This window comes from Steroidobacter cummioxidans (assembly GCF_003104955.1).
Genome location: NZ_LSRW01000037.1, coordinates 1 through 54,519 on the forward strand (window position 1 = coordinate 1; position 54,519 = coordinate 54,519).

The following is a 54,519-nucleotide window of genomic DNA, read 5'->3' on the forward strand; positions in this document are numbered from 1 at the left end:
ACGGAAGTGGGCACGGTGCGCGCGCAGCTCGGTGCTGCTTCGAACCGCCTCGAGCACGTGTACAACAACCTCGGCAACATGATCCAGAACACGACCGCTTCCAAGGGTCGCATCATGGACGTGGACTACGCCCTGGAAACGTCGAACTCGACCAGCAAGCAGCTGCTGTTGCAGGCTGGCACGTCGGCCCTCAAGCAGAGCAGCAGCTTGTCGCAGCTGGTGATGTCTCTGATGCAGTAATAGTGAGCACGCCGCGGTCCTGGTGGCGCGGCTGTCATGCAGACAAGGGAGCCAACCGTGCGAACGGTTGGCTCCCTTTTTATTGCGATCGACTGCGATGGCCGTCACGAAAAATCCGGAGCTGTCACTGCTTAAGAACTCCGCACGGCCCGTCGCCTTCAAGGATGAGAGCGCGAGGAATTGATTGGTGTCGCGCTCAAGACGACAACCACCAGGAGTTTCACAATGCTTTCTCTTCACACTAACGCTGCGGCGTTGTCCTCGCAGAATGCGGTCGGCAACACGCAGAAGTCCCTGACCACCTCTTTGACCCGCCTGGGCACCGGCTACCGCGTCAACAGCGCGATGGACGACGCCGCCGGCTTGCAGATCGCCACCCGTCTGGACGCCCAGACCCGCGGCATGTCCGTCGCTCAGCGCAACACGCAGAACGGCATCTCCATGATGCAGACCGCCGAAGGCGCGTTCTCGGAAATGACCAACGTGCTGCTGCGTATGAAGGATCTGGCGACCGAAGCGTACAACGCCTCGTCGACGACCGATGACGTGGCCGCGCTGCAGGCGGAATTCGACGCGCTGGGTCTGGAACTGAGCAACATCTTCCGTACCACTTCGTTCGGCGGTCAGCGTCTGTTCTCGGACGGCACGAACACCGACGGCACCGGCGGCTTGTTGTCCGCGGCGATCACGTTCCAGATCGGCGCCAGTGCCGACGAAACGATGGAAGTCGACACGGAAACCAGCCTCGGCGACCTGGCCACTGCGCTCGCCGACGTGAGTGCCAACTATGCCGGCTTCGCCACTCCGGCGGACGGCACGGAATTGACGGGTGACAACGGCATCATCACCACCATCAACGACGCGTTGACGGAAGTGGGCACGGTGCGCGCGCAGCTCGGTGCTGCTTCGAACCGCCTCGAGCACGTGTACAACAACCTCGGCAACATGATCCAGAACACGACCGCTTCCAAGGGTCGCATCATGGACGTGGACTACGCCCTGGAAACGTCGAACTCGACCAGCAAGCAGCTGCTGTTGCAGGCTGGCACGTCGGCCCTCAAGCAGAGCAGCAGCTTGTCGCAGCTGGTGATGTCTCTGATGCAGTAATAGTGAGCACGCCGTGGTCTTGATGGCACGGCCCTCATGAGACACGGGAGCCAGTCCGTGATAACGGCTGGCTCCCTTTGTTTATAACGAGCCACATACCAGGGGATGATATGGCTGTGGTGGAAAGAGTCGCCGCGATCGTACAGCCGCGAGTGACGCAGCAGCATACCGGCGAGCGCAGTCAGTTGCCGACACGCGGCGATACGCTGCTGCTGACACTGGCCGATGCCGCCGGCGACGATCTGCTCGTGACCATGGCCAACGGCACCGAGCTGCGCCTGGTAGGATTGAACAGGCTGGGTGAAGGGCTGCGACGCGGCGATACCTTGCTGATGCAAGTCCTGGCGACCGAGCCGCATCTGGAGCTGGCTTTTCGCGAAGCGCCGAATGCGAACGCGACTAACGGCAACTTGGCACCGCCGCTGACTCAATATAGAGCCATGCAGTTGGATCAAGCCGTGCTCAAGCAGATCGCATGGCAATTGCCCGATCCCGCGGTTCTGGCGACTTCATGGCGAGCGCTCGCTCAAGATCATTGGACTCGTCCGCCAGGTTACGCCGGCGCCGATCCGACTGGAGCGCGAGCAGGCACTGCGGCCCTGTTCCGCGACACAATGTTCACGCCGAATCCAACCGTACACGATCGCTGGTTGCTGCCAGTGTACGCGTGGGCGGGTATGCAGTTGATGCTACGTTTGGTCGTCGCGATCGACAGAGCGCGTCGCAAGCCCGCACGTCGCGGTTTGCCCTTGGCGTTGCAGCTGGGACTTTCGCCCCCGTCACTGGGCGGCATCGTGCTGCACGTGCAAGCGTCGGAAGACGATGTGGAATTGTTGGTTGCCTGCGAGCAGCGCTCGAGTCTGCTCGCAGTTCAGCAAGCGCTGCCGAGCATCGCCTCGTCGTTGAGTCGCGCTGGCTTACGGCTGCGACGAGCGCAGGTCACGCAGGGCAATGCTTTGCTCAGCGTCGTCAACGAGAACTCATCGAGCATGCTGCCGCCGCATCTCATCGTCGAGTTGCCGTCGGCGTCGCTGTTTCGAGCTGCGGCGGAAGCCGCGATCGTGACTCTGCAGCTGCGACCGCGCGCGGAGCTCAGCCCAGAGACCCGATGATGCTGATGTCCCTATGCTCCGGAATCTCGTTATACGAAAGCACCGACAGACCCGGAGCAAACAACCGGGCATATCGTGCGAGGAGCGGGCGAATCTGCGGCATCACGAGCAGCAGCGGCGGCACGCCTTGTTGCTTCATCTGCTCGCGCATCACCGGCATGTTAGTCTGCAGCTGCGACAGCAGATTCGGGTCGACCGGGTAGTTGTCCAATGCCACCTTGCCCGACTGCGTCGCCTGGTTGAGCGAGCCGAGCAACATGTTTTCCAGCTCGCCAGTGAGATTGAAGGCCTTCATCTGCGGCGCCTTGCCGAGAATCGAGCTCACGATCTGCCGGCGCAGGGCACAGCGCACCTCGGCGGCGAGCAGAATCGGATCCTTGGTGGTCTCCGAGCTCTCCAGCAGCGTCGTGGCGATGGGCACGATGTCTTTCAACGACACGTTCTCTGCCAGCAGCAGCCGGAATACTTTCAACAGCTGGCTGTGCGTGAGCGCCTTCTCGACCGCTGCTGACAATTTCGGCGACAACGCCCCCAGTCGCTCGAGCAGGGCAGGCACGTCCTCGTGACGGACCAGCTCCGACAGATGTTCGCGCACCAGCTTCGACACATGCGTGGCAATCACGCTGGCGCCATCGACGACCTGATAACCCAGGCCCAGCGCATTGGCGCGCTCCGACGCGGCGATCCAGATGACCGGCATGCCATACGCTGGCTCGACGCCCGGAATACCGTCGATCGTGCCGTACACCTGCGCCGAAGCGATGGCCATCAGCTTGTCAGCCTGAATCTCCGCCTCGGCGATCACGCTGCCATTGAGCAGCACCGAATACTGGGTGGGCGGCAAGGTGAGATCGTCACGCACGCCAATGGGCGGCAGCAGCAGGCCCATCGATTCGCTCAGCTGCTGTCGAATGCCTTTGAGCCGGCCATCGAGCGGTGCGCCCTGGCCACGATCGATGAGGTTCACCAGCTTGTAGCCGACACTGACGGAGAGCGGCTCGACGAAGGGCAGGCTGCGCCAGTCCAGTTCGGGTGCCGGCTGCGCGAGGATGGCAGCTTCGGCCGCTGCATTCTCATCGGGCTTGGCCACCGCACGTTTGGTCATGCGCCACGCGGCAAACGCCAGCACGGCGGCAAACGACAGGAACACCAGCCAGGGCATGCCGGGGATCAAACCCAGCACCAGCATCATGGCGGCCGCGCCCCACAGCACGCTCGGCGACGCGAGCATCTGCGAGCCGACCTGCTGCTCGAAATCGCCCGAGTCGCTGACACGCGTAACGATGATCGCTGCCGCGGCCGACAGCAGCAGTGCCGGAATCTGCGCGACCAGGCCGTCACCGATGGTGAGCAGGGCATACAGCTTGAACGCTTCGCCGAACGACAGGTCGTGCATCACCGAGCCGATGATCACACCGCCAACCATATTGATCAGCAGCACCAGGATGCCGGCGATGGCGTCGCCGCGCACGAACTTCGACGCACCGTCCATCGAGCCGTAGAAGTCCGCTTCCATCGCGACTTCGCGGCGTCGCAGCTGAGCCTTCTCCTGATTGATCAGGCCAGCGTTCAAGTCGGCGTCGATGGCCATCTGCTTGCCGGGCAACGCGTCCAGCGTGAAGCGCGCCGACACTTCGGAGATTCGCTCGGCGCCCTTGGTCACGACCGCGAAGTTGATGATCATCAAGATGATGAACACCACCAGACCGACGACGAAGTTGCCGCCGATCACCACATGACCGAACGCTTCGATGACGCTACCGGCGGCGTGCGTGCCTTCATGACCATGTAGCAGCACGACGCGCGTCGACGCGACGTTCAGCGCCAGTCGCATCAACGTGGTGGCGAGAATGATGGTCGGGAAGACCGTGAAGTCCAGCGGCCGGCGCGCCGTGACGCTGACCAGCACCACGATCAACGCGAGCACGATGTTGAACGTGAACAACACGTCCAGCAGCACCGGCGGCAGCGGCAAGATAATCATTGCCAGCAGTGCCATCAGGAACACCGGCACCGCCGCGCGATGCTGGCGGAGCGACTGGACGGTGCGACTCAGGAAATTGTCAGGCGCGGCGCTCATGCACGGCTACCCTTCGAAACGTGGGAATGAAAGATCGCTGGGCAGCGTCGGCAACACGTTGCGACGGCCCTTGCGGAAAGCCTGGATCTGCAGCACGTACGCCAGCACGCTGGCGACGGCTTCGTACAACGCCGCCGGAATCTGCTGATTCACCTGGCTGGTGTTGTAGATGGCGCGCGCCAGCGGCGGCAGCGTGACGACTTCGACGTCGTGCTGGATGGCGACGGCCTTGATGTACAGCGCCATCTCGTCGACACCCTTGGCAATGACGAACGGCGCGTGCGCGCGCTTCTCGTCGTACTTCACCGCGACGGCGTAGTGCTCGGGATTCACGATGACCACATCCGCAGTCGGTACCGACTTGCGAACGGCGCCGCGCGACATCTTCTGCTGGATCTGACGGATGCGTTGTTTGACTTCGGGTCGGCCTTCAGCGGTCTTGTGCTCTTCCTTGACCTCGCGCTTGGTCATGCGCTGCTCACGCATGAACACGAAGCTCTGGATGGGCAGATCGATGAGGGCGAAGACGATGAACACCGCGCACAACCACATGACACCGCCGAGCCACAGGTCCGCGGCGCCCTTGATGGCTTCGGGCAGCGTGCGGGACTGCAGCTGCATGAAGTCGGCGACGTTGTTACGAGTGACCCACCACATGGTTGCGATCAGCGTCGCAGCCTTGAGCATCGAGGCCAGCGTCTCGATCAGATGACGCTGGCTGAACATACGTTTGAAGTAGTTGAGCGGATTGAACTTGTCGAGGCGCGGCTTCAACGGCGTCAGGCTCACCACGAAGCCGCCCGGAAACACCGAGCCGAGGGCCACCAGCAGCGGCAGGAACAGCAGCGGCAGCAACATCTTGAACAGCAGCGTCATGGTGGATGAGAACAGCGTGGAGTTCGCGTTCTCCAGATCGCCTGGCTGATGCATTGCCACGAAGCTACGTGCGAACAGTTGGCGGAAATCTTCCAGATAGCCAGGCAGCAGGAACACTGCCAGCTGCAGGCACAGAAAGATGCCGATCGCGGTGGTCCAGTCCTTCGAGCGTGCAACCTGACCCTTCTCGCGGGATTTGCGCAGCTTTTGGGCGGATGCTTTTTCGCTCTTGTCGTCTTGTTGGGGTTCGGACATGGCGTCACCCCGTCTTCAGGCGCAGCAGCTCGAGCACCTGCTGCGTCAGTCGTAAATAGTGAGCGGGCAACACTCGTGCCACGTAGCCCAGCATGAACAGCCCGAACATGATGATGGCCGAGAAGCCCAGCGCGTACAGATTCAACGCCGGCGCGATGCGATTCAACAGGCCGAAGCCCATTTGCACCACCATGGTGGAAAACACGACCGGGATGGCGAGCAACAATGCCGCGGAGAACACCCACCCAACGTTGTACGCGATATCGCGCAAAGTGCCGATATCCAGCGGTCCACCCACTGGCCAGGTGTGGAAGCTGGCGCCGATGACCTGCGCCAGTATCAGATGTCCGTCGATGCCGAAGAACACCAGAATGCACAGTAGATAGAAGAGTGTGGCGATCACGTCGGAGGACGTGCCGGTCATGGGATCGTTCATGATGGCCATCGACAAGCCCATCTGCGAGGACACCACGAAGCCCAGCAGCTGCATGACGGCCATCGTCAGATGAAAGGCGAGGCCGAGACCGAAACCGATCAGTACCTGATTCGCCGTGAGCACGAGTGCCTGCAATGAGAGCGGCTCGATCGGTGTCACTGGCTGCCCGACGGGAATGAAGATCACCGCGAGCACGACCGACAACAGCACGCGCACGGTGATCGGCACCATGTTCTCGCCAATGATGGGCGCGGCATTGATCATGCCGAGCACGCGGCAAAACGGCCACCACACCGCGCTCAGCAGATTCGGAAGTTGTTGGAGGAGCACCGCTTCCATGGCGTGGGTGTCAACCCGTCAACTGCGTCGCGCCTTGGAACACGGCGACACAGAAGTCCATGAGTTTTGCCGCCATCCAGTGACCGGCCAACGCGATTGCCAGCAACGTGACCAACAGACGCGGCAGGAAACTCAGCGTCTGCTCATTGATCTGTGTCGCGGCCTGGAACAGACCGATGACCAGGCCGACCAGCATGCCGGGCACGACCAGCACGCTGACCAGCAACATCGTCAGTCGCAGCGCGGAGCTGACCAGGGAGGCGGCGATATCGGCAGTCATTCGGGTGCAACCTCGCTAATAGGCCTGAACACTGCCGACCAGCGTCTGCACGGTCAGCGTCCAGCCGTCCACCAGCACGAACAGCAGCAGCTTCAGCGGCAGCGAGATGACCAGCGGCGACAACATCATCATGCCCATGGCCATGAGCACCGAAGAGACCACCAGGTCGATGATCAGAAACGGTACGAACAGCATGCAGCCGATCTGGAACGCGGTCTTGAGCTCGCTGAGCACGAATGCCGACAGCTTCACCAGAAAGCCGTGCTGCGTCGGATCGGTGATGTTCGATTCGCCGGCGAGCTGCGCCATCTGTGTCAGCGCGCCTTTATGAGTCTGCGCCAGCATGAAGCGCGACAGCGGCGCCTCGGCATTCTTCAGCGCCTGCTGAAAAGTGATCGTCTCATTGTCGAATGGCACCAGCGCTTCGCTGTAGATCTGTTCGCCGATGGGGCGCATGACCAGCAACGTCAGAATCAGTGCGACCCCAGTGACGATCCGGGTCGGCAGACCCTGTTGCAGACCGAGCGCCTGACGCAACAACGCCAGGATGATCACGAAGCGCGTAAAGCAGGTCATCATCAGCGCCATCACGGGCAGCAGCCCGAGCAGCGTCATGATGATCAAGACCTGCGTCTTGACCGTGAATTCGGTGGAGTTGCCGTCAGCGCTGGTGCCGATGATTTCGATCGGCGCCGCGCCCGCCGCAGAGCACAGGCCGAGCAGCAGCGCGGCGGCCGCGATCAGGCGCGGCCACTTCCAGCGCAGGAGGGCCTGCGCTTGCGAAAAGATCATGACGTGAGCGAGTCCAGGTTCAGATCGCTGAGCTCGATCACTTTGAGGCCGTAGTTCTCGCCGCTGACGACCACCTCGGCGCGGCCGATTGCGGTGCCATTGACCTTGATGATCAGCGGCTCGCCGGCGAGAGAGTCCAGCTCGATGACGCTATTGCGCTCGATCTCGGCGAGATCCTGCAAAGACAGTTTGGCGGAGCCGACTTCGAGAGTCAGCGTCACCGGGATCCGGCGCATCATTGCCGCGAAGTTGCGCTTGGGCGCGGCGGGAGCGGGCGGGGCAGCGGCAGGCGCCTCGTCTTCGAGTACGTCCTCGAGGTCAGCCAGCAAATTGTCGTCGGAAGGATTCGATGGGGTGTTCACTATGGTCAATCCCTGGGAATTTCAGATCAATTGCCATTCATCGGCGTTGTCGACTTCGATCGGCGAAGCATTGCAACCAGTTGCAAACCTGCTGAAGTCGGGGAAGTCGATGAATCAGAGCTTCTCTAGGTTCAATCTACATCGGCCAACGAAGTGAGACACAGCTTGCCGTGGTGTTCGGCGACGCTGGCGGTGAAAAGGCGTGAGTCACCGATCAAGACATCGGCGTCGCCCACGCTGATCGGCAGTACGTCCCCCTGTCGTAGGTCGAGCAGTGTCCCCAGCGACACCTCCTTTTCCAGCAGGCGCGCTCGCAAAGTCAGCTGCAGGCGTGCTGGGAACGGTTTCGTTGCCGTGATCTGTTTTTGTCTCGAGCGTTCGCGAGCCGGCGCCAGCGCCTGCAGCAGGCGATTCATCCAGACCGCGGAAATCTTTAGCAGCAATTCCCCGCTGACATTGCAGCGGGTTTCGCTGAGCGTGAGTCGCAACAACCAGTCGCCGTCATTCGCGCCGTGCAAGGCAGCCTCGGTGAACGTCACTTCGGCAGGTGTCTCGGCCGGCGAGCGTTGCGCGGATTCGATCCGGCGCACGGCGAGCTCGGAGAGCTGTTGACCCAACATGATGCCGAGGCGCTCCTCGGTCGCGGTCTCGGGCTCTTCGATGACTGGCGTGAGCGGCGGTGTAGCGCTGTCAGTCGCTGCACTCATTTCGGGCAGCGGCGAGCCATAGCGATAACGCAGCAGGCACAACAGCAGCGGTCGCTCGATTACAAAGTGAATACGTCCTTCATCCGCTGCGTAGCTCAACCAGCGTTGCGAGTCTGCCGGAGCCGCGATGAAGGAGATTGCATCAATCTGAAAGCTGGCTTTGTAGCGCCGATTGATGCGCGCACGCAGAAAATCGGCAATGTCGTCGCGCAATTGATTGGCGAAGCCGCCGAGCAAGTGCACGGGACGACCCATGGTGCGCGGGTCGATGACGGTATGGGCGCGGACGTTGGGCTGTCTGTTACTCATCGTTGCCGCGTCCACCTCTCGCCTCAAGAAAAAATTGTGCGTGCTCTTGTGACAGAACATCGTCGAGGCGGTTATCGCGTGTGCACCAGAAATTCTTTAGTAAGCAAACCACGAAGTGTTGGCCACTTGTGAAGCACGTCACGAGATGGCAGCGAAAATTTAATCGCGAGCACAGTCTGGCCGCTATTCGCCCGTTGCAGGTGCAATAGCGCCTGCGATTCCGGTGGTGTGTGACACGCTCATGTTCGGTCTGATCTGCCCGTTAAGGGTTGGCCGTAAACGAGTGTGCGCGGATGCGCTGAATTTGCCGGGAAAAGTGTGCGTCGCGTAGCAAAAGGCATTTCGCGCACTTAACTCAAAGCAAGGGCGCGTCGATGCTGCGGGCTACGGACGGCTCAGCGCACTGCGGCGTTCCTGAGCGACCAAGACGAGTCAAAGGATTAAGCGATGCCTGTAACGCAGTTTTCTCATAGCCCGATGGCGGCCGCGATCGAAGCAGTTCAATCGCGCATTGCTGAAGACGCCGCTTCACTTCAGCAACTCGCGCCACCACCGGTAAGCGCCAGCGATTCAGCGCAACGCCTCGATGGCTTTGCTTCGTTCTTCGAGCAAGCCGTACACAATGTCGATGCACAGGATCGCGACGCCAGCGCAAGAATGGCGGCAGTCGACGCCGGTCAAAGCGACGACCTGGTGGGCGCCATGCTGGCCAGCCAACAGGCGAGTCTGTCGTTCTCCATGCTGATGCAGGCCCGAAACAAAATCGTCGGTGCCATGGAAGATCTGATCAAGCTGCCGCTGTAGGCCTGCCCCAGTGACCAATACGTTGAAAGCGGCTGTGGCCAGATTCTGGCCGCGCAATGGTGCTGCGAGCGCGCCTGATGCTCAGGCGAGCGCACCCACAGAATGGCCCGCGTTGTTGCGCGGCCTGATGCCACTGGTGTTGCTGGCGACCGTCATCACCGCCGTGGTGCTGATGTTCGCGTGGCGCGATCAGTCTTCATTCAAGCCGCTGTTTGGTGCACGCGAGAAGGTCGCGGCCGCGGACATGATGTCCGTGCTCGACGGCGCCAACATTCCTTATCGCATCCATCCCGATACCGGTCAGGTGCTCGTGCCTGCCAACCGGCTCGGTGAAGTGCGCATGCTGCTCGCGTCGAAAGGCGTGGTGGCGCAGCTGCCTGCCGGCCTCGAACTCATGGATCGCAGCGACCCGTTGGGCGTCAGCCAGTTCGTCCAGGACGTGCGCTTCCGTCGCGGTCTGGAAGGCGAGCTCGCTCAGAGCATCATGACCATCGACGCCGTCGATACGGCGCGCGTGCATATCGCGATCGCCAAGTCGTCGTCGTTCGTCGTCAACACCGCCGAGCCGAGCTCTGCCTCCGTGGTGCTCGGCCTGAAGGCGGGTCGTCAGCTGTCCAACGAGCAGATTGCCGCCATCGTGAAGATGGTCGCCACCAGCACCACCGGGCTCGATCCTGCCAAGGTGACGTTGGTGGACCAGGCCGGAAACCTGTTGTCCGCGCGCGTCGATCTCAATGAAGGTTTCGAGGCAACGCAGGTCAACGACGCGGCAGGTCACTATCGGGATGACACGCTGCGCAGCGCCCAGAATCTGCTGGCACCCATCGTCGGCAGCGACAATTTCAAGCTCAGCGTCACGGCGGACGTCGACAACGACAAAGTGCAGGAGACGCACGAGCAGTACGGCGACACACCCAAAGTCACGAACGAAACGACGCGTGCCGAGCTGGACAGCGAGCCGACGGCGCTCGGTGTGCCGGGTTCGCTCAGCAATCGTCCCGTCGACATCGACGGCGAAGCTGGCGCTGCCAGAGAGAGCAGCACGCAGCGCAATGCCGCGACCCGACAGTTCGCTTACGACCGCAGCGTCACGCAGATTCAACGCAGTCGCGGCCGTCTGAAGAAGCTGAGCGTCGCGGTCGTGCTCAACAATGCCGCGGCTCCCAATGGCACCGCCTGGAGCGAAGCCGAGCTGGCCAACATCGACAAGATCCTGCACAGCGGCCTCGGTATCGACACCGCTCGCGGCGACAGCCTGGTGGTTTCTGCGCTCGGCTTCCCCAAACCGCCAGTCGCGCCGGAGTGGTGGCAGCAGCCCGACCGCATGGTGGATATGGGCGCGTATGTGGCGTACGCCCTGGCTGCGCTGTTCGCCTATCTGCTCATCGCTCGACCGCTGTTGCGTATGGTCAAGCAGCGTTTGGAATTGCCGGCGCCGACGGTGCAGCAGATCGAAGCGACGCCGATGCCGGCAGCTGCGAGTGCAGGCGCCGCTGTGGCGGCAGCGCTGCCGGCGGCGAATACCAGCAAGGGACCGATCCCGGTTGGCCCGCTGCTGGAGGATTACGACCTGCCGCCGCCGGGCTCGCCGGTCGATGTGATGGTTGATCATTTGCGCGCGCTCGCGGCCAAGGAGCCGGAGCGTGTCGCTGAAGTCGTGAAGCAGTGGGTGCAGAAGAATGTCCGACGCGAGTAATGCAGTCGCTCAAATGGCCGCCGCTTCGCCGTTGGAGCAGGCCGCCATCGTGTTGCTGAGCATGGGCGAGGAGCCTGCCGCGGCTGTGCTTCGCTGCTTGTCGCGCGATGAGTTGCTGGAAGTGACGCAGGTGATGTCACGCATCAGCGGCATCAAAGTCGAAGCGGTCAAGCAGTCGCTGCAACGGTTCTTCGATGAATATCGTCAGCAGAGCGGTGTGCATGGCGCGTCTCGCTCGTATCTGAAGCGGTCGCTGGATCTGGCGCTCGGCTCGGATATCGCCGACAGCGTTCTGAACAGCATTTACGGCGATGCCATCCGACCGAAGCTCGCTCGCCTGCAGTGGGCGTCGCCGAAGTGGCTCGCCGAGCGCATCAGTCAGGAACACGTGCGCATGCAGACCGTGTTCCTCGCATTCCTGCCGCCCGCACTTGCGGGCCAGGTCATCGGCGCGCTGCCGGCTGGCACTCGCGATCTGGTGCTCGTGAATCTCGCTCGCTTGAACGAAGTAGATCACGAGCTGCTGGTCGAGCTGGATGAGCTGGTCGAGCGCTGTCTTGCGAGCCTCGGCTTGCAGAGCACGAGCGTCGCCGGTGTGCGTCAGGTGGCCGAGATACTCAATCGCCTGCCGGACAACCGCGCCAAGATGGTCGAAGTGTTGCGCAGTCACGATGCCGATGTGGTCGCCGAGATCGAGCGCAGCATGTACGACTTCTTCATTCTTTCGCGCCAGACCGAGGCGACGTTGCTGCGAATCATGGAAGACGTGCCAGTCGAGCAGTGGGCGATCGCGCTCAAAGGCGCAGAGCCCGCGGTGCGCGACTCCATCATTCGCGCCATGCCGCGTCGTCAGGCGCAGAGCTTCGAAGAAACCATGCGTCGCAGCGGTCCGTTGTCACGCAGCCGGGTCGAGCAGGCGCGCAACGAAATCATGGCTCAGGTCAAAGCGCTCGCCGATGCCGGCGAAATCGAAGTGCAGTTGTTTGCCGAGGCGGTGTTGGAATGAGCCGCGTCTGGCGCTCACATCGATTCACTGCGCTCGCGCAGCTGGCGGATCCGAACGCCTGGTCTGGACCGGGCTCGATGCCGTCGCAAGTTACATCGGCCATGCACGATGGCTATCAGCGCGGCATGGAGCGCGGTTATCGCGAAGGTCACGAAGCCGGCATGCGCAGTGGCATTGACACGGGCCGTGCCGAGGGGCGCGAAGAGGGCAAACAGCAGGGCATCGAGGCTGGCAAGCAGGAAGCGCTGGCGCGCTTCGAGCGCTTGGCGGCGCCGGTCAGCACCGCGCTCCAAGAGTTGAAACAAATGCAGGCCGACTATCAGACGGCCTTGCGCAAGGAAGTGATCGAGCTGGTCGCCAAGGTCGCGCGCCAGGTCATTCGCAAAGAAATCCAGATGGAGCCGATGCAACTGCTGACGCTGGTCGATGAAGCACTCTCGACCATGCCGCGCGTCGCGGCCGACGAGATTGCGGTTTATCTGAATCCCGAGGACCTCGAACGGATCATCGAGCTCGAGCCGGGGCAGGCGGAGCGCTGGAACCTGTGGGCGGACGACAAGCTCGAACCGGGCGAGTGTCGCGTGAAGGCAGGGACTCGTGAAGCCGATGCGGGTTGCAGTCAGCGCCTGGCCGCATGCATGGAACAGATCGAGGAGCGGCTGTTGCCGCACCAGGACGATCAGGTGGCCGCATGATTGGCGCCGCCTTACGAGGTCTCGAGCTGGAGTCGGTGCCGATTGCAACACCGACCGGCCGGCTGGTCGGAGCTTCCGGACTGCTGCTGGAAAGCCGCGGTTGTCCGTTGAGCACCGGACAGCGCTGCAGCGTCGAGACCGGCAACGGCGATTGGATCGACGCGCAGGTCGTCGGCTTTCGCGAGGACGTTTCTTATCTGATGCCCTTCAAGCGACCGGAAGGGCTCGCCACCGGCGCACGCGTGTTGCCGCAGACAGATCGCGATGCTCTGCGCATTGGCACGTCGTGGCTGGGGCGGATCGTCAACGGCTTGGGAGAGCCCGTTGACGGTCGCGGTCGATTGGGCGGCGAGCACGTGCTGGACATGCAGCCGCCCCGAGTCAACCCGCTCAAGAAGAAGCCGGTGAAGGATGCGCTCGATGTGGGCGTGCGCGCCATCAACGGCATTCTCACCCTCGGCAAAGGGCAGCGCGTCGGCTTGATGGCCGGCAGCGGCGTCGGTAAGAGCGTGCTGCTCGGATTGATTACACGCCAGACCGTCGCAGACATCGTCGTCGTCGGCTTGATCGGTGAGCGCGGCCGTGAAGTGCGTGAGTTCATCGACCTGTCGCTCGGCGAAGCGGGCATGAAGCGTGCGATCGTCGTGGTTGCGCCGGCCGATGAGTCGCCACTCATGCGTCTGCGTGCCACCGAGATTTGTCATTCCATCGCCGCGCACTTTCGCGATCAGGGCAAGGACGTGTTGCTGCTGGTTGACTCGTTGACGCGCTATGCGATGGCCCGACGCGAGGTTGCGCTGGCGCTGGGCGAGCCACCGGCGACTCGTGGCTATCCACCCTCAGTGTTCAGTTTGCTCCCGCAACTCGTGGAGACCGCCGGCAACGGCGAGCGCGAGGAGGGCAGCATGAGCGCCATCTATACCGTGCTCGCAGAAGGCGATGACCAGCAGGATCCGGTCGTCGACACGGCGCGCGCCATTCTCGACGGTCACATTGTTCTGACTCGGCAGCTCGCCGAGCGAGGTCATTACCCAGCCATCGACATCTCACAATCGGTCAGCCGTTGTATGTCGCTGGTGGCAAGTCAGCAGCATCAGCGCGCCTCGCGTGCGCTGCTCGGAATGGTCGCAAAGCACGCGCAGGTTCGTGATCTGTTGCCGCTGGGCGCGTATGTGCCTGGTGCCGATCCCGCGACCGACAAGGCAGTCGAGCTGTATCCGAAGATCGAAGCATTCCTGCATCAGGGCACGCGTGAAGCGGCGCCGTTGACGCAAACCATCGCAGCACTCGAAGGTTTGATGGCATGAGCGAACGTCAGCGTCTGCGTTCTTTGGGAAGACTGGTCGACCTGCAAAGTCGCGAGGTCGATCGGCTCAGCGCCGATGTCGCCGAGAAGCGTGCGACACGCGAGCGTTTTCTGCGCAATGTGAACACGTTGGAGAAGCTGGCTCACAGCAGCGGGCCGATCGGCGGCTCGCCCGTGCTCGCCATGAACCGCGCCGGTTACAAACAAGCTATGTTAAGAATGGCCGCCACCCACCGGCTCGATTTGTCATTGCACGAATCGCAGCTCGCCTTGTCACAGCGCGAGCTGGCCGATGCTGCGCGCCGTCACGAAGCGCTGGATCAAGTACTGCAGCGTGAGCACTCGAATGTGCGCCACGTCACAAAGGTGAAGGAGCAGAAACATCAGGACGAGCTGGCGTCGCAGGTCTGGTGGCGTAACAAGTAAATAAATCCGACGAAGCACTTAATTTCCTCGCGGTTTCTGTCGCCTTTCCACGACTGAAGGACTCTGCTTGCGAGGACGAATTTATGGCCACACTCGATCCAGTCACCACCGCTACGCAGCTGGCAACCGCGTACACGCAGCCGATGCAGAAGCAACTGACGGCTCAGGCGCAGGCTGCGCAGAAGAAGTCGACCGCGTTGAACACGCTGCGCTCGGCGCTGAGTACGTTCAATACCGCGCTCAACACGCTGTCCTCCAGCAAGGGCCTGAAGCAGTTTGCCGCGGCCTTCAGCAGCGAGGGCATTGCCAGCGCGACCACCACGTCCAAGGCGCAGGCCGGCAGCTATCAGTTCCACGTCGAGCGGCTCGCGACTGCGCATCAGATCGTGTTCGAAGATCTGCCCGCAGTGCCGGTGGCGATGGGTGGACCGATCACCGTGCAGCTGCAGGATGGCAGCTCGTTCAATGTGAATCTGGTGGCCGCGGACAGCGATAACGACGGCACGATCTCACAAGCCGAGATTGCACGCGCCATCAACCAGGCGAATGACAATCAGGGCAAGGTGGTGGCGTCGGTAGTCACCAGCAATGGTCAGACCCAGCTGCTATTGACCTCGAGCAAGACGGGCGAGGACGGCGCGATCACCATTGACGCCAGCGGCCTGCCGGGGGGCGCGTTGCAGGACGCGCTCAGTACCTCTCGCCAGCTCACTGCAGCTCAGGATGCTGTGGTGTGGCTCGGTGGTCAGGGCGGCGTTCGCATGCAGCAGGCGACCAACACGTTCAACAACATCGAAGGCGTGAGCCTCACGTTCACCCGCGCCATGGCGGCGACCGACGCGCCGCTAACGCTGACGGTTACGGACGACAAGTCCGGCACAGCCAGCAACGTCGAGAGCTTCGTCAAGGCTTACAACACGCTGCGCACGGCGCTCGATTCGCTCACCAAGGCGGGCGGCGAGAACTCGGCCGGTGCCGTGTTCGCTTCCGATGCAGGCATCCGCGCGCTGAGTAGCAAACTCAACAGCCTGCTGCGCGCTGAATACGACGGCATCAGCTTGACGGAGCTGGGCGTGAAGGCCGATCGCAACGGCCAGTTGTCGCTCGACAAGGATCGGCTGGAGAAAGCATTGCTCGCCGATCCGGCGGCGCTCGACAAGGTGTTCGGCAAAACCAGCCTGTCCGCGCCCACCGGTTTGTTGGGCAGCATGGGCACGTATCTGAGTCAGTGGACCACCAGCGGCAGCGGTCAGATCGCCGCCCGTCAGGACAGCATTCAGATCCTGCAGAAGAATCTTTCGGCGCGTCAGACGCGCCTCGATGCCCAATACGACAGCTACTACCAGCGCTACCTGCAGCAGTTCACGCAACTGGCGACCTTGCAGGCGCGGATGGAGCAGACGTCGGGCTTGTTCGCGCAAGTGAGCATGTTCCGCTAACACGCGCGCGATATCCAAGGAGCAGACAAGACCGTGAATCAAGAAGCCTACCGCAGCTATCACAGCGTCAACCTGGGCGCGCAGGTCGCGCATGCCTCGCCAGTGAAACTGGTGTTGTTGTTGACCGACGGCCTGCTCGAAGAGCTGGTGCGCGCCCGTGCGCACATCGAGCATCGGCGTTACGAGTTGAAGGCCCGCAGCCTGGACCGTTGCGTCGACATGTTGAATGGCCTGTCGAGTGCGCTGGATTTCGAGCAGGGAGGTGAGGTGTGCCAGAACCTGGGCCAGCTGTACGAATACTGCGCCGATCGTCTGTATCGCGCCGGTATCAATCTGGATCCGGCCCTCATCGATGAAGTGTCCGGGCTGCTGACCACCTTGCGTCGCGGCTGGCAAGGCATGCAGCAGCGCCTGGGTTGATGTCATGGATCGATACGCACAACTCATGAGCATTGCTCGCAACCTGCTGAGCGCTTCTCAGCGCGGCGACTGGACGCTGCTCGAAAGCGTCGATCGCCAGCTCGCCGAACTGCTGATGCGTCGGACCGAGTGGGGGCAGTGGTCACAGCAGGAAATGATGGCGCTCGCCACCGTGCAGCGCGCTCATGAACAGGCGCGCGAGCTCTGCGTTGCCGAGACGCAAGCCATGCACGCTCGACTCGGGCAGATGCGCGAGCACAAGGCCGGCTGGTTGGCCTATGCGATGAATGGCGAAGTCGCCGAGGAGCGGCCATGACCGCGATTGCATTCGGCAACGCTCTCATCGGCGCTGACGCGTCGGCGGCGGGGGCACAACCCGGGTTGCCGCTGCTGTCGGTTGCTCAGGCGCCGGGATTGCCGACGCCCGCGCTGCCGGTAACGCCGATTCGCTTCGGTGAACAGTTGCGTCAATCGCTGGGTGCCGATGCGCTCGCGACCTTGAACGTCACTCCGCGGTTGCTGGAGCAGCCGAAGTTCGATGCGGAGTCCGGCGAGCCGTCGGAGGATTTGTCCGAAGATGCGACCGACGTGCAGCCGGCATTCCCGGGCCTGATTACATTCACGCAGCCGGTGACTGTGCCGCTGGAATACGCGCAGCGCTCAACGGGCTTCTCGCAGCAGCCACACCTGCAGAATCAACAGCCGATCGCGCCGGTATCGCTGCCGACTCAGTCGGCTGGTCCGCGAGAGCAAACATTGTTGAGCGTACTGGCCGCAGTGCCTGAAACATCGGCGCTTGGCGCGCTCACGATCAATGCGCCCGCGCTATCGATGGCGGCCAAAGGCAACGCTGGCGCAGTGTTCACGGACAATCAGTCGCCGCTGCCGGTGACGCAGCTCGCGTCGTTGACCAATGCCGGACTGGCGCAGGCTCTGGTCGAAGGCTTCAACCAGCAGCCCGGCGTGTTGGCTCCGGTATCGACGCAACCCGCACAGCCGCTGAATGCGCCGCGCTCGGCCCTGGAGGCTGCACTGGGCGACCGTCTGCACCTGCAGATCACTCAGCGCAGCGAGCATGCGGTGATTCGCCTCGATCCGCCTTCCATGGGCACGATCGAGATCGTAATTCAACGTGAAGGCGGCAACATCCAGGTTCATTTGCGCGCCACCAACGCTGAAGTCGCGCGTCAGTTGCACGGTATCGGCGACTCGCTGCGTCAGGATTTGATCAATCGTCAGAACGGCGACGTCTCCGTGCACGTATCGGATAGCTCGCGCGAGCACAGCGCCAGCCAGCAGGGACAGCGCCAGTCTCAAGCACAGCGCGAAACGCCGGGTCGTGCGCTGTCCGAAGGCAACGAAGAATCAACCAAGTCATTCACGCTCGCGGTGGATGAGGAGCGTGGCGCATGAGTTTTGGAAAGATCGTAGCCGCGCTGGTGGGAGTGGCGGTCGTCGCCGTCGGCATCGGGGTCGGCGCCACCTGGTGGCTGATGAAAGGCGGCAGCGCGATCGCGTCAGCCGAGGCGGCGCCCGTGCCGGAGGAGGAACTGCCCCCGGTCGACGACCGCATCTATAAATATGTGAGCTTGGAAAAGGTCATCGTGATGTTGCGGGGTGTGGAAGGCGAGCCGGCGCCTCACTATCTCGCCCTCGATCTGGTGTTCAAAACCCCAGAGAAGCAGGAGCGCATTGCGCGCGAACAGATGCCGCTGCTGCGTAGTGTCGCGGTCAAAGAGCTGTCGACGCTGACCATGGATCGCGCCGGCAAGATGACGGTGGAAGAGCTCACTGCCACGATGAACAAGGCGTTCTCGGATCGGTACGCCCGCGATCGGCAGGAGCGTCCGTTCGTCGACGTGATGATCGGCAAGCTCATCGTCGAATAGCCGCACCAGTTGAACACGAGCATGCAAGCTGGATACGCAGTAGTAGATGAGTTCGTCGCCGCGCCGTTGAGCGCAGCCGACGAGCAGCGTCTGCTGGTGACATACGCGCCGCTCGTGAAGCGCGTGGTCAAGCAGCTGGAGCTGCAGACCGGTGGCGGTATCGATCGCGACGACTTGCAGCAGATTGGCTTGATGGGCCTGCTGGACGCGCTGCGTCGCTACGGCACGCCCGATGAGAAATTTCCTGCGTACGCCTCGGTGCGCGTGCGAGGAGCGATTCTCGATGAGCTGCGCCGGCAGGACTGGCGCCCGCGCACGGTGCGTCAGGAAACGCACAAGGTGCGCGATGGCGTCCGCGAGCTGGCGAGGAAGCTGGGTCGCGAGCCGACCGCTGCTGAAACACAGCAGGCGCTGGGGCTGACGGTCGAGCAGTACCAGGAATATCAGCTCGCGCAGAGCGCCGAGCAGTTGGCCAATTTCGATGAGCTGTTACAGCAGCTCACCGAGCAGTCCGGTGACCGCCGGCATTCGCCGGAGTCGCATCTGCTGCTCCAACGCAGCATCGAGCAGGCGCTGCGGCGTTTGAACGATCGTGAACAGCGCGTCGTGCAGCTGTACTACGAGTTCGACTTGAGCTTGAAAGAGATTGCCCGCGTGTTGGATCTGACCGAGGCGAGGGTGTGCCAGATCAACAAGCTGGCGTTGAAGAAGTTACGGGAGCTGCTGCAGTAGCAGCGAGGATAGATCGATGCAGTCGCTCATTGGTATAGCCACCATTTTGCTGTGCGTGTTCGGCGGCTTCGCGCTGCACGGCGGAGACCTGGGCGTCATCTGGCAGCCGGTGGAGCTGGTAATCATCATCGGCGCCGGCGCGGGCACCATCATCCTCGGCAATCCGCGTCACGTGCTCAGCGAGATGTGGCTGCAGGTGAAGCACGTGCTCGGTCGTCGCAAGGACGGCGAGGAGTTTCAGCGCCAACTGCTGTTGCTGATGTATGAACTGCTGCAGACGGCCGCCGGCGGTCTGAAGGCGCTGGACGCGCACGTCGAGGCGCCGCACGAGAGCGAGCTGTTCAAGCGTTATCCGATGATCCTGAACGACCCGAAGCTGTTGCACTTCATCGTCGACAATTTCCGCTTGATGGCCATGGGCAAGATCAGCGCGCACGAGCTGGAAGGCGTGCTGGAACAGGAAATCGAAGCGATTCACGAAGAACTGTCGCAGCCGGCGCGCTCGCTCGGCAAAGTCGGCGACGCCATGCCGGGCTTCGGCATTCTGGCCGCGGTGCTTGGCATCGTAATGGCGATGAACTCGGTGGCCGCTGGCGCGGATACGGGCGAAGTGGCGATGGCCGTGGCGGCAGCGATGGTCGGTACGTTCATCGGCATCTTCATGTGCTACGGCGTGCTCGACCCCATTTCCAATCGCATGCGTCAGCTGGTCGACGACGAGCGCCAGGCACTGGACTCGGTGAAAGTCGTGCTGGTGACGCACGTGGCCGGCAAGCCGCCGCTGCTTGCGATCGACGCTGGCCGTCGCCTCGTGCAGTTGAATACCAAGCCCAGCTTCGCGCGTCTGGAAAGCTGGATCGACAAGCTGCGCAATCCCGACGAGGCCGAGGAAGAGCCGGCCACGCCGCGGCGTCGTAAGGGAGACTTACGTGGCCAAGCAGCCTGACAAGGGCAATCAGACCATCGTCAAGCGCGTCTCCCGCGGTCATGGCGATGGCGGGCACGGCAGCGCGGCTTGGAAAGTCGCGTTCGCGGACTTTTGTCTCGCGTTGTTGGCGCTGTTCCTGGTGATGTGGCTGATGGCTTCGCGCCAGGCGGAACACCTGCAGGACCTGTTGAAGGCGGCCGGCGGCAGTCTGATCGACGAAGGTCGCGGCAAAGTGTCCATGTCGCTCGGCGGACCGCGCGGCAGTTTGATCGATCGCAATCCGTTGCCGAGTAACGGCGACACGCTGTCCAAGCGTGCAGTCAGCTCGGGCGAGCGTGATCCGGCCGGTCCGGGCGAGGGCATGCGCTTGTCGAAGGTGCACTATGAGTCGCATGCAGACATGGTCGAGCTGGCCCAGGTGTTGGCGGCGCTCGGTGCGGAAGTCGGCCTGTCGAGCAACGTCCGCACGATCATCACTCCGTACGGTCTGCGCGTGCTGATGCATGACACGGACAAGCAGGGCATGTTCCAGCGCGGCAGCTCGGCGCCGAACGAGCGCTTCCGTCGCTTGTTGAAGAATCTCGGCCCGTTGTTCGAGCAGATCGACAATCAGCTGTTGATCGTCGGCCATACCGATTCGTTGCAGTACGCGGATCAGAGCTACACCGCGTTCTCGAACTGGACCCTGTCGAGCGAGCGCGCGATGGCGGCTCGCAGCTATCTGCTCGCCGGCGGCATGCCGACCAAAAGCGTGTTGCAGGTGGTTGGCCAGGCCGACACCGCACCGATCAATACTGACGACACGACGGCTTCCGAAAACCGTCGCATCGAATTGCTCATTCTCACTCGCGGCCAGGCGCAGAGCATCGCTCGGATGTTCGGTGCGCCGACAGACACTCTGCCGCTGCTGGATGGCGTGAGCACCAGTTTGCCCGATAGCGCCGCTCTGGATGAGCTGCGCGGCCAGTTGCACAACAGGGACATGTGAGTCATGCGTACCAAGTCTCGAGGATCCAACATGAAGGTCGTTCCGGGCGCCGCTGCCACGCCGGTGGCGGGAATCGCCCCAGCCGCTGAAATCCGCACGCCCGCGACCGCGGCGACCAGCGCGCCGTCGAAATTGCAGTCGAGCGTGCTGCAGCCCGCGATGGCGGCGATGAGCGAGATGCCCGATATCGACCATGAAAAGGTCGCGGCTTTGAAGACGGCGTTGGAGCGCGGCGAGCTGCCGTTCAATCCCGCCAAGCTGGCGGCGTTGATCGATCGCTATCACCGGAGTGGCAGATGACAGTGCGTGAGGCGCTCGGCCGTCTGATCAAAGGCGTGCATGCCGATCTCGGCGACTACCGCACGCTGCGCGAGTTGCTGGATGTGCAGTTCGAAGCTGCGCTCAAGCATCGGTCCGCCGTGATCAGCGACATCGCCGAGCGCATCTCCGCGTTGACTGCCCAGTTGGAGAAGCGTCGTGCCGAGCGTGTGGCGCTGGCCAAGGTGCTGGTCGGCAAGCAGAGCAATGTCACGATCTCCGCAGTGTCCGCGCGCCTGCCCGCCAACGCACGTCCGGCGTTCGACGAGTGGTGGCAGTCGCTCGAGAAGCTGGTGCAAGAGTGCAAGCGCCTGAATCAGCGCAATTGCGATCTGCTGATGAATCAGCACGAGATTCTGCAGCGAGTGCTGCAGGCGGACGGCGGTGGAACGTATGCGCCGGCCTGACGACTATCGAGTCGTACCCGACGGAATCTCGAGCGGCTCGACCGCGTCGGGCCCGATGACGCGTGCTCGTATGACGGTGCCATTCGCCGAGTTCTTCACCGAGATGATTTCGCCGCGACGGCCGGGTTGCATGGCTTCTGCGGCCACATGCACTTCGACGCCTGCATTGCGTGCGACGATGGTGACCTTGGCGTTGCGCTTCACCAGCACGCTCTCGTTCAGCCAGCGGCGATCGACCAACTGTCCGGCACGTAAGGCGCGTCGACTGGTTTTGCCAGCGACATCATCGATGTTTGCGACGGCGCCCGGTGTGGCCGTGACATCGCGCCGCTCCAGTTTCAATGCGGACTCGTCAATGGGCACGCCGGCTTTCTGGTCGTGCACCAGAACGACCACGTCAGCAGCAATGGTTGCTCGAACCACGACCTCACGCTTCTCGCCATTGCATAGCGCCGCGAAGCGCATGCGTGACGGTTGTCGGACGTCGATTGTTTCTATACGCGCGTCGGCGGGACACCCACCGAGATTCCCTGTAGTCAATTTGAGCTTAAGTTGTGGCTGCGCCCAGCCGATGGATTCGGCGTATCGATTGATGTGTTCTCGCGCGACGCGTTCGACAGAGCTTTCGAGCGCGCTTGCCGACCACGCACCGGATGCGGGCAGCAGCAACAACAGTAACGAGTGACACGGTTTCATAGTAACGACCATGGCCATCAACTTCGACAAAGCTCTGGGCATTCACGCCGACGCTCTGCGTCTGCGCGCCGAGCGCACTAAAGTCCTGGCGTCGAATCTCGCGAACGAGAGCACGCCCGGCTATCAGGCTCGCGACATCGACTTCGCCGCCAGCCTGGCTCGTGCCACGGCGGCCAGCGACGAGGGTGGCCTCGCGCTCGACACTGGTGCGCCCGACATGAAGTATCGCGTGCCCAATCACCCCTCGGCCGACGGCAACACCGTCGAGCTGGGCGTGGAGCAGGCCGTATTCTCGCAGAATGCCTCCGACTTCCAAACCTCCCTGACCTTCATCGGCATGAAGCTGCGCGGTCTGGCGAAGGCCATCGAGGGTTAGTAAATGTCATTTCGTGATATCGCCAATATCGCCGGCTCCGCGATGAACGCACAGAGTGTGCGGCTCAATACCATCGCGAGCAACCTGGCTAATGCGGATACCGCGGCCAGCTCGGAGGTCGATGCGTATCGCGCTCGCAAGCCGGTATTCGCCGCTGTGTTCGAGCAGAAGGGCATCGATGCAACCGGAGTGGCTGGCGCAAAAGTGCAGGTGCTCGATGTCGTACAGAGCACCGAGCCGGTGCGTGAAGCATATGAGCCGGACAATCCGCTCGCCAACGCCGAAGGCGTGGTGTTCTACCCCAATGTGAATTCCGTCGCCGAGATGACCGACATGATGTCCGCCTCGCGCGCCTTCGAGACCAATGTCGAGGTGCTGAGCCGCCTCAAGTCCATGCAGTCGGCGCTGCTGCGGCTGGGTGAGGAGTAAGCATGACCATCGGCACCAACGGCGTCGATTCCGCCGCGAACGCTTCGAACGCGACCAATTCGATCACCGGCAATGGCGACATGACGCAGCTGTTCACCAGGCTGCTGATCGCGCAGATCAAGAATCAGAATCCGCTCGAGCCCACCGATCCGGCCCAATTCGTGAGCCAGCTGACGCAGCTGTCGCAAGTCGAGTCCATGCAACAGCTGGTCGCGCAGACCAATGCCAGCGCATCGATGCTCCAGAGCATGCAAGTGATGGCGCTCGGTGCTCAGGTCGGTTCGGATGTGACGGCGGTGACCGATCAAGTGGTCATCGGTGAGAGCGTGGTGCACGGGCGCTTCGGGCTCGAATCCGCCAACAGCACGGTCACTGTCGTGCTGGAAGATTCCGCGGGTCAGCAGAGTCGTATCCAGCTGGGGACGCACAAGCCTGGCGAAGTCACTTTCAAGATCGATCCGGAATCGCTGGGTCTGGAGCCCGGCAAGTATTCCATCCGAGTGGAGACGTCTGCAAAGGAAACGCCCGCCGTCGAAGTGCAGGGTACCTTGCAGAGCGTGCGTATCTCCGCAACCCACGGCGCGGTGCTCCAGGTCAGCAACCTGGGCAGCATCGGTGCCAGCGCCATCACCGCCTTCAACGGCCGGCCTCAATAAGTTTTTTCTTCAGGAGCGCCCATGAGCTTCAACATTGCACTGTCGGGCATCAACGCCATCAACACTGAGCTGGATGCCATCAGCAACAACATCGCCAACGCGGGCACGTATGGTTTCAAGTCCAGCCGCGCCAACTTCGCCGCGATGTATGCCGGCTCGCAGGCGATGGGTACCGAAGCATCGTCGCTGACGCAGAGCATCGATGTCGGCGGCGGCATTCTCACGACCGGTCGCAGCCTCGATGCGTCATTGCAGGGCCGCGGCTTCTTCGTCACGCGCGATACATCGGGCGCTGAAGTTTATACGCGCGTCGGCATCTTCTCGGTCGACAAAGACGGGTATCTCTCGGACAGCTTCGGCCGTCGCGTGCAGGGTTACGCGGCGCTCGCCAACAGCACCGCGCTCGGCGCATTCGGCGATCTGCGAGTGTCGACCGGTCAGATTCCTGCGCAGGCCAGCACGACGCTGAACTACGTCGGCAACCTGTCCGCCGACTGGACTGCTCCCACAGTGGCGCCCTTCGATCCCGCCGATCCGCAGTCGTTCAACGGCTCGATGGTGTCGGTCGTGTACGACTCGCTCGGCGTTCAGCACAGCGTCACGCAGTATTTCGTGAAGACCGGCACCAACCAGATCACGGTGCATTACACCACCGATGGCACGGCGCTGCCGACGACCACGGTGCTCGACTTCAACACGAACGGTCAGCTCACTGCGCCGGCAGGGGCGGTGGCACTTGCACTGGGAACTCCGACCGGCGCGGCTCCGCTGGTCCTCAACGTGAATTACTCCGGTACGACGCAATCCGCGGGTGAAACTACAACCACGACCAACGCCAGCAACGGCTACGCGGCGGGCACGTACCTCGGCCTGCAGCTCGCCGAAGATGGCGGCGTCTTTGCTCAGTACAGCAACGGCGAGAAGCAGCGTATCGGCACCCTGGCCGTCGCAACCTTCCCCGCGGAAGGTGCGCTGATCCAGGTCAGCGACACGGCCTGGACGACCTCGAGCGCTTCGGGTGCGCCGTTGTACTCCACGCCGGGCGTCGGCATGGCCGGCGGCTTGACGCCGGGCACGCTGGAGCAGTCCAACGTCGACATGACCTCGCAGCTGGTGCAGCTGATGAACTCGCAGCGTAACTATCAGGCGAACTCCAAAGTCATCGCGGCACAAAACGAGATGATGCAGTCGCTGATGCAGGCGATCTGATAGATGGACGCGTTGATCTTTACATTGATGAGCGGCGCCGAGCGCGGCATGCGCGCTCAGCAGATTCACGCCAACAATCTCGCCAATCTGGAGACCGGCGGCTTTCGCGCCGATCTGGAGCTGGCGACCAGCAAGGCGGTGAATGGCTACGGTTACGACGCTCGTCACATGAGCCAGCTGCAGGCCAACTCGGTGGCGTCGCGCGAAGGTGTGTTGCGCCAGACGGGTCAGGATCTCGACGTCGCCATCTCCGGGCAAGGCTACTTCGCCGTGCAATTCGGTGAGGGCGAGGCGTATACGCGCGCCGGCCACTTCATCGTCGATCAGGATGGTCAGCTGATGCTCGACGGCCGCGCGGTCCTGGGTGACGGTGGCCCGATCGTTCTGCCGCAGTTCACGCGTGTGCAGATCGCGAGCGACGGCGTAATTTCCATTCAGGCGCCCGGCACTCCGGACATGCAGCAGGTCGATCGCTTGCGGCTGGTAAAGCCAGATCCCGCTGCAGTCACCAAGAATCCCGCAGGTTTGATCGTCGCACGCAACGGTCAGCCGTTCGCGGGCGATGAAACGGTCACTGTGCGCAGTGGCCATCTCGAAGGCAGCAACGTGTCTGCCATCGAGGAAATGATTGCCGTCATGAATCTCACGCGCGAGTTCGAGATTCAGATGAAGTTATATCGCGCTGCCGATGGCATGGCCGAGAGCGGCAACCGTCTGGTCGGCGCCTGATAGATCAGTTTTGGAGCTCCTATGAATCCAGCAATGTGGATCAGCAAGACGGGCGTGCAGGCGCAGGACGCCAAGTTGCAGGCCATTGCGAACAACCTCGCCAACGTGAATACGGTTGGCTTCAAGCGCGACCGCGCGGTGTTCGCCGATTTGTTCTATCAGGTCGAGCGTCCGCCGGGCGCGCGCAACGACGACAACACCGTGTCGCCGTCGGGTGTGCAGCTTGGTAATGGCACGCGCCTGGTCGGCACGCAGAAGGTGTTCACGACTGGCAATATTCAGACCACGGGTCAGATCTACGACGTGGCCATCGAAGGCCAGGGCTTCTTCCAGGTGGAGCAAGCGAACGGCGAGCTTGCCTATACGCGTGCTGGCGCGTTGAGCGTCAACGACCAAGGTCGTCTGACCACCGCGCAGGGCATGCCCCTGGCGCCGGAAGTGACCATTCCCATGAACGCCACCAACGTCATCATCGGTCAGGATGGTCAAGTGTCCGCGAATCTTCCCAACCAGACCGAGCCGGTGCAGGTCGGTCAGATCACGCTGGTGAATTTCATGAATCCGGCCGGTCTGCTCGCGCTCGGCGACAACCTGTATCGGGAAACTGTCGCGAGCGGCGTGCCGATCGAAGGGACGCCGGGTCTGGACGCGCTGGGCAAGCTCAAGCAGGGCTCGCTGGAAGGCTCGAACGTGCAGGTCGTCGAAGAGATGGTCGACATGATCGCGGCTCAGCGCACCTACGAAATGAACACCAAGGTGCTGAGCTCGGCCGACAACATGCTGCAGTACCTGGCGGCTGCCGTCCGGTAATGATCATGAACGTTCGCACGCTGTTCTGCGTCATCACTGCGACGCTGCTGCTGTCGGGTTGCTCGATGCTGCCGCGTCAGCAGCCGGCGGACGAAGAGCCCGCTGTGCCGGAGTTCACCGCGTTGCCGAGGGGCAGCTCAGGTGGCGTGTTCACCACGGTGCGGCCGTGGGCGTTGGTGGCCGACGTGCGTGCGTTCCGTCCGGGCGATGTCTTGACGGTGGTGTTGCTGGAAACGACCCAGGCTCGCAAGAGCGCCGACACCAATATCAACAAGAGCAGCAGCGTCGACATTCCAAACTTCACGATCGGCAACAGCAGCATCGATGCGAACACCAGCATCTCGGCGGATCGCGGCTTCAAGGGTGGCGCGATCAGCACCCAGCAGAATGCCTTGCAGGGCGCGTTGACGGTCATCGTGCAGGAAGTCCTGCCAAACGGTCTGCTGCGCGTGCATGGCCAGAAGAATCTGAATTTGAATCAGGGCGAAGAGTTCCTGCGGGTGTCTGGCTTCGTGCGCCCCGAGGACATCGACGCCGAGAACCGAATTTCGTCACAGCGCGTGGCAAATGCACGCATTGCCTATACAGGTCGGGGCAGCTTGGCCGATTCCAATCAGGCGGGCTGGCTGACACGCTTCTTCAACAGCCCCTGGATGCCGTTCTAAGGACCTGGTTCATGGCTGTGCGACGAAATCTTGGACAACGAATTTTCCGCGGGTTGACGCTGGCGTTGCTGATCAGCGCTGCGAGCGCGCAGGCGACGGCGAACATGCCGCTGTCGTCGACCAAGCCGTTGCGCTCGCTGGTCAGCGTCGAAGGTGTGCGTGAGAACCAGTTGCTGGGTTATGGCCTCGTGGTTGGCTTGCAGGGCACCGGCGACGGCATGCAGGTGAAGTTCGCCGGCCAGTCGGTCGCCAACATGCTCAAGCAGTTCGGCGTGAAGTTGCCGGAAGGCACCGATCCTCGACTGCGCAACGTCGCGACCGTCATGGTCAGTGCCGTGTTCCCGCCGGGTTATCGTCGTGGCCAGAAGATCGACGTGACCGTTTCATCGATGGGCGACGCGAAGAGCCTGCGCGGCGGCATGTTGTTGCTGACGCCGCTGCGTGCCGCTGATTCTGAAGTCTATGCACTGGCGCAGGGCAATCTGGTCGTCGGCGGTCTTTCCGCTCAAGGCGCGAGTGGCTCGAGCGTCACGGTGAACTCACCGACCTCGGGGCGCGTGCCCAACGGCGCGACGGTCGAACGTGAGATCGAAACCGACTTCGACACGCGGCCGACCGTGCTGCTGAGTCTCAAGCTCCCGAGCTTCCAGACCGCGACCAACATCGTGCAGGCGATCAACACGCGTTACGGGGCTGTTGCCACAACGCGCAACGCCACGAGCGTTGAAGTCATGGCTCCGATGGATCCGACGCAACGAGTCGCGTTTGTCGCGGGTTTGGAATCGCTGCCGGTCGACGTGGGCACGCAGTTGCCCAAGGTGGTATTCAATTCGCGCACCGGTACGGTGGTCATTTCCGAAGGCGTGCGAGTGCGCTCGGCGGCGATCTCTCACGGTGGCTTGAAAGTCATCATCAGCGAGAATCCGCAGGTGAGCCAGCCCAACCCGCTGAGCCAGGGTCGCACCGTGGTCACGCCCCAGTCCGATGTGTCGGTGACGCAGGATGAGGGCCGCATGTTCCAATGGCCCGATGGCGTGAGCCTCCAGGCCATCATCGATACAGTCAACAGCACGGGCGCGACGCCGGATGACCTGATGGCCATTCTGCAGGCGCTGGATCAGGTCGGCGCGATCGAAGGCGAGCTGACGGTCATCTGAGGAATATCGTCGTGAACGTCACTGGCATTTCATCGGCACCAGCCACCGAAGACACTGTCTATCGCGCCAAAGTGCAGCACGCGGCCGAGCAGTTCGAAAGCTTCTTCATCTCGCAGATGCTGCGTCAGATGCGCAGCGCGACCAAGGAGATTGCCGGCGAAGACAGCATCTACAGCAAGAAAACCAACAGCGACATGCTCGACTATGCCGACACCGCGGTCGCCGACGCGATGGCTCAGCAGCGCGCATTTGGCATCGCCGACGTGATCGTGCGTCAGCTGTTGCCGAACAAATGACACCATTTAAGTTCTGAGCGGCGCTGGTCGCTTTCCATTCCAGCATGAGCATCATCTATAACGCATTGTCGGGAGCGATGGCGGCGCAGGCCGGCCTGGCTGCCACCAGTCAGAACGTCGCCAACGTCATGACGCCGGGTTATACGCGTCAGGGTGTTCTGCTCGCGGCGATCGCGCCGTATCAGGCAGGTCAATTGAGCGCTGGAGCTGGCGTCGCAGTGCCGTCGCTGATCCGCTTCAGCGACGGCTACAAGAGCCTCCAGATGTGGAGCGCCGCTTCCGAGTTGGGTCAGCGCACGACGGCGCAGCCCTATCTCACGCAGCTCGAGCAAGTCATGGGCGATGAGACGTCCGGCATCAATAGCGGACTCGATGCATTCTTCGGCGCGCTGAACGCGGCGAGCGTCGATCCCACGTCGAGCCCGTTGCGTCAACAGATCATTACCGCCGCCGACGCACTCGCGCAGCGCTTCAACGGCCTGACGCAGGTCCTGTCGAACCAGCGCTCGGCGATCGTGCAACAGCGCAACATCACGATCACTCAGATCAATGGTCTGTCGAACGACATCGCCGAACTGAACAAACAGATTGCCGCCACGCAGGGAACCGGCGTGAATCCGTCGGCGCTCATCGATGCTCGTGACAACAAGATCGATGCGCTCGCCGGCCTGGTGGCGGTGCAGGTGGTGGAGCAGCCCGACGGCACGCGCAGCGTTTCGTTGCGGGGTGGTCAGCCGCTGGTCGTCGGTGGCCGTGCCGCGACCATGAGTGCGACCACCAATCCCGATGGCTCGCAGACGTTACGAGTGGCCTTCGCCTCAGAAGCCTTCATCCTGCCGAAAACGGGATTGGGCGGCGAGCTCGGCGGCTTGGAAGATTACGAGACCAAGACGCTGATGCCGATGATCGAGTCGATCGGCGACATGGCGGAGCAGCTGGCCGACGCCGTCAACGCACGGCTGGTCGCGGGCTTCTCGCCCGACGGCACACCGGGTACACCGTTGTTCGAATACGATTCTTCGACCGCCACCGGGATGCTCCGTATTCGTCCGGGCGTGCAGGGCAGTGACCTTGCATTCTCGACATCGGCCACCGCCGGCGGCAACAGCGAGAACCTGTTGGCGTTGATCGCCTTGCGCTCCTCGACGGTGACTTTGCCGGGCCTCGGCGCGGTGACGCTGTCCGACGCGTCGACTCAGCTGGTCGCCAAGCTCGGCATGGACAGTCAGCAGAATCAGGCCGCCATGGATACCGCGCGCACCGTGCGCAACCAGGCGGAGGAGAGCTGGAAGTCCACCAGCGGCGTCAACACCGACGAAGAAGCCATCAACCTGATGCAGTACCAGCAGATGTATCAGGCCAACATGAAAGTCATCGCAGTGGCCAACGAGCTGTTCGACAGCACGCTCGCGCTCTTGGGTTAATACGTCATGATGCGCATCTCCAGCACGCAGTACCACACCACGATGAATTCGGCCTTGCAGAAGGCGTCCTACCGGCTGGAGGACATTCTGCAAAAGATGGCCAGCGGCGAGAAATACTCGTTGCCGTCCGAGCATCCGGTGACGACGGTGCGCTTGTCGCGTCTGTATCGCGAGGAAGCAGCGCTGGATCAGTATCGCGACAACATCTCCGCCCTGCAAAGCCGTCTGACGCAGAACGAGGTTTATCTCAGCAGCATGTCGAACGACATGTTGAGTGTCCGTGATCTGCTGGTGTGGGCGGGCGACGGCTCGAATACGTCGGAGGACGTTTCGGCCATGGCGCAATCCCTGCAGCCGCTGCTCGACAGCATGTTCTACGTGACGAACACGTCCGACGCGGAAGGGCGCTATATCTTCTCGGGCACGGCCGTCGCTTCGCCGACCGTGACTTACGATGACACTGCGCCCGTGGGCGCTCGCTATTCGTTTACCGGCAACACTGAAGCGCAGCGAGTGGCGGTCGGTCCCGGCGTGACGCAACCTTCGAATGTTACGTTGCCGGAGATGGCGGCGATGTTGAATCAGTTGGAGCGCGTGCTCACAACATTGCAGACTCCAGGCGTCAACGTGAATGATCCGGCCGTGCGTGCCGACGTCACTGCTGCCATGGGCTCACTCGACACTGTCATCGAAAGCATCAGCGGCCGTATCGCCGGGTTGGGCGGCGCACAGAACATTCTTGCGACGCTGGAGACCAGTCACTCCAACGTCAGCCTGTCGAACAAGCAGGCGGCGCTGACGCTCGGTCAGCTCGACTACGGCGACGCGGCGGTGAAGTTGAACGGCTACACGACGGCAGTGCAGGCGACGCAGAAGGCGTATGCGCAGGTGAGCAAGCTGTCCCTGTTCGATGTGATCTAACACCGCCTTCGGGCACAGTCTCCCATGCAACTCTCAGTCATAGATTCAGGCCGGCAGGTCACAGCGCGCGGCGCCGTCGAAAGCGTCTCGCTGACCCGCACTGAATTACCCGCGCCGGTCGGCAAGATCGAGCCGGTCGCCCAGACCACGCTGCGCGGTGGCCTGAAAAACCACAACGGCCAGCTGAATCGACAGGTCTCAGGCGCACAGCAGGCGCTGCAGTTCCTGACCGAAGCTGACGCACGGCTGCGTGCGCTCCGCAAGGAATTGAACAGCGGCGATGCGGCCGCTGCGATCGAGAAGTTCGACAAGTTCTGGCAACAGCGCTCGGCCGCGAGCGCCGGTACGCTGGATGGCAACCTGAAGTTCAAGGCGGATGCCAAGGCGACGCAGGAATTTGCCGTACGAGGCTTGAGCTTCGAAGCATTGCGTAACGGCGACGCCGAAACCTTGAGCTTCGCCGTCGGGCGTTGGGCGCGGCAGTCCAGCGCCATCACCGTCGATCCCACGCAGTCCGAGTCGGCTATCGTCGGCGCGCTCGATCGCGCGTTGGCGCCGATGGGCGTGCGTGCGACCCGGGATGCAAAGGGCGAGCTGGCGTTCAGCGTTTCAGAAGCCGATTGGCCGCAAGTGCGCGACTCGCTCGCGATTCGCGGTGGCGGTCGGCGCTTTCCCACCGGCCAGTTCAACAACGTCCGCACGGTCCTGGCGGACCAGGCGATCCAACCATCGCAATGGAACGCCGCGGACCCGAGTAGAGCGCTGCGTGACATCGCCCAGGCTCAGCTGCTGATCCGCAAATCCCACAGCGATGTGCGCGGTGTGCTGGTTGAGGCGACGCAGAACGTTGAGAACGGCTCGGTGGCCGATGCTCGCGGCGCCTATTGGCAGGGCTTTGCAGAGGACTATGCCGACAAGCTCGCACGGGCCGACGGCGCTGCAATTTCTGCGACCGTCCCTGCCGTTGCCGGCATTTCCAGGCGCACAGTGTCCTCGCTGCTCGCGGCCGCCCCAGGAACGACGTAACTGGCGCTGACAAAGCCCAGTCCGATCACGTAGGCGATCAGCGCGCACCAGAACAGTACAGACGTCGCCCGACGCAGGCGCGTGCATGCTCTGGCTGCGGCAGGTTCAATCGGGCAGGGCAGGCGCGCGGCGTAACGAAGCATCACGCCGCTCGCGATCAGCAAGACGCCTGCGACGCCGAATACGGCGACCTTGTGCTCACTCAACCAGACGAGCTGAGGGATGGCGGTAATCAGCCCGACCAGCGCAGCACCGGCGCCGAGCGACACCATCACCGCAGGTAACACGCAGCACACGAGCGTCGCCGACCCTGCCAACAACGCCGCTACCGATGCGCCAAACGTTCGCTCGAGTGTGAGCTTCATTTGGCGACCTTCAGCCTGGCCCGCAGATCGCTCATCGAGTTCTGAGTGCGCTCGATGGCCTTCACGTCGTACCCCGCGTTGGTCAGCGCGCTGCGTAAGTCGGCATCGCTGATGTCCTGGCCGTCCTTGGTGGCCACCGCGACCAACCGGTTCTCGAGGCTGACCAACACGTCGGCCGTCGCCGGATTCTTGCGCAGCGTTTTCTCGATGCCCTGGGCACAGAAGCCACAGACCAAGCCATGTACGGTCAACTCGATGGTGGTTGCCCACGCCGGCGTCGCGATCAGCGTCGCGCACACAAGTAAGATCTTGAAAGTCTTCATGGCAGATACCTGATCAGAAATTGAACATCAGCATGGCCTGCGGCTTGCCGTCGCGGGTGACGCCGGCTTCCACCCAGGCATTGCGCTTGAAGAGACGCAGCAGTGCGGCCCATTCGATGCCGCCGAACATTTGATTGGTGTAATTGCGGCCTTGAACGACGAACCATACGGCGAGCGAATCGTAGTCGTGTGCGTACGGCGCAATGCCCAGCTGCAACGTATCGATGCGATGAGTGTAGGCGACCGATTCATGCAAGTCGGTGCGCAGGGAGCTGTAGAGCCAGCGCGTCTCGTAGTCGAGCTGCCCTCCGACGTTCCATGCGAGCTCGTTCGCGCCCGTTTCGCCGATGTGAGCGCGGCCCAGGCTGCCCCACACGAAGACGTTGGCCTGCGCCGACTCCATGTTCCAGCGCTTGGGCAGGTAGTTGACGCGCAGATAGGTGATATCGCGCGTGTCGTCGTTGACGCCGCTGTTCAAGGACAGATGGCCGCCGCCGACCGAGTACCGAAACGAGGGCGCATAGAAGGCCTGCACTTCAGTCATCGTGCCGGCGCCATATTCCGCCATCACGGTTGTGCCATCGGCAAAAGCGATGGGCTTGCTGTGCGCCACCGACAGCGCACAGGTCGAGAGCACGAGCGTCGTCGCGCATGCGAGACGCCCACGAAACATGTTCATGGTTACTCCAAGCGTAAGTTGAGAACCGCGGCACGCGGCCGCGACGATCCGCTAGGAGTCAGGCGATCGGAGGGGGAATGAGCGGCAGATAGAAAGGATTGCGGAGCATCAGTTGCGCGGGGGGGTTGTGCTGAGTGCTCGTCTCGATTCGAATCGGAACAATCACCGAGACGGGGGCTTGCTGAGCAACCGAGCATTGCACTGCGCAGCCAATGCTCATCATCGCGCCGTCAGGGCAGCACTTGCAGTCTTTGTCTGACATGTCGTGGCCCGCGCAATGTTCCATCGGCGCCGATTCCGGCATCACGCTGGCGCCAACGGCGATGGCACCCTGGAAGACCAGAGCCAGCGTAAGCAGGAGATAGGCGAGTAAGCGATGCATGCCCCGCTAGCATAGGGCCATCCGTGCCGGCTTGCCACAGCCGGGTGGGCGACTAAGATTCGATACCCATGAAACGTCATAACTGCCGTTGGACGCTTCCCCTCAGCGTCCTCACTCTGGGCGCGACTGCGATAGCGTCCGCGTCCGACGTATTCCTGGATGTAACGGCTACACATGTGCCGTCGGCCGACCAGTTGCATGCTCTGGATGCGGTTTTCGTCGACGTCGACAAGGACGGCGATCTGGACGCGGTGCTGGCGGTCGAGGGCGACGTGAATCGTCTCTATATCAATGACGGCACGGGCCGCTTGAGCTGGCGACAGGGCGTATTTGGGACGGTCGCGCACGACACCGAGCATGTGCTGAGTGCCGACTTCAATCGGGATGGGAACGCCGATGTGATGTTCATCGCCGAGGATGACCAGGTGCATCAGCTGTTCTTTGGCGATGGCAAAGGCGGCTTCACGGATGTGAGTGACCGGCTGCCTGCGCGCAGCGAAGGCAATGGGTTCGCCATTGGCGACGTGAACGGCGATGGCCTGGTCGATATCGTGCTGGGCAACACAGGTAAAGGAGCCCGAAATTTTCTCTGGTTGAGCGACCCGAACAGGCCGGGATATTTCATCGACGCGAGCAAAACAAATCTGCCCGACGTGGAGAATGCGACACAGGGCATCGCACTCGCCGATCTCGACGGCGATGGCGATCTGGATATGGTGCTCGCAAATGAAGTGCCGCCGAATCGACTGTTGTTGAACGATGGGCGAGGGCGCTTCACGGATGCGTCGGATCGCATGGTGTTGTCCGTGCCATTGCATACACGGGAGGTGCACGTCTTCGATGCTACTGGCGATGGCAAGCCCGACATTCTGTTCCTGAATCTCACCAGCAATGCGCGTCAGTATGAGCGCGACCCGCAGGCGCGGTTGCTGGTGAACGATGGACGCGGCCGTTTCGTCGACGAGTCCGCCCAGCGGCTGCCCGCCAATACGTTCTCTTCCTGGGGCGGCGCAGTGGTCGACTTCAACGATGACGGTCATCCCGACCTGATCGTGGGGGCGATCGCGGTGCCCGGCTTCAAGCCGCTGCAGGCGCGAGCGTATACAAATGATGGCAAGGGAAACTTCAAAGACGTGACCGCGCAGGTCCTGCCGGCGACGGTGGTCGGGCGCAGCTGGAGCATGGCGGTCGGCGACCTGAATGGCGATGGCAAGGACGATGTTTTCATCGGCGGCTGGGGCACGCAGGCGCGCCTGTTACTAAGAAAATAATTGCGCTAGGATCGGCGCGCCCATCAAGCGCATGGAGGTGCGAATGAAGCGCAAATGGCAGCTGATCGCCGCGGTAATCGTGCTGTTGGTCGGGATCGGTGTGTGGAGCGCCAAAGATACATTTGCGACCGCACGCATCGGTACAGCCTATGTTGCCAAGCAAACTTGCTCGTGCCTGTTTGTAGCCGGCCGACCGCTCGATTCGTGCAGCACGGATTTCGAACCTGAGGCATTGCGATCCGTCGACGTCGTCACTGGCAATGGCGCCGTGACTGTGTCGGCCCTCGGTGGTTTGATTTCTTCGCGAGCGCAGTTCGAGAACGGCTTTGGCTGTCATCCGGTGAATTGAGCGACAACACTGCATCGGGAGGGACCTCGCGATGTTGCGATCTTTGCTAGTGACGATATTGCTGGCCACGCCGTTATCGCACGCTTGCGCCGACTTGGTGTCGCTGCCGGCGCAGCCCGCCGACGTGCCCTGGCCAACAATGGAATGGCCGGTCGGCGCGTTGCCTCCTGACATGGATACTGCAGCATTCAGCGCTGCAATAGCCGACGCATTCGATCAGCCTGCTCCCGGATTGGGAGAAACCCGCGAGGTGGTCATCATTCGAGGCGGGCGACTGATCTATGAGCGCGCCGCATCAGGCTACAGCACGAACATGCGCTTGGTTTCGTGGTCGATGGCCAAGTCGATCACGCAGGCATTGATCGGCGTCGCGGTCGCGCAGGGAAAAGTCGATATCGACAAGCCCATGGGCAGTCCGCATTGGTCGGCGGATGATCGTCGCGCGCAGATTCCATGGCGACAGTGGCTGCAGATGACGGATGGGCAGCGCTATCTCGAAATCGAAGCCGCATCCATTGCGCAGAGCGACGCTTCGCGAAAATTGTTTGGTCCGGGCCGCCTGGACGTCGCGAGTTACTGTGCGGGACTGCCACTGATCCACGATCCAGGCACGCACTGGAACTACAACTCCTGCGGCATCGTATTGACTGCCGATGCACTGACCAGAGCTATTGTTCCCAACCCCGTCTCACCGGAGCAGCGTCGCGCAGCGATGATGCGATGGATGAATGTGAGTTTGTTCGACGTCATTGGCATGAAGGCGCAACCGGAATTCGACGCGACCGGATTGCTGTACGGCAGCGCGCTCATCTATGCATCGGCGCGTGACTTCGCCAGGTTCGGCTTGCTCTATTTGCGCGACGGAATGTGGGATGGCCGGCGCGTGTTGCCGGAAGGTTGGGTGGATTTCGCTCGCACGCAAGGCACCGGCACCAATGCGGATATCTATGGCGCAGGGTGGTGGCTGGCACCCAAAGAGGGCGGCGGACGGCCCTATCCCATACATGTCGACACGGGCCCCGAGCGCGACGGCTTCAGCGCTCAGGGCTTCGAAGGTCAGTACACGCTCATCGTCCCTTCAAAGGATCTCATCATCGTGCGCTTGGGCATGACACCGGAGAAGGATCTGCGCACCGGTGCTCTGAAGGATTGGATGGGGCGAGTGGCGCGAACGTTTCCATCCGTCGCCACGTCCTCGGTCGTCACTGAATAGCGCTTAGCGAGCGGCGCGCTTCCGAGTGCTCTTCGCAGTCGTCGAACGACGGCGACGCCGGGCTGCCTGTTTCGCTTGCCGCGACAGGGCGCGATGGGAAGCGGCTGATCTCGGCTCGTTACGCAGTGCCTTCGTCGTAGCGCGTCGGCGTCGTGCTGACGTGGTTCGGGGCTTGCGGCGCCCCTGGCCGGTGGCCAGATCGCGTTTCGCGCTTTGGCGAGTCCGTCGCGAGGTGCGACCTTCTTCGGGTGCCTGCAGCGGCACACCGGCACGACGAGCTTTGGATAAGCCGATCGCGATGGCTTGCTTGCTGGAGCGAGCGCCGTGTTTGCCTTCGCGAATGTGCTCCATCTCCTCACGCACGAATTCACCTGCAGCCGTCGATGGCTTTTTGCCGGCGCGCAAATCCGCCTTGGCGCGCTTAACCGTGGTCTTACTGGGCATGACTGGCTCCTTTGCGGGGCTGTAGCGGAATGACGAACGTCCTGTGGCCCATGTTCCGTGACGCTGGACATTCGCCCCGGGCGCAGGTACATCTGCGCCATTCCTCTTATATAAGGGTCCGCAACCCATGAAACTGGCCGCCGCGCTTCGGATCGCTACGTTGCTGCTGACGTTCAGCTTGGCCGCCCCGGTCCTGGCCGAAGAAAACACGCTCAAAGAAGGCGCCAAGGATGTCGGCCGGGCTGTCGGAACCGCCGCCCGGGAAGTGGGCGACGGCGCCAAGCAGGTCGGCAAGGCGGTAGCCAATGCCGCCAAGGAAGTGGGCGAGGCGGCCAAAGAGGGCGCGAAGGAAGCCAAACGCGCCATGCAGAAAGATAAATAGCCGTCGGCCGTGCTTACATTGCCGGCGCAGCGCAGCGCCGGCTCGTGACGTAATGTGCTGACGGAATTTTGTTTCTTCCGTAGTGGCACACCGCTTGCTGCAGCAGATAGCGTCGACATCAGCTCAAGGAAACGTATGAGCGCTCTGCACGAAAGGATTCGAACCCCCGCACTCCTCGGTTTGGCGATCGCGACGTGTCTGGCGTCACCGGCCAACGCCACCATCATCTACAGCGGTCCGTCGACGTACACCATCAACTCGACGGTCACGGACAACATCATCGTCAATAACAGCGCCGCCGTACTCAATGTCGAGTCCGGTGGGGTCGTGCAGGGAGTGAACGACCCGACGTTGCTGGGCGCCGTGCGAACTCAAGCCGGCGCGTTGAACGTTCGAGGTAATGGTCGGATTGAAGCCGGCGCGGGGCAGGGCACGGCCATCAGCATGCGCGGCATTCCTGCCGTCGTCAGGCTGTCTGAGCAAGCTACTGTGACGGGCAATGTCGTCATGGAGTTCAACGTGGGTGGCTGGCGCGACGAATCTTCTCCTGTTCGTCTGCACGTGCAGGATCAGGCTCAGATCAATGGCAACGTTATCTACGCTGGCTACATGCGGCTGCAAGATCAAGCTCGCATCAACGGAAATATTGCCAACGCAGACAATGGCAGCATCCGCCTCGATATGGCCGGCGGCGAGGTGGCAGGCGCTGTCGTGTTTGGCGGTTTGAACGACTACGTGTTCAACATGTCCGGCGGCTCGATTCTTGGCGGCTTCCGTGGCGGTGCTGGCTATGTGGACATGACGATGACCGGCGGCTACATCGGCAACGGATTTCGCACCGGCGACGCCGTGGATGGCACGATCAGCGGCGGCAAGATCGACGGCGGCATCGAGCTGTGGGGCAGTACCGGCGGCGCGAGCAATCTGATCGTGACGGGCGGGCGCTTCGACACCGTCGCAGGCGACTATTTGTTGTCGATGACGAACTCGCTCCCTTGGAATCCGTCATGGTCCAACACCCTCGACATTCTGGGTGGACAGTGGGGCTATAACGAGGCCGGCCTGGGATTCCTCTTCGACACAGGAGTGAACTTCAGTATCACCGGCTGGGATCTCACCTTCATCAATGGCCTGCTGAGCGGCTACCTGCTCGACGGCAGCTGGTTCAGCAATCAATTCACCTTCGGGTCCAACTGGAGCGGCACGTTCACGATCAACAACGTTCCGAACAATGTGCCGGAGCCGGGCACTCTCGGATTGTTGCTCGCAAGCGCGGCGGGGATGATGTTCGCCCGGCGGCGTCGGTCGAGTGCCAGGTCGTAATATTCGAGCGTCACCGGAGTCCCGCTTGCGTTAAGATCGTCTCTCTGCGCGCATACAGCAGTGGTCAGGAAGCACAGCCTTCCGATGAAATACTGCGCGCGGAACGTTACATAAATCGGTTGTTTGCTGGCCCGTTGCGAGTGGGGAAGAGGGTATGGATTTTTCGCGGGTGACGGCCGTAGTCGTCTCTAGTCTTCTGTTGGCCGCCTGCGGCGGTTCGGGCGGTGGCGGCTCGACACCGTCTCCGCCGCCTGCGTCTCCGTCTCCGCCTCCGTCTGTGCCTCCGCCTGAGACCAAGGTTCAGATCTCCCTCACGTCCGGTAACGTCGATCTGGAATTGGCCGAGGGTGACGAGCTCCCGCAGGAGATTGCGGGCACGTGGAGTGCTACCGATCTGCCATCGGCAAACTCCGTTTATCTGCAGATCACAGATGCGTCCTCCAGGTTCCAGATGCCTGCTCCGCAACTTGCGACGGCCGGCACTGCGTTCACATTCAACCTCCAGACAGCTGCCGACGTGCCTGCGGGGACTTACGAAGGCACGCTCAACGTTCGGGCGTGCAGGGACTCTGCGTGTGCGCAGACCTATGCGGGCACCAGTGGATCGATCAGCTATGCGCTACGTGTTGCGGCAGTGGCCGATTGGGAGACTCATCAACGAGACGCGGGGCACACGGGCTACGTGCCCATCTGGCTGAATGCCTCGAAGTTCGCCGAGGCGTGGCGCTGGCAGCGCCCGCCGGACGGGGAGCCGATCGGCGGCATCAATGCCGTGGTGACCGGCAAGGGCGTCGTTTATCTCAGCAAGGACGTCTACTTCGGGGAAGGTGCGCTGATCGCCCTGAATGAGCAGGATGGGTTGGAGGCCTGGCGTGTGTCATTCGGAACGGTCCCGGCGCTCGGCCCGCCGGCGGTCAAGGGTGACAACATCTTTGTTGCGACCACGGGCCACCAGGATACGTTCCTGTGGAGGTTCAATGCCGGCACTGGTGGGTTCCGCAGCAAATCGGCATTCTCAGGGCAGTGGCCGCACACGCTGAATCCGACTGTATTCGACGATCGTGTCTATGTTGGCGCCGGTTACTACGGCGGGGTCGCATACTCGTTCTCCACGCTCGATGGCGCAGCGGTGTGGCAATACGCGTCCGGTGGCGTTTGGGACATGTTTACGCCCGCGGTGAACGAAAATTTCGTTTATCACTACGACGGCGGGACTCTTCACCTCGTGGACAAGGAGACGGGCGTCGCGGCCCATACAATTGCGGATCCCTTCGGTGGTGGCTCCTCCGGGTACTCGTATCACGGCTCGCCGATACTTGGCAGCCGAAGCAATGTTCTTGCGTATGCGGGTGGTGCGTTCAGTGGGCGAGCCAGCAGTAACGTGGAGCAGTACGACCAGCGTGTGCTGTCGAGCTTCGATGTCAGTGCCAACATGCGATATGAATGGTCGACCTCATATGCGTATCTGACGGCGCCGGCGGTTGCTCATGGGCAGATCTACGTCGCACGGAATTCACCCATGTCGCTCGATGCGATCGACGAAACCACTGGCCAGATCGTGTGGAGCTGGAGGCCGGAAGGTCAGGGTGACAGCTCGTTCCACCGCAATATCGTGGTGACACGCAATCTGCTCTTCGTGAGTACCGATGCAGCGGTGTACGCAATCGATCTGCAGACTCGCGCGGTCCGATGGCGCCATCCGCAGCCCGGCATGTTGGCGCTGTCCGCGGATCGGACGCTGTATATCGCAACGGGCGCCAGAGAAAGTAATGGTGGCTTGGTGGCGATCAGGCTGCAGTAGCGGCAGAGCGGAGGTCACCAGGCCGCCGTGCGCGTACAATGGGGGCGCTGAAGTGTCTCGCTGCCCCCCATTTCCCCGATGTCATCCATGCTTTCGGTCGATGCGCGCCTCTACCTGCCCCTGAGTGAGCAACAGCTGACGTCCGTCTTGGAGGAGGGCGTCGACTTTGAGACCGCCATCGCCACGCTGGAAATCCCGCAGCTGGCCTCGCTGATCCTGCTGCATTCGCTGCCTTCGCTTCCGGTGGAGCAAGCTTCTCGTGCGGAGTTCATGCTCAGTCGCGCCATTGAGCTTGCCAATGCGCAGTGCGTTGATGTCGGCTTGGCCGAGTTCCGCGCAGGCGTGAGTCGCGATCTGAGCCGAACGCGCATCCAGGCAGGGCAGCGGCTGATGGATGACTACGGCATCGCGCTCCTGGAGCACGAGTTCGCCACGTGGCGCAGCTATCTCAATGAAAGCCGTGAGTGGGACCGCGAATTCTGCGACCGCCACCGAGAACGCTTGCGGCAAAGGCTGCAACAGGTGGTGCTGCCCTCGGGAGAGGGATGCTTGCTCACAGGCCAGCAAAGCGGCGTCTACCGGACGGTGGTGGCGCAATCGGACGATCACTTGCATGTGCAGGGCTATGCGGGCACCGGCAAGTCCCTGCTGATTCACGCCCTGCTGGATTTATTGGGGAGCGAACAGCGGCACGTGCTGGTGCTTGCGGAGCGGCCGCGGCAGTTGCGCGCGCTCATGGCGGGCCTCGAGAGAATCGATCGAGTCGAAGGTATGACGTTCGGCCAGCTGGCGTCGCAGATTACCCCGGCCGACTTGATCGCCCGCGGTCAGCGGGGGAGATACTTCGAGAACGACAGTCGCAATCCCATGTACGACGATGTCATGGTTCGTCACCTGGGCGTGCATCCCATCGGTGGGTTCTCGGCGATCCAGATCGTCCGGCTCGCTCGCCGGACCATTGCTTCGTTTTGTGCGACGGGGGATAGCGAGATTGGAGAGCAACATCTGCCGGGGGGAATAGACGACGCGGTGGCACGGCGAGTCGTTCTGCATCACTCGACCGAGCTGTGGGCGGCCACGATTGCTCCGCCATCCAGCGATTTCCGACCGCCGCTGCGCGCGTTTCATCAGATCAAGCTGGCGGCCCTCAAGCAGTGGCGCATCCCGGCAAAGTACACCCACGTGCTGCTCGACGAGTGTCACGATCTGTCCAAGCCGCTGCTGCAGATTCTGGACGGCAGCCCGCAAGCGGCCATCTCTTTCGGAGATGAGTATCAGCACCTGCGCGGGCGGGCACAGTCGCGAGGCAGAACGATCAGGCGCTGCGAAATCACGCATTCGGTGCGTTCGGCGAAGGCGATCGAGGCAATCGCCAACCCCATCATTCAGGCGCATCCCGGCGACACCAAAGCGCCGTTCCTGGGGCATCGCAAGTTTCGAGCTGAAGTGGTCTATTACCCGACCGCGCAGATTCCTTCGCGACCCGCCGCCATCCTGGTGCGAGATCGGTGGGAGCTGTTCGACTGGGTGGACCGGCTGGTGAGTCAAGGGCTCACGCTGCGACCGTTGAGCGACTTCGCGCCGCTGGGGCAGTGGGTCAACGATTGCATCGAGCTCTATGCTCACGGCACGCGTCCCAGGGATGCGTCGCTGTTTCGTTACCAATCTTGGGAGGATGTTCGCGATGCCTTCGGCAGGAATCGTGGATTCCAAGTGGTCGATGAGTTGCTACGGAAGGGCTACTCACGCGAGCACTGGGTGCGAGCCACCAATCATGTCGTTCCAAATGCGATCGGCGGATACGCGGTGGGGCTGATTGAAGATGTTCGCAATCTCGAGTTTCCTGAAGTGCTGTTGGCGCCGAACGTCGTGACCGATCTCTGGAGCGAGATACCGGGTGATCGTGCCGCGGCGAGCTCGCTGGTGTACGTCGCGGTAACCCGCGCGCAGCATCGGCTGTTCGTCCCGCAGGCGCTGAGGGATTGGATCGAGGATCGCGCTAGCGGGCGGATGCAGTAAGAACGAGCCAGTGATAACGCTGACCTTCTTTTCCGCCTAGATCAATCCTCCACGTGGAGGATTCTTCGCTGCCCGAATTCGCTGCAGCAGGCTGTCAACGGCCAGGCCGAAATCCATCGATCCGCCGTCCCAACGCGTAACGGCCGTCCTTTTGTCGATGATGATGTCTTCTCGCTGATGCTGGCGCGGCAGCTCGTGCCAATCGCTCATTGGGTGGCTGTGGCCGGTTGCGATGCTGTCGAAGCTTTCGCCGTTCGGCTGCACGAAACGGATCGCGCCATCGTCCAATACGTGGATTTCAACCTTGCCTTCGTGCACGGCGCGGTGATGGAAGCGGCACAACGTCACAAGGTTGGATAGCTTCGTTTCGCCGCCGTGCGCCCAGTGGTGAATGTGGTGTGCGTCCGTGTACCGCGTGTTGCAGCAGCCCGGGAAGCGGCAGCCCTTGTCGCGAGAGCGGAGTGCGCGTTGTAGAGCAGGTGGGATGCTTCGCGTCTTGCGGCCGACGTTGAGCGGATCTCCGTTCTCATCTTCTACGATGCCGACCACGCTAGCGTCGCACGCGAGCCGCCGTGCGGTGTCTGCCGCAATGTGAGTGCCGTGTTCGATCTCGCAGCGGCCGGCGCAGCCGGTTTGCAAAGTTTCCGCGTCGACGTGGACGACGATTTGGTATTTGTCGCCGCTGCTCGTTGTCGCGGGGCCGTTTGCTAGGAAGCTTTCCGCGAGAAGTTCCAGCGCATCTGCGCGGCGTGTACGAGAGGGCGGGAATTTAACATTCGGCACTCCAGCTGGAGGATCGGACTCCACGGCCTCCGGCTCGGTTTGCTTCAGATCCTCAGCGGCCGCTCCGAGTGCTTTGATCAGTAATGCGCCCGCTTGGGCGGGGAGACGGCCTTTGATGACGAGCGAGCCGTCGTGGTCGAACCAATACTTCAATTCTCGACCTTGCTGCTGCCGTTTCTCACGCGACAGTTCCTCGGATTCCTTCGCGCTGCGGTAGTAATGAACAAGGCGCTCTACGTGCTGAGCGGTTCCGTGGGTTGCGATCGTTAGAAAGTAGTCTTCCGTCGCGGGGCAGGCGACGCGCGTGATCTCCCGCACCTTCGAGTAGCTGATCTCGCCGCGCTCCATCGCCGCGCAGATCTTTGGCAGGTTCTCCAATGCACGCGCCGTGCGCACCTTCTCGCGCGCTGCGCAGAAGCCAATGCCGCACTTCCAGTTGAGCCAGTGTGCGCACGATTGCGTGGCGCCGTCGTTCCAGCCGCTGCGTCGGTCAAACTCTGCGATGAGCGACAGGAAGCGATAGTTCGCCGCGTTGATGTGGCCGGCGAGTTCAGTGATCTGGTCGGCGAGGGCGCGTGTTTCTTCGATACGCGCGAAGCGGGCGGCTTGATCGTCGGCGAATGAGGTTTCCATCGGCGGCCTCGATGAAGTGACTCACGACGAGGGCAAGGGTACTTCGAAATCTCGTGACTGTATATAGAAACAGTCATGCGAAACCTACGCACATCGTTGCGACAGTGGTGGCACCTACATCGCGACTCGTGCATTTTGAGTGGTGTTCGCAGTAACCAGAGGGATGGGAATGGCTCTCTCAAAACAAGCCCAAGTGGGCGGGTTCATTGCCTGGCTCGCGATCTGTTTTATCGCGGCGGCGATTGGTGCGGTGGCTTCCGTGCAGGCCGGTCCCTTCTACCTATCTCTCTCACGGCCCGCGTGGGCGCCGCCGGCTTCTGTGTTCGGCCCCGTGTGGACGGCGCTCTACACATTGATGGCAATTGCCGCGTGGCTGGTCTGGCGCGAGGGTGGATACAGTAACGCGCGCGCGGGGCTGACTCTGTTCCTGGCGCAACTCGCTCTGAATGCCGTGTGGAGCTGGCTGTTCTTTGCGTGGCACCTCGGCGCGCTGGCGTTCGTGGACATCCTGCTGTTGTGGGGGCTGCTCGTGGCGACAGTGATCGCCTTCTGGCGCATTCGGCCGCTCGCGGGGGCGTTGCTTGTTCCCTATTTGGTGTGGGTGAGCTTTGCGGCTGCGCTCAACTACACTGTGTGGAAGATGAATCCGGGTGTGTTGGGTGGGAGCTGATACTGGCGAGCAACTGGTCAGCGATATTGCGATTGAGTTACTGTGCGGCTCGGCGCTTCCCTGGTGCGATAAGAACATGCGGCACGCCTTGGGTCTCGCGGTCGTTGCAATGACATTTGTATGCTGGCCGCACCTGAGTAAGGCGACGGATGCACCGGCACGCCTCGTCGTCGGTGAGAACTCGATCGAAGAGCTATTGCGCTTGCCGGAAAGTCTTGAGGCCGGGCGGTACGCCGTTCACTGCGAAGCTCATATCTTGAGGACCGGTCATGCCGTCAGACCGTACTGCTACACGATGGCGGAGCCTGTCCCTGCAAATCTGGTTAGGGCTGTCATCAAGGCTGCGAAGCGGGCGAGGTATGTGCCGGCTGTGCGCGCGGGAGAGCCAATTGAAGTGTATGTACTGCTGATGGTACTGATCGATTCGACGCTCGGCGAGCCGATGATACTCGCAGTGCCGAACAACGGGGTTCAAAGGAAAAAATTTGGGCTGCTTTATAGCTCGCCGCAGCGGCTGATCCGTAACGCGCGCAGAGCTGCGAGTCGACCCATTTTGAGAGACATTCCTAGTGGGCGCCCGCATCTGCTGATCTGGAGCCAGTTCCAAGTCGATGAGCTCGGCAATGTTCTGGACTTCAGGCTGGAGGAGATCCATGGGGCCCGTCCCCGTGCGATACAGCTGTCGGATTACGACGCGAGCAACGAGAAATTTGTGCCGGGCTACCACGAGGGGCGGCCGGTTGCTATGTTGTTTGTGGAGCCGATCTTCTCACCCTAGTCTGGGAGACACGCGGTTCGGGTCAGTGCATTTTCTGGCGTATCATCCAGATGATCTGGGGCAATAGTAGTGCGGTTGTGACTGGTGATCTCTTCGAGAACGGCGACCCGCGCCGTCTGGATTTGCCCGATGCTGACATTCGCTACTGGTCTCGGGTCGACCTCGGTGCGCCTGTTGATCGCGTCCTGCAAGAGCTCATCGAACACGCGCCGTGGCGAGCTGAGGTCATCACTGTGTACGGTCAGCAGCATCAGCAACCGCGATTGACTGCGTGGTACGGCGATCCCGGCGCGCATTACACATACTCCGGTCTGGCGCTCAATCCGTTGCCGTGGACGAAGTTGCTCGCGGACATCCGTAGCCGTGTCGAGGCTGTGACAGAAGCTTCCTTCAACAGCGTGCTCATGAATTACTACCGCGATCACCGCGATAGCATGGGCATGCACAGCGACGATGAGCCGGAGCTGGGAAGCAACCCGGCGATTGCCTCGCTGAGTCTGGGCGAGCAGCGCACGTTCGTGCTGAAGCACAAATTCAATAAAGCGTTGAAGCCGGTCAACGTCGTGCTGGAGTCGGGCAGCTTGCTACTGATGCAAGGCGCAACTCAGCATCATTGGAAGCACGGAATCAACAAGCTCACTCGCCCGTGCGGGCCCCGGGTGAATCTCACTTTTCGCCGCGTGTTGGGCACGCTGGCACCGTCCGCGAAAGGGCCTTGAGGATCAGTGACTCTCCATCCATTGTTCCGTATCGGCAGCGAATCGTGCGCGCACGTTCGGATGCGCTTTGTAGAGTGCGATGTACTGGCGGAAGAACTCGACGGGCGCTTGTTGGAACAGCTGGCCAATACACGGTCGGCCACAGTGCTCGGCAATGACCCGTGCCATTTCGTAGCCGACAAAGTACAACCGTGACTCCGGTCCGGCAAATCCCTTGGCGTATGCATCGCTCCACGAGATTCGCTGCTCTCTAAGGTCGCCGAGCAGAGAATCGAACAGGGCGAAGTTCTCGGCGATGCGCTCTGGCGTCATGTTCCTTTCATACATGGAGCGCCACATCTCGATATACGGGCCGGTGTCGCTCGACTGCAGCGGGTCGGCGGCGTAGTTCGCCGTGCCTTCCCATAAGGTGTGCGCCACCAGCTGGTCGGGTGGCGGCAACTCGTCGAGGTTGTCGAGCTTCGCTTTCAGCTCGGGGATCTGGCGCGCCGCGGTCTGTTGCATGACGTGGTAGACCTCATGCGTGAGATTGGCGATCACACCAGCCGCGTCGCCTTGTGCGCGGGCCAGGTTGACGTACAACTCCGGCCGTTGGCCGCTCTCAGTGACGAATCCATCGGAGACACCGCCAGCCACGAAGTACACATTGATAGTCAGAGGGCCGGTATCAGGTTGGAAGGGCTGTAGCGTGGTGAGCACTTGCTTGACGAGTTGACCTTCCCGCAGGCGCAGATCCGCAATCAGCGTGGTGACTTGCTCGCGTGCATCCCAGGCTTGATTGAAACTCCAGACCCGGTACTTCCCATATCTCGGTTCCTCGCGCGTTTCGAGGAACGTCCGCAGATCGGATTCGAACCTGGCGCGCGTGGCGTCGGGGATGTAGCGACTGACGTTGTCGACCATCGCTGTGAGCCCGTGAGTGGACTGCAGCCGCGCGAATTGCTCGGCCGTGAGAGATTTTTCGTCCAGGGCTTCAATCAGGACTTCGGCGCCGGCGTAATCGAAGTGCAGGGTAGTTGGGTTTCCGGGCGGAGCCGTTGCGCAGCCACTCATCAGCGCCCAGGTCGCGGCAATGACGCTGCAAGTTACCGCCCGTGCGCGCATGTGGCCCCCCTTATTTCGATGACGATGCGCGTTGGATGCGCCTAACGATCCAAAGGTTGGGAAGGCTGTAGCCAGGATGACTGAAACCCGATGACCGTTTTTGCGACCGCTGCACGGCCCTGGCCGAGAAACCTGCGATAAGGTGCCACCGGACATAATTGCGGCCCGATTTCCCAATGGAAAGCGAGCCAGCGCGACAACGACGTTACGGAATAACTGAGTGAAGCGGATAAATCGTGCGCGTGCGGCTGTAGGCAGTCCGCTGCAAACCTGCGTGGTCGGCGCGGGCGGCAACGCTCCGCACGTATATGATGGATCCTGCGACGGGCGACTGGGTGTCGCAACTGCCGACTACAACGCTGTCGACTTCCGTGCGCGAAGCATTGGTGCATCCCAACGGTCGCTTCTATACCCGGCCGCCGGCGGACGGCACGGCAAATGAGTCGCGAGTGTATTACTACCCGATCGATCTCCAGACGAGCGAGGTCGCGTTCGGCGGTCTCTATGCCGAGCTCAATGGCCCGACGAGCGGCTGGGCACTGCATCCGTCCGGCAACTTCATCTACGTGGCGAAGCCGACGAATAATGTGATCGAGTCGTACGCGATCTCACCCGGGGCGGGCCATCTGATTCCGTTGAGCTCCGATGTTCCGTTTGTGGTGAGCGGTGAGACCGCTCTGGCGATGGACCATCGCGGCCGCTTCCTGTTCGCCATCGCCGCAACGGGGCATGTGGAAACGTTTGCTATCGAAGCGGACGGGAGACTGACTGCGCTCGGCGATCAATCGTCAGGCCTCATCTCGCGAGCCACTGCGCTCACTACGGACTTCAGCGGTAGCTATCTCGTCGTCGTTGACGGCGATGGGTCTCGACTGAAGACGCTTCGGATCGAAGAAGAGGGGGCGCTGACCTTCATGGCGTTCTCGCCCACGGGGTGGACGGCACCGTCGCAGGCGGTGAAAGTTACGGGGCGGCTGCGGTAGTTCGGCTTTGCGATCCTCCACGTGGAGGGTGCGATCAATGAGTTCGCATCAGGCAGCACTGCTTGTATTTCTTTCCGCTGCCGCACGGACACGGGTCGTTGCGGCCGGTCTTTGGCTGGCTGCGCACGAACGTCGATGCGACCGGTTGCGCGCGCATCGGCGCGAAGTAGCGATACATCTGCACGATGCCCGCTGTCATCATTTGCAGCAGCTCTGTTCGCTTCTCAGGTGACGGCGACTCGAAACGCGTCTCCGGATTTGGATCGTTCTCATGCGCCAGGGCCATCATCGGGGTGATCGCGCCGGCGCGCTCTTCGTCGTGCAGGAACGCCTGCCAGCTGGCCGCTCGCAGGCTTACGCCATGCATGAAGCCTTTCGCCCATTCGTTACCGAGCGCTTGACCGTTGTCATCCCGTACGACGATCGGGACATAGATGTCGCCGCGCTCGAGCGTCCTCGCAATCGAGTTCCAGTGGCGCGTGAACATGCCCATGACGGTCTGTGCTTGCTCCATCGAGTCGAACGCTGGGCCATGCTCTGCCGACTCGCCGCCGAGGATGTGCGGCCAGTATTCGCTGGGCATGACGAGTTCCGGCCCGACCACGAGCGCGCAGAAGAATCCATCCATGCGCTCGATGTTCATCGCCGTTGGGCTGGGGAGGGAGTCGAGGAACTCGGTGAGTTGGTCGAGTTCGTCGTCGGAGAGTGGGGTGGTGAGGGCGGTCATGGGGTCGGAGTGTACTGCATTCGCGGCGGATGCTTGCGCGCGCTGCCGAGGGTGAGGCGCTTCAAGACTACCGCGGTTACTCGCGCGGCCGAATGCGCGCATTCTTTAGAGCGCTGGCGGCCTATGGGCGCGGTGCCGCGGTCGGTGATCCGTGCGTGCTTGCCGCGGGAAGTCGCGCGCTTAATGTCGCGTATCTTTCACAAGTACGAAACTGACGCGCACCTCCAAATACGGAGTGTTTATAAGTCGAATCTTTTCCTCTGGACAGAAAGACATCGCGGAGTAATATAACGACCGGGCATCGCCCACGAGGTCTTCGTATGGGGGCCGCCTCAAAGGCTCAGACACTGTCTGGGCCTTTGTTGTTTCTAGCGCCCGCGTCGATGTCGGCAGACGAGTTCGAAGCAGCTGTATTTCGATCCTCCTGCGTCGGCCTGCGATGGAGAAAGCCGATTCTCGATCAATCGACCAGAGGATCGCAGCGCCACATAGGCTCGATTCTCCGGCTCATAGCCAGCGAGAGCGATTGGCCACAGGTACAGATCTGCGACCTGAGCCATCGGTGATGATTTGGTCTTGAACCGAATCTCATGGAGCGTCTCGCTGAACTCGGTAGCTGTCAGTGGCGAGTACCGCGCCGACGAAGTCTTGGCGAAAGGCGAGCCGCTCGTCCGCAGATCGTCGTAGTACCGAGCGAGTCTGTCGTCATCGACTTTGCTAGTGCGCTCCGGCAAGACGCGCAATTTACGATCCATTGTCCGCGCGTACTTCACCGCGCGCTCCACGGCAATTGCAAACGCGGTCTGGCACAGGTGCCACTGACGGTGGCCGTACTGCGCGCGGTAGCGAGCGTCGTATCCAGGGCGATCGATGACACATGCAAGCCCGAGAATATCGAGCGACAGCAAGGTTCGACTAAGATCGTTCATGAATCGGTTGCGTTCGGATCGATCTCGACCGAGCCATAGAAACCGCTCTCTACGATGGCGAATTTCAACGGAGTGCAGCGGATAGCAGATAGACCATCGTGTGCAGAATTCATCGTACAACTTTCGAGCTGCTGCTTCGGCATCTTCATCGATGAGAACGCCTCCAAGAGCGAAGAATTCACGAGCGTTCTTGTTGTAGGGCAGGGGTTCTCGATTCGGCGCGCGTGTTCCCGAATCATCCATGTAGAAATTGAGAATGCGTGGCACGCGTCACTCCTTGGCTCATGCCTGCTGCGTGGTCTTTGGAGACTAGCGTGGTGTTCGGCGCTGATGTGCTCAGTTGAGTGTCACTTTTTGGTCGTGACAACGAGGCTTGAGATGAGACGGAAGCTTTATGGCATCACCAGATAGCACTTACGGAGCGCCGTGCGTCGCGTGCGGTAAAGCCCCTAGTACATCGCGCGCCAGTTGCCGTTTCGAGTGCGGCCACCCGCGCGCTGGAAGCGCGGGAGTGTTGGCGAGGAGTTCCGCGCGGAGAACAGAATTTAACAGTGGGCACTCCAGCTGGAGTGCGAGCGAACGAATCAGGGGTCATTCGCTCGCCGTTGATCGCGATGTCAGGTGTCCGCGGGCACGAGGGTGATGCAGCGGTCGCTGACTTGGATGTTTACTCGCTGGCCGACGCCGAAGCCGGCTTTATCCAGCCAGTAGCCGCGGAGGCGGATGAAAGGAACGGGTGGCGGTGGCGGCCACTGGCGTGAGTGGACGTCGTAGTGGCTGGGGCTGACTTTGAGTTGGCGGGGAGGAGGTGCGCGGCATGATGGTCTCCTGCGTGATGAAGAGACCGCTGACTGTCGGGAGCGGTGAGCCGCTTCGAGCGCAAGGCAAGTGTTTTGAGCACCAAGGCAGATCTAACGACAGTCATACCGCGAAGTCAACTTTATCATCCGGCGATTCTCCCACTGGACCAGAGTCTTTCGGGGTTCATAGCGGGGGGATGATTAAAGCGGCTATCAAATTAGATATATGACCGCCTGCCTGGCTTGCTTTGCCCCTCCGTTCTATGGGGCGTCTCATAATTAGGTAACACTTGCTTGGCGCGGATCGCGCTCTTGAGGGGGCGAGGTGATAGCATTTGGGAAGGTTGGGCACGACATCGACGATTGATGTGCACGGCCAATATCTGTCTATAGGTTACTGCTTTATCTCGATTCTCTAAAAATTGGAGATGGTAAAAAATGACCAAAGATGTTGGGAGCAAGGGTGGGCCTCATCCATACGTTCCTAGTACGGGAATGATCGTGCAGACGTTCGCGCAGCTTAGAAAGATGTTTCCTTCTAGGGTCGATGCCGAAACACTCAAGAAGCTTTCTCTCGCTCCTGGAAATGAATCAGTAGTGATTAACGTTCTTCGTTTTCTGGGGCTTGTGGATGAGCAGGGAAAGAAGACGAGTCTTGCCGGGACTGTCTTTTCGAAACACCAGGACGATGCTTTTGCCTCTGAGCTAGAGAAGGTAGTTAAGGAGGCGTATGCAGAGTTGTTCGACACAATGGGGGCTGCTGCGTGGGGTGCCGATAGATCCAGCTTGATTGGATTTTTTCGAGTCCATGATGAAACGAGCGAGCTGACGGCGACTAGGCAGTCTATTGCGTTCGAAACCTTGGCATCACTAAGCGGGCACGGAGAGACAGTTAAGGTCAAGGCGCCAGCGGCGAAGACGTCGGTTAGAGCCACTAGTCCGAAAAAGCGCGCTACTAAGCCCGCAGATGTTATCGAGCCGAAGAGGGGGCTCGACGGGTTAGCGCATCGCGAACCCGGGGCTGTTGGTCTAACTGTGCGAATCGAGATAAATCTGCCGGCGCAAGGGGACCAGGAGACATACGACCGAATTTTTCAGAGCATTAAGCGGAATCTTTTAAATGCATAAGAAAGCATTGGGAGTATTTGAGAGAATCGCGCGGCGCGCGCACTTGTTCTCTGACGAAGTAGTCAAGCTTGGCTCGGTTGAGCATCCCTTCGAAACAAAAAACATTCATCCGATGCTGCCGGCTCTGGTGAGAAGGATGTTTGACGACAGCTACTACTCTCAAGCTACGTTTGAAGCGTGTAAGTATCTAGATAAGGAAGTCGCGCGTATCTCTAAGATATCTGAATCGGGCTATAAGCTTATGATGAAGGCATTCCAGGAGACATCGCCACTCCTAGCCCTTACTCCACTAGGAACGGATTCTGAAAAGGATGAGCAGGCGGGTTACAAATTCATATTCTCTGGCGCGATTATGGCTATTCGTAATCCACGAGGGCACGAGTACAAGATCAATGATTCCATAGACGAATGCCTAGATCATCTGGCGTTGATTTCGACCCTGCTCCGGCGCCTGGAGAAGGCGGGATTCTCGCTGCAGAGTTAGTCGTGCAGGCGGTCTCATGGTGGAAATGGAACTTGAGGCTCGTCGACGGTGAAGGACGTAAAGGAGAATAGGGGCTGCACACCACACCGCTTGCCATCCCCCCTCCACCCCCCTTAAACTCCGCGGCCCTTGCCGATCGTCTCCTCCTGGTAACAGGTGTCAGGTGGTCCGACAGGGGTTGTAGGTAGCGCTGCCGGGCATATATAAGGTGTCCGGGTTTGAAGGGGCCCGATTTGAGGGCCTTTTTCGCTTCTGGGGACCGCCGCGGGGAAGTGGCCGGTTCGCAAGAAGGCACCTACACGACGAATTAGGGGAGTCGGGCAGTACCCTCAAGGCTGCCTGGCAGGTAGGGACGGAGAGTGAGAATGGGCCTTGGGGCCCATTTTTCGTTTCGGCGACGGTAAAAACCGGCCCGGCGGAGCTCTTCCGGCGCGGGTAGCAAGCGCCGGAGCGGGGGCAGCCTGGCCCCACAGTCAACCCGGAGGTGACCGATGCTGCGAGAACAGCTGGGCGAGCTGCTCGGCCCGGTCGTGGCCAATCTGGGTTACGAGCTGTGGGAAATCGAGTACGCGCCGCGCGCCGGCGGCGGCCTGTTGCGGCTGTACATCGACAGCCCGGACGGCATTTCCGTGGACGATTGCGAGAAGGTGAGTCGGGCCGTCAGCAATGTGCTGGACGAGGCCGATCCCATTCCCAACGAGTACACCCTGGAAGTGTCCTCGCCGGGGCTGGATCGGGTGCTCAGGACTCAGGCCCATTTCGCGCGCTTTGCGGGCGAGCGGGTCAAGGTGGAGATGATCCAGCAGATCAACGGTCGCAAGCGGTTTCAGGGGCGCTTGCACAAGGTAGGCGAGAGCGAGATTACGCTCGCGACGGACGGCGGCGAAGTGAGCTTGCCGATCGAAGACATTCACCGGGCGCGGTTGATCCCGGACGTATGACGTATGAGCGACGGGAGTCGCGGTAAGCGTATAGCGGAGTTCGCACGATGAACAAAGAGATTCTGATGGTCGTGGACGCTGTCTCCAACGAGAAGGGCGTCGACAAGGAAATCATCTTCGAGGCGCTCGAAGCGGCGCTCGCGTCCGCGACCCGTAAACGTCACGGCGAGGGCATCGACGTGCGCGTCTCCATCAATCGCAAGAGCGGCGACTACGACACCTGGCGCCGTTGGAAAGTGTTCGCGGACGATTCCACCGAGCTGGAATTCCCGGACAGCGAATTGCGCCTGGAAGACGCCAAGGACATTTCCGAAGACGCCGAAGTCGGCGGCTACGTCGAAGTGCCGATGGAGTCGGTCGCGTTCGGCCGTATTGCAGCGCAGACCGCCAAGCAGGTCATCGTGCAGAAGGTGCGCGAGGCTGAGCGGGCGCAGGTGGTCGATGAGTTCAAGGCACGCCAGGGCACGCTGGTGTCCGGCATCGTCAAGCGCGTCGATCGTAACGGCGTGTTCGTGGACCTCGGTGGCAATGCCGAAGGCTTCATCGCGCGCGATCAGATGATTCCGCGCGAGCCGATCCGTGCGCAGGATCGCGTGAAGGCGTATCTCGCGGATGTGCGCACCGAGCAGCGCGGACCGCAGTTGTTCCTGACGCGCACGGCCCCAGAATTCCTGATCGAGCTGTTCAAGCTCGAAGTGCCGGAAGTCGGCCAGGGGCTGATCCAGATCCTCGGCGCTGCTCGCGATGCGGGTGTGCGCGCCAAGATCGCGGTGAAGAGCAATGACAGCCGCATCGACCCGGTCGGTGCGTGCGTGGGTATGCGTGGTTCGCGCGTGCAGGCGGTTTCGAACGAGATCGCCGGCGAACGCGTCGACATCATTCCTTATGACGACAATCCGGCGCAGTTCGTGATCAACGCGATGGCGCCGGCGGAAGTGGTGTCCAT

At 61.7% G+C, this 54,519-nt stretch carries 64 protein-coding genes (1 of these 64 only partly in view); 47 read left to right on the top strand and 17 right to left on the bottom strand.

Annotation, left to right across the window (positions count from 1 at the left end):
- From D0550_RS18270 to D0550_RS18280, 3 genes are all read left to right on the top strand, one after another.
- On the top strand, positions 1 to 240 hold a 240-nt coding region (locus D0550_RS18270), incomplete at its 5' end, for a flagellin (RefSeq protein WP_275129253.1).
- Positions 241 to 465: 225 nt separating this feature from the next.
- A complete protein-coding gene (locus D0550_RS18275; RefSeq protein WP_116810635.1) occupies positions 466 to 1,347 on the top strand; it encodes a flagellin N-terminal helical domain-containing protein in 882 nt (293 codons plus the stop codon).
- A gap of 110 nt (positions 1,348 to 1,457) precedes the next feature.
- A complete protein-coding gene (locus tag D0550_RS18280; protein WP_116810636.1) occupies positions 1,458 to 2,459 on the top strand; it encodes a flagellar hook-length control protein FliK in 1,002 nt (333 codons plus the stop codon).
- Here D0550_RS18280 and D0550_RS18285 read toward each other — a convergent pair.
- The 7 genes from D0550_RS18285 to D0550_RS18315 all read right to left on the bottom strand — a co-directional run bounded on the left by D0550_RS18285 (position 2,440) and on the right by D0550_RS18315 (position 8,895).
- Complete coding sequence (locus tag D0550_RS18285) at positions 2,440 to 4,539, bottom strand: flagellar biosynthesis protein FlhA (RefSeq protein WP_116810637.1); 2,100 nt, start codon at positions 4,537 to 4,539, stop codon at positions 2,440 to 2,442. The genes D0550_RS18280 and D0550_RS18285 overlap by 20 nt on opposite strands.
- Before the next feature lie 6 nt (positions 4,540 to 4,545).
- Positions 4,546 to 5,670, bottom strand: coding sequence for an EscU/YscU/HrcU family type III secretion system export apparatus switch protein (locus D0550_RS18290; protein ID WP_116810638.1), 1,125 nt, complete (start codon positions 5,668 to 5,670; stop codon positions 4,546 to 4,548).
- Positions 5,671 to 5,674: 4 nt separating this feature from the next.
- Entirely contained in the window at positions 5,675 to 6,445 is a 771-nt protein-coding gene (gene fliR, locus D0550_RS18295; RefSeq protein WP_116810639.1) for a flagellar biosynthetic protein FliR, read from the bottom strand.
- A 10-nt stretch (positions 6,446 to 6,455) separates the two neighbouring features.
- A complete protein-coding gene (gene fliQ / locus D0550_RS18300) occupies positions 6,456 to 6,725 on the bottom strand; it encodes a flagellar biosynthesis protein FliQ (protein ID WP_116810640.1) in 270 nt (89 codons plus the stop codon).
- A 15-nt stretch (positions 6,726 to 6,740) separates the two neighbouring features.
- Complete coding sequence (gene fliP / locus D0550_RS18305) at positions 6,741 to 7,517, bottom strand: flagellar type III secretion system pore protein FliP (RefSeq protein ID WP_116810641.1); 777 nt, start codon at positions 7,515 to 7,517, stop codon at positions 6,741 to 6,743.
- Entirely contained in the window at positions 7,514 to 7,879 is a 366-nt protein-coding gene (locus D0550_RS18310; RefSeq protein WP_206606387.1) for a FliM/FliN family flagellar motor switch protein, read from the bottom strand. The genes fliP and D0550_RS18310 overlap by 4 nt, the downstream gene beginning before the upstream one ends.
- 131 nt (positions 7,880 to 8,010) lie before the next feature.
- A complete protein-coding gene (locus D0550_RS18315) occupies positions 8,011 to 8,895 on the bottom strand; it encodes a FliM/FliN family flagellar motor C-terminal domain-containing protein (RefSeq protein ID WP_161965912.1) in 885 nt (294 codons plus the stop codon).
- A gap of 447 nt (positions 8,896 to 9,342) precedes the next feature.
- On the opposite strand from D0550_RS18315, the gene fliE reads away from it, so the two are divergent.
- The 16 genes from fliE (at position 9,343) to flgN (ending at position 21,949) form a co-directional block, all read left to right on the top strand.
- Positions 9,343 to 9,699, top strand: a complete 357-nt coding sequence (fliE, locus tag D0550_RS18320; RefSeq protein ID WP_275129254.1) for a flagellar hook-basal body complex protein FliE — start codon at positions 9,343 to 9,345, stop codon at positions 9,697 to 9,699.
- 127 nt (positions 9,700 to 9,826) lie between these two features.
- Complete coding sequence (gene fliF / locus D0550_RS18325; RefSeq protein WP_116810690.1) at positions 9,827 to 11,395, top strand: flagellar basal-body MS-ring/collar protein FliF; 1,569 nt, start codon at positions 9,827 to 9,829, stop codon at positions 11,393 to 11,395.
- A complete protein-coding gene (locus tag D0550_RS18330; protein ID WP_116810644.1) occupies positions 11,379 to 12,401 on the top strand; it encodes a flagellar motor switch protein FliG in 1,023 nt (340 codons plus the stop codon). Before fliF ends, D0550_RS18330 begins: the two co-directional genes overlap by 17 nt.
- Positions 12,398 to 13,096: a flagellar assembly protein FliH gene (gene fliH, locus D0550_RS18335; RefSeq protein WP_116810645.1), complete on the top strand. Its 699-nt coding sequence runs from the start codon at positions 12,398 to 12,400 to the stop codon at positions 13,094 to 13,096. Before D0550_RS18330 ends, fliH begins: the two co-directional genes overlap by 4 nt.
- Positions 13,093 to 14,403, top strand: coding sequence for a flagellar protein export ATPase FliI (gene fliI / locus D0550_RS18340; RefSeq protein WP_116810646.1), 1,311 nt, complete (start codon positions 13,093 to 13,095; stop codon positions 14,401 to 14,403). Before fliH ends, fliI begins: the two co-directional genes overlap by 4 nt.
- On the top strand, positions 14,400 to 14,828 hold the full coding sequence (locus tag D0550_RS18345) for a flagellar FliJ family protein (RefSeq protein ID WP_116810647.1): 429 nt from the start codon (positions 14,400 to 14,402) through the stop codon (positions 14,826 to 14,828). Before fliI ends, D0550_RS18345 begins: the two co-directional genes overlap by 4 nt.
- Positions 14,829 to 14,911: 83 nt before the next feature.
- Entirely contained in the window at positions 14,912 to 16,267 is a 1,356-nt protein-coding gene (fliD, locus tag D0550_RS18350) for a flagellar filament capping protein FliD (protein ID WP_116810648.1), read from the top strand.
- A 33-nt stretch (positions 16,268 to 16,300) separates the two neighbouring features.
- Positions 16,301 to 16,687, top strand: a complete 387-nt coding sequence (gene fliS, locus D0550_RS18355) for a flagellar export chaperone FliS (RefSeq protein ID WP_116810649.1) — start codon at positions 16,301 to 16,303, stop codon at positions 16,685 to 16,687.
- A gap of 4 nt (positions 16,688 to 16,691) precedes the next feature.
- Positions 16,692 to 17,003, top strand: coding sequence for a hypothetical protein (locus D0550_RS18360; protein ID WP_116810650.1), 312 nt, complete (start codon positions 16,692 to 16,694; stop codon positions 17,001 to 17,003).
- Positions 17,000 to 18,100 (top strand): flagellar hook-length control protein FliK, encoded by a 1,101-nt coding sequence (locus D0550_RS18365; RefSeq protein WP_116810651.1) that lies wholly within the window; start codon positions 17,000 to 17,002, stop codon positions 18,098 to 18,100. The genes D0550_RS18360 and D0550_RS18365 overlap by 4 nt, the downstream gene beginning before the upstream one ends.
- Complete coding sequence (locus D0550_RS18370; protein ID WP_116810652.1) at positions 18,097 to 18,576, top strand: flagellar basal body-associated FliL family protein; 480 nt, start codon at positions 18,097 to 18,099, stop codon at positions 18,574 to 18,576. The genes D0550_RS18365 and D0550_RS18370 overlap by 4 nt, the downstream gene beginning before the upstream one ends.
- Positions 18,577 to 18,597: 21 nt before the next feature.
- Positions 18,598 to 19,308: a FliA/WhiG family RNA polymerase sigma factor gene (locus D0550_RS18375; RefSeq protein WP_116810653.1), complete on the top strand. Its 711-nt coding sequence runs from the start codon at positions 18,598 to 18,600 to the stop codon at positions 19,306 to 19,308.
- A 16-nt stretch (positions 19,309 to 19,324) separates the two neighbouring features.
- Complete coding sequence (motA, locus tag D0550_RS18380) at positions 19,325 to 20,254, top strand: flagellar motor stator protein MotA (RefSeq protein WP_116810654.1); 930 nt, start codon at positions 19,325 to 19,327, stop codon at positions 20,252 to 20,254.
- The gene (locus D0550_RS18385) at positions 20,238 to 21,224 is read left to right on the top strand and encodes an OmpA family protein (protein ID WP_116810655.1); all 987 of its coding nucleotides are present in this window, start codon (positions 20,238 to 20,240) and stop codon (positions 21,222 to 21,224) included. The genes motA and D0550_RS18385 overlap by 17 nt, the downstream gene beginning before the upstream one ends.
- A gap of 30 nt (positions 21,225 to 21,254) precedes the next feature.
- Entirely contained in the window at positions 21,255 to 21,524 is a 270-nt protein-coding gene (gene flgM, locus D0550_RS18390; protein ID WP_116810656.1) for a flagellar biosynthesis anti-sigma factor FlgM, read from the top strand.
- Positions 21,521 to 21,949, top strand: coding sequence for a flagellar export chaperone FlgN (gene flgN, locus D0550_RS18395; protein WP_116810657.1), 429 nt, complete (start codon positions 21,521 to 21,523; stop codon positions 21,947 to 21,949). Before flgM ends, flgN begins: the two co-directional genes overlap by 4 nt.
- A 3-nt stretch (positions 21,950 to 21,952) precedes the next feature.
- Here the strand turns inward: flgN and flgA are convergent, their stop codons facing one another.
- On the bottom strand, positions 21,953 to 22,645 hold the full coding sequence (flgA, locus tag D0550_RS18400; protein WP_161965913.1) for a flagellar basal body P-ring formation chaperone FlgA: 693 nt from the start codon (positions 22,643 to 22,645) through the stop codon (positions 21,953 to 21,955).
- A gap of 10 nt (positions 22,646 to 22,655) precedes the next feature.
- Here flgA and flgB point away from each other — a divergent pair, with 10 nt between their 5' ends.
- From flgB to D0550_RS18460, 12 genes are all read left to right on the top strand, one after another.
- Positions 22,656 to 23,021 carry a flagellar basal body rod protein FlgB gene (gene flgB, locus D0550_RS18405; protein WP_116810658.1) on the top strand — a complete coding sequence of 122 codons (366 nt, stop codon included), beginning with the start codon at positions 22,656 to 22,658 and terminating at the stop codon, positions 23,019 to 23,021.
- Between the two features lie 3 nt (positions 23,022 to 23,024).
- Positions 23,025 to 23,450, top strand: coding sequence for a flagellar basal body rod protein FlgC (gene flgC / locus D0550_RS18410; RefSeq protein WP_116810659.1), 426 nt, complete (start codon positions 23,025 to 23,027; stop codon positions 23,448 to 23,450).
- 2 nt (positions 23,451 to 23,452) lie between these two features.
- Complete coding sequence (locus D0550_RS18415; RefSeq protein WP_116810660.1) at positions 23,453 to 24,106, top strand: flagellar hook capping FlgD N-terminal domain-containing protein; 654 nt, start codon at positions 23,453 to 23,455, stop codon at positions 24,104 to 24,106.
- A gap of 21 nt (positions 24,107 to 24,127) precedes the next feature.
- Positions 24,128 to 25,315, top strand: coding sequence for a flagellar hook protein FlgE (locus D0550_RS18420; protein ID WP_116810661.1), 1,188 nt, complete (start codon positions 24,128 to 24,130; stop codon positions 25,313 to 25,315).
- 3 nt (positions 25,316 to 25,318) lie between these two features.
- On the top strand, positions 25,319 to 26,044 hold the full coding sequence (locus D0550_RS18425) for a flagellar basal body rod protein FlgF (protein ID WP_116810662.1): 726 nt from the start codon (positions 25,319 to 25,321) through the stop codon (positions 26,042 to 26,044).
- 21 nt (positions 26,045 to 26,065) lie between these two features.
- Positions 26,066 to 26,854: a flagellar basal-body rod protein FlgG gene (flgG, locus tag D0550_RS18430; RefSeq protein WP_170134678.1), complete on the top strand. Its 789-nt coding sequence runs from the start codon at positions 26,066 to 26,068 to the stop codon at positions 26,852 to 26,854.
- 5 nt (positions 26,855 to 26,859) lie between these two features.
- The gene (gene flgH, locus D0550_RS18435) at positions 26,860 to 27,519 is read left to right on the top strand and encodes a flagellar basal body L-ring protein FlgH (protein ID WP_116810692.1); all 660 of its coding nucleotides are present in this window, start codon (positions 26,860 to 26,862) and stop codon (positions 27,517 to 27,519) included.
- Between the two features lie 104 nt (positions 27,520 to 27,623).
- Positions 27,624 to 28,676, top strand: a complete 1,053-nt coding sequence (locus D0550_RS18440; protein WP_349770725.1) for a flagellar basal body P-ring protein FlgI — start codon at positions 27,624 to 27,626, stop codon at positions 28,674 to 28,676.
- A gap of 11 nt (positions 28,677 to 28,687) precedes the next feature.
- Positions 28,688 to 28,972 carry a rod-binding protein gene (locus tag D0550_RS35550; protein WP_206606389.1) on the top strand — a complete coding sequence of 95 codons (285 nt, stop codon included), beginning with the start codon at positions 28,688 to 28,690 and terminating at the stop codon, positions 28,970 to 28,972.
- A gap of 44 nt (positions 28,973 to 29,016) precedes the next feature.
- The gene (gene flgK / locus D0550_RS18450) at positions 29,017 to 30,396 is read left to right on the top strand and encodes a flagellar hook-associated protein FlgK (protein ID WP_116810665.1); all 1,380 of its coding nucleotides are present in this window, start codon (positions 29,017 to 29,019) and stop codon (positions 30,394 to 30,396) included.
- 6 nt (positions 30,397 to 30,402) lie between these two features.
- Positions 30,403 to 31,317, top strand: a complete 915-nt coding sequence (flgL, locus tag D0550_RS18455; protein ID WP_206606390.1) for a flagellar hook-associated protein FlgL — start codon at positions 30,403 to 30,405, stop codon at positions 31,315 to 31,317.
- A 24-nt stretch (positions 31,318 to 31,341) separates the two neighbouring features.
- Positions 31,342 to 32,343, top strand: coding sequence for a hypothetical protein (locus D0550_RS18460; protein ID WP_116810666.1), 1,002 nt, complete (start codon positions 31,342 to 31,344; stop codon positions 32,341 to 32,343).
- Between the two features lie 361 nt (positions 32,344 to 32,704).
- Here the strand turns inward: D0550_RS18460 and D0550_RS18470 are convergent, their stop codons facing one another.
- Genes D0550_RS18470 through D0550_RS18480 form a run of 3 tightly spaced genes read right to left on the bottom strand, consistent with a single transcriptional unit; the run spans position 32,705 to position 34,092 of the window.
- Positions 32,705 to 33,031 carry a heavy-metal-associated domain-containing protein gene (locus D0550_RS18470; RefSeq protein ID WP_116810667.1) on the bottom strand — a complete coding sequence of 109 codons (327 nt, stop codon included), beginning with the start codon at positions 33,029 to 33,031 and terminating at the stop codon, positions 32,705 to 32,707.
- 13 nt (positions 33,032 to 33,044) lie between these two features.
- Positions 33,045 to 33,710 carry a hypothetical protein gene (locus D0550_RS18475; RefSeq protein WP_241520841.1) on the bottom strand — a complete coding sequence of 222 codons (666 nt, stop codon included), beginning with the start codon at positions 33,708 to 33,710 and terminating at the stop codon, positions 33,045 to 33,047.
- A gap of 58 nt (positions 33,711 to 33,768) precedes the next feature.
- Positions 33,769 to 34,092 carry a hypothetical protein gene (locus D0550_RS18480; protein ID WP_116810668.1) on the bottom strand — a complete coding sequence of 108 codons (324 nt, stop codon included), beginning with the start codon at positions 34,090 to 34,092 and terminating at the stop codon, positions 33,769 to 33,771.
- A gap of 68 nt (positions 34,093 to 34,160) precedes the next feature.
- Here D0550_RS18480 and D0550_RS18485 point away from each other — a divergent pair, with 68 nt between their 5' ends.
- From D0550_RS18485 to D0550_RS18495, 3 genes are read left to right on the top strand one after another with little or no spacing between them, the layout of a single operon-like run.
- Entirely contained in the window at positions 34,161 to 35,363 is a 1,203-nt protein-coding gene (locus tag D0550_RS18485; protein WP_116810669.1) for an FG-GAP repeat domain-containing protein, read from the top strand.
- Between the two features lie 43 nt (positions 35,364 to 35,406).
- Complete coding sequence (locus tag D0550_RS18490) at positions 35,407 to 35,712, top strand: hypothetical protein (RefSeq protein WP_153067225.1); 306 nt, start codon at positions 35,407 to 35,409, stop codon at positions 35,710 to 35,712.
- A gap of 31 nt (positions 35,713 to 35,743) precedes the next feature.
- A complete protein-coding gene (locus tag D0550_RS18495; protein ID WP_116810671.1) occupies positions 35,744 to 36,925 on the top strand; it encodes a serine hydrolase domain-containing protein in 1,182 nt (393 codons plus the stop codon).
- Positions 36,926 to 36,928: 3 nt separating this feature from the next.
- On the opposite strand, the gene D0550_RS18500 is transcribed toward D0550_RS18495, so the two are convergent.
- Complete coding sequence (locus D0550_RS18500) at positions 36,929 to 37,369, bottom strand: transcription elongation factor (protein ID WP_116810672.1); 441 nt, start codon at positions 37,367 to 37,369, stop codon at positions 36,929 to 36,931.
- 127 nt (positions 37,370 to 37,496) lie between these two features.
- Between D0550_RS18500 and D0550_RS18505 the strand changes: the two genes are divergently transcribed.
- The 4 genes from D0550_RS18505 to D0550_RS18520 all read left to right on the top strand — a co-directional run bounded on the left by D0550_RS18505 (position 37,497) and on the right by D0550_RS18520 (position 42,894).
- Positions 37,497 to 37,751 (top strand): hypothetical protein, encoded by a 255-nt coding sequence (locus D0550_RS18505; protein WP_116810673.1) that lies wholly within the window; start codon positions 37,497 to 37,499, stop codon positions 37,749 to 37,751.
- 135 nt (positions 37,752 to 37,886) lie between these two features.
- Positions 37,887 to 39,074: a PEP-CTERM sorting domain-containing protein gene (locus D0550_RS18510; protein WP_116810674.1), complete on the top strand. Its 1,188-nt coding sequence runs from the start codon at positions 37,887 to 37,889 to the stop codon at positions 39,072 to 39,074.
- Between the two features lie 277 nt (positions 39,075 to 39,351).
- Positions 39,352 to 40,875 carry an outer membrane protein assembly factor BamB family protein gene (locus D0550_RS18515; RefSeq protein ID WP_153067226.1) on the top strand — a complete coding sequence of 508 codons (1,524 nt, stop codon included), beginning with the start codon at positions 39,352 to 39,354 and terminating at the stop codon, positions 40,873 to 40,875.
- Positions 40,876 to 40,962: 87 nt separating this feature from the next.
- Positions 40,963 to 42,894 carry a DEAD/DEAH box helicase gene (locus tag D0550_RS18520; RefSeq protein WP_161965914.1) on the top strand — a complete coding sequence of 644 codons (1,932 nt, stop codon included), beginning with the start codon at positions 40,963 to 40,965 and terminating at the stop codon, positions 42,892 to 42,894.
- Between the two features lie 36 nt (positions 42,895 to 42,930).
- Here D0550_RS18520 and D0550_RS18525 read toward each other — a convergent pair whose 3' ends face one another.
- Positions 42,931 to 44,190 (bottom strand): HNH endonuclease signature motif containing protein, encoded by a 1,260-nt coding sequence (locus D0550_RS18525; protein WP_241520843.1) that lies wholly within the window; start codon positions 44,188 to 44,190, stop codon positions 42,931 to 42,933.
- Here D0550_RS18525 and D0550_RS35990 point away from each other — a divergent pair.
- From D0550_RS35990 to D0550_RS18540, 4 genes are all read left to right on the top strand, one after another.
- Positions 44,122 to 44,301 (top strand): hypothetical protein, encoded by a 180-nt coding sequence (locus D0550_RS35990; protein WP_241520844.1) that lies wholly within the window; start codon positions 44,122 to 44,124, stop codon positions 44,299 to 44,301. The two genes, D0550_RS18525 and D0550_RS35990, sit on opposite strands and share 69 nt — an antisense overlap.
- A 178-nt stretch (positions 44,302 to 44,479) precedes the next feature.
- Complete coding sequence (locus D0550_RS18530; RefSeq protein ID WP_206606391.1) at positions 44,480 to 44,980, top strand: TspO/MBR family protein; 501 nt, start codon at positions 44,480 to 44,482, stop codon at positions 44,978 to 44,980.
- Positions 44,970 to 45,758, top strand: coding sequence for an energy transducer TonB (locus D0550_RS18535; RefSeq protein ID WP_116810679.1), 789 nt, complete (start codon positions 44,970 to 44,972; stop codon positions 45,756 to 45,758). Before D0550_RS18530 ends, D0550_RS18535 begins: the two co-directional genes overlap by 11 nt.
- A 77-nt stretch (positions 45,759 to 45,835) precedes the next feature.
- A complete protein-coding gene (locus tag D0550_RS18540) occupies positions 45,836 to 46,477 on the top strand; it encodes an alpha-ketoglutarate-dependent dioxygenase AlkB family protein (RefSeq protein ID WP_206606392.1) in 642 nt (213 codons plus the stop codon).
- A 3-nt stretch (positions 46,478 to 46,480) separates the two neighbouring features.
- Here D0550_RS18540 and D0550_RS18545 read toward each other — a convergent pair whose 3' ends face one another.
- On the bottom strand, positions 46,481 to 47,581 hold the full coding sequence (locus tag D0550_RS18545; RefSeq protein WP_116810681.1) for a DUF5700 domain-containing putative Zn-dependent protease: 1,101 nt from the start codon (positions 47,579 to 47,581) through the stop codon (positions 46,481 to 46,483).
- A 308-nt stretch (positions 47,582 to 47,889) separates the two neighbouring features.
- On the opposite strand from D0550_RS18545, the gene D0550_RS18550 reads away from it, so the two are divergent.
- Positions 47,890 to 48,564 (top strand): lactonase family protein, encoded by a 675-nt coding sequence (locus D0550_RS18550; protein WP_116810682.1) that lies wholly within the window; start codon positions 47,890 to 47,892, stop codon positions 48,562 to 48,564.
- A 34-nt stretch (positions 48,565 to 48,598) separates the two neighbouring features.
- On the opposite strand, the gene D0550_RS18555 is transcribed toward D0550_RS18550, so the two are convergent.
- The 3 genes from D0550_RS18555 to D0550_RS37160 form a co-directional block, all read right to left on the bottom strand.
- Positions 48,599 to 49,291, bottom strand: a complete 693-nt coding sequence (locus tag D0550_RS18555) for a UPF0149 family protein (protein ID WP_116810683.1) — start codon at positions 49,289 to 49,291, stop codon at positions 48,599 to 48,601.
- Positions 49,292 to 49,659: 368 nt separating this feature from the next.
- Complete coding sequence (locus tag D0550_RS18560; RefSeq protein ID WP_116810684.1) at positions 49,660 to 50,463, bottom strand: DUF3800 domain-containing protein; 804 nt, start codon at positions 50,461 to 50,463, stop codon at positions 49,660 to 49,662.
- A gap of 374 nt (positions 50,464 to 50,837) precedes the next feature.
- Positions 50,838 to 51,131, bottom strand: a complete 294-nt coding sequence (locus D0550_RS37160; RefSeq protein WP_116810696.1) for a SymE family type I addiction module toxin — start codon at positions 51,129 to 51,131, stop codon at positions 50,838 to 50,840.
- Between the two features lie 327 nt (positions 51,132 to 51,458).
- Here D0550_RS37160 and D0550_RS18570 point away from each other — a divergent pair, with 327 nt between their 5' ends.
- From D0550_RS18570 to nusA, 4 genes are all read left to right on the top strand, one after another.
- Positions 51,459 to 52,148 carry a DUF5343 domain-containing protein gene (locus D0550_RS18570; protein ID WP_153067227.1) on the top strand — a complete coding sequence of 230 codons (690 nt, stop codon included), beginning with the start codon at positions 51,459 to 51,461 and terminating at the stop codon, positions 52,146 to 52,148.
- The gene (locus tag D0550_RS18575) at positions 52,141 to 52,632 is read left to right on the top strand and encodes a TIGR02391 family protein (RefSeq protein ID WP_116810686.1); all 492 of its coding nucleotides are present in this window, start codon (positions 52,141 to 52,143) and stop codon (positions 52,630 to 52,632) included. Before D0550_RS18570 ends, D0550_RS18575 begins: the two co-directional genes overlap by 8 nt.
- A 491-nt stretch (positions 52,633 to 53,123) precedes the next feature.
- Positions 53,124 to 53,573: a ribosome maturation factor RimP gene (rimP, locus tag D0550_RS18580; protein WP_116810687.1), complete on the top strand. Its 450-nt coding sequence runs from the start codon at positions 53,124 to 53,126 to the stop codon at positions 53,571 to 53,573.
- Positions 53,574 to 53,620: 47 nt separating this feature from the next.
- Positions 53,621 to 54,519, top strand: partial view of a transcription termination factor NusA gene (nusA, locus tag D0550_RS18585; RefSeq protein ID WP_116810688.1) — the 5' portion only. Its footprint extends 607 nt past the window's final position; the window shows 899 of its 1,506 coding nt (coding positions 1–899); its start codon is at positions 53,621 to 53,623; its stop codon lies off the right edge, out of view.

Bases quoted from the DNA above. Each gene is read 5' to 3' on its own strand.
- fliR (WP_116810639.1), bottom strand. From the start codon at position 6,445: ATGGAAGCGGTGCTCCTCCAACAACTTCCGAATCTGCTGAGCGCGGTG.
- D0550_RS18285 (WP_116810637.1), bottom strand. From the start codon at position 4,539: ATGAGCGCCGCGCCTGACAATTTCCTGAGTCGCACCGTCCAGTCGCTC.
- flgK (WP_116810665.1), top strand. From the start codon at position 29,017: ATGAGCATCATCTATAACGCATTGTCGGGAGCGATGGCGGCGCAGGCC.
- D0550_RS18490 (WP_153067225.1), top strand. From the start codon at position 35,407: ATGAAGCGCAAATGGCAGCTGATCGCCGCGGTAATCGTGCTGTTGGTC.
- D0550_RS18415 (WP_116810660.1), top strand. From the start codon at position 23,453: ATGACCATCGGCACCAACGGCGTCGATTCCGCCGCGAACGCTTCGAAC.
- D0550_RS18530 (WP_206606391.1), top strand. From the start codon at position 44,480: ATGGCTCTCTCAAAACAAGCCCAAGTGGGCGGGTTCATTGCCTGGCTC.
- D0550_RS18315 (WP_161965912.1), bottom strand. From the start codon at position 8,895: ATGAGTAACAGACAGCCCAACGTCCGCGCCCATACCGTCATCGACCCG.
- D0550_RS18370 (WP_116810652.1), top strand. From the start codon at position 18,097: ATGAGTTTTGGAAAGATCGTAGCCGCGCTGGTGGGAGTGGCGGTCGTC.
- flgB (WP_116810658.1), top strand. From the start codon at position 22,656: ATGGCCATCAACTTCGACAAAGCTCTGGGCATTCACGCCGACGCTCTG.
- fliQ (WP_116810640.1), bottom strand. From the start codon at position 6,725: ATGACTGCCGATATCGCCGCCTCCCTGGTCAGCTCCGCGCTGCGACTG.
- D0550_RS18330 (WP_116810644.1), top strand. From the start codon at position 11,379: ATGTCCGACGCGAGTAATGCAGTCGCTCAAATGGCCGCCGCTTCGCCG.
- D0550_RS18275 (WP_116810635.1), top strand. From the start codon at position 466: ATGCTTTCTCTTCACACTAACGCTGCGGCGTTGTCCTCGCAGAATGCG.
- D0550_RS18365 (WP_116810651.1), top strand. From the start codon at position 17,000: ATGACCGCGATTGCATTCGGCAACGCTCTCATCGGCGCTGACGCGTCG.
- D0550_RS18485 (WP_116810669.1), top strand. From the start codon at position 34,161: ATGAAACGTCATAACTGCCGTTGGACGCTTCCCCTCAGCGTCCTCACT.
- D0550_RS18345 (WP_116810647.1), top strand. From the start codon at position 14,400: ATGAGCGAACGTCAGCGTCTGCGTTCTTTGGGAAGACTGGTCGACCTG.
- D0550_RS18570 (WP_153067227.1), top strand. From the start codon at position 51,459: ATGACCAAAGATGTTGGGAGCAAGGGTGGGCCTCATCCATACGTTCCT.
- D0550_RS18575 (WP_116810686.1), top strand. From the start codon at position 52,141: ATGCATAAGAAAGCATTGGGAGTATTTGAGAGAATCGCGCGGCGCGCG.
- D0550_RS18500 (WP_116810672.1), bottom strand. From the start codon at position 37,369: ATGCCCAGTAAGACCACGGTTAAGCGCGCCAAGGCGGATTTGCGCGCC.
- D0550_RS18480 (WP_116810668.1), bottom strand. From the start codon at position 34,092: ATGCATCGCTTACTCGCCTATCTCCTGCTTACGCTGGCTCTGGTCTTC.
- D0550_RS18420 (WP_116810661.1), top strand. From the start codon at position 24,128: ATGAGCTTCAACATTGCACTGTCGGGCATCAACGCCATCAACACTGAG.
- flgC (WP_116810659.1), top strand. From the start codon at position 23,025: ATGTCATTTCGTGATATCGCCAATATCGCCGGCTCCGCGATGAACGCA.
- flgH (WP_116810692.1), top strand. From the start codon at position 26,860: ATGAACGTTCGCACGCTGTTCTGCGTCATCACTGCGACGCTGCTGCTG.
- D0550_RS18495 (WP_116810671.1), top strand. From the start codon at position 35,744: ATGTTGCGATCTTTGCTAGTGACGATATTGCTGGCCACGCCGTTATCG.
- D0550_RS18470 (WP_116810667.1), bottom strand. From the start codon at position 33,031: ATGAAGACTTTCAAGATCTTACTTGTGTGCGCGACGCTGATCGCGACG.
- D0550_RS18560 (WP_116810684.1), bottom strand. From the start codon at position 50,463: ATGGATGATTCGGGAACACGCGCGCCGAATCGAGAACCCCTGCCCTAC.
- rimP (WP_116810687.1), top strand. From the start codon at position 53,124: ATGCTGCGAGAACAGCTGGGCGAGCTGCTCGGCCCGGTCGTGGCCAAT.
- flgG (WP_170134678.1), top strand. From the start codon at position 26,066: ATGAATCCAGCAATGTGGATCAGCAAGACGGGCGTGCAGGCGCAGGAC.
- fliD (WP_116810648.1), top strand. From the start codon at position 14,912: ATGGCCACACTCGATCCAGTCACCACCGCTACGCAGCTGGCAACCGCG.
- fliE (WP_275129254.1), top strand. From the start codon at position 9,343: ATGCCTGTAACGCAGTTTTCTCATAGCCCGATGGCGGCCGCGATCGAA.
- D0550_RS18510 (WP_116810674.1), top strand. From the start codon at position 37,887: ATGAGCGCTCTGCACGAAAGGATTCGAACCCCCGCACTCCTCGGTTTG.
- D0550_RS18555 (WP_116810683.1), bottom strand. From the start codon at position 49,291: ATGACCGCCCTCACCACCCCACTCTCCGACGACGAACTCGACCAACTC.
- fliP (WP_116810641.1), bottom strand. From the start codon at position 7,517: ATGATCTTTTCGCAAGCGCAGGCCCTCCTGCGCTGGAAGTGGCCGCGC.
- D0550_RS18280 (WP_116810636.1), top strand. From the start codon at position 1,458: ATGGCTGTGGTGGAAAGAGTCGCCGCGATCGTACAGCCGCGAGTGACG.
- D0550_RS18505 (WP_116810673.1), top strand. From the start codon at position 37,497: ATGAAACTGGCCGCCGCGCTTCGGATCGCTACGTTGCTGCTGACGTTC.
- D0550_RS18375 (WP_116810653.1), top strand. From the start codon at position 18,598: ATGCAAGCTGGATACGCAGTAGTAGATGAGTTCGTCGCCGCGCCGTTG.
- D0550_RS18425 (WP_116810662.1), top strand. From the start codon at position 25,319: ATGGACGCGTTGATCTTTACATTGATGAGCGGCGCCGAGCGCGGCATG.
- fliH (WP_116810645.1), top strand. From the start codon at position 12,398: ATGAGCCGCGTCTGGCGCTCACATCGATTCACTGCGCTCGCGCAGCTG.
- flgM (WP_116810656.1), top strand. From the start codon at position 21,255: ATGAAGGTCGTTCCGGGCGCCGCTGCCACGCCGGTGGCGGGAATCGCC.
- flgN (WP_116810657.1), top strand. From the start codon at position 21,521: ATGACAGTGCGTGAGGCGCTCGGCCGTCTGATCAAAGGCGTGCATGCC.
- fliI (WP_116810646.1), top strand. From the start codon at position 13,093: ATGATTGGCGCCGCCTTACGAGGTCTCGAGCTGGAGTCGGTGCCGATT.
- motA (WP_116810654.1), top strand. From the start codon at position 19,325: ATGCAGTCGCTCATTGGTATAGCCACCATTTTGCTGTGCGTGTTCGGC.
- D0550_RS18460 (WP_116810666.1), top strand. From the start codon at position 31,342: ATGCAACTCTCAGTCATAGATTCAGGCCGGCAGGTCACAGCGCGCGGC.
- fliF (WP_116810690.1), top strand. From the start codon at position 9,827: ATGCCACTGGTGTTGCTGGCGACCGTCATCACCGCCGTGGTGCTGATG.
- D0550_RS18290 (WP_116810638.1), bottom strand. From the start codon at position 5,670: ATGTCCGAACCCCAACAAGACGACAAGAGCGAAAAAGCATCCGCCCAA.
- D0550_RS18475 (WP_241520841.1), bottom strand. From the start codon at position 33,710: ATGAACATGTTTCGTGGGCGTCTCGCATGCGCGACGACGCTCGTGCTC.
- D0550_RS18440 (WP_349770725.1), top strand. From the start codon at position 27,624: ATGCCGCTGTCGTCGACCAAGCCGTTGCGCTCGCTGGTCAGCGTCGAA.
- D0550_RS18545 (WP_116810681.1), bottom strand. From the start codon at position 47,581: ATGCGCGCACGGGCGGTAACTTGCAGCGTCATTGCCGCGACCTGGGCG.
- D0550_RS18360 (WP_116810650.1), top strand. From the start codon at position 16,692: ATGGATCGATACGCACAACTCATGAGCATTGCTCGCAACCTGCTGAGC.
- flgL (WP_206606390.1), top strand. From the start codon at position 30,403: ATGATGCGCATCTCCAGCACGCAGTACCACACCACGATGAATTCGGCC.
- flgA (WP_161965913.1), bottom strand. From the start codon at position 22,645: ATGAAACCGTGTCACTCGTTACTGTTGTTGCTGCTGCCCGCATCCGGT.
- D0550_RS18550 (WP_116810682.1), top strand. From the start codon at position 47,890: ATGATGGATCCTGCGACGGGCGACTGGGTGTCGCAACTGCCGACTACA.
- D0550_RS18520 (WP_161965914.1), top strand. From the start codon at position 40,963: ATGCTTTCGGTCGATGCGCGCCTCTACCTGCCCCTGAGTGAGCAACAG.